The sequence below is a fragment of the Megasphaera sp. AM44-1BH genome (assembly GCF_003467125.1).
GTDB lineage: Bacteria > Bacillota > Negativicutes > Veillonellales > Megasphaeraceae > Megasphaera.
The window spans coordinates 1-57,671 of the sequence record NZ_QSFA01000015.1 but is presented as its reverse complement, the minus strand read 5'-3'; the positions used below and the strand labels follow the sequence as shown (position 1 = coordinate 57,671).

Genomic DNA, 57,671 nt, shown 5'->3' with positions numbered 1-57,671 from the left:
CTGACCATGAAAGTAGGAGAAACGATGCAGTTGCGCCGGCTGAACCGGGGGATACGGGAACGCGTCCTGTACAATGGACAGGGGGCGCTGACCTGCAAAGACGACTTGTTCACGGCAAACAAACCGGGAACGTCAACGATTACCATCATTCCCGATGGATACAACTGGGACAAAGCCGTCAAAATCGTCGTCCGCGTCATAGTATGACCGATGGTTTGTGTCGTACCCCTTGCGAGTGCATGAAATTGTATGATAGAATAATAATCAATAATAATTATCTAAATTACATGAGGAGCGTGAACGCAAATGAAAAAATGGACAATGGTTGTTTCTGCAACTCTCTTGACGCTGGCTGCTTCGGCCGCATTTGCTTCTGTACCCCAGGAGTCTTTGTATCTGGGTGGCATTGGGTATGGCAGTGATGGTTCGTATGTACGGCAGATATACGGTGCGCCGACGGAGATTGAGCGTGAGTATACGTCGTCTGTTCCGTCCGGGTCGGTTGTCGAGTATGAATATGGCGATTCGGTATCCATTCATCTGGCGGATGAAATCGTATATCGTGTAGAATCCTCGGCCAACAATGGCTGGCAGACGCCGGAAGGAATCCACGTAGGGATGGATGCGTCGGTGTTGCAGGAGACATATGGCGCACCCGATGTGATTCATGGTGACAAGTTCATCTATACTGCCGTTGGGACACCTGATGTAGGAATGGTTTTTGAAATCGAAAAAGGGAAAATTGATGAGATAGAAATAGGGAAAATCAAGTAAGTTTATTGAGAGAGAACTGCCTGACCGGACGGAAATTCGTACGGTCAGGCAGTCTTTGTTTTACATATATTTTTCTGTTTCGTGAGCCTTGAGCCAGTTACTCCAGGAATGGACAAAGTTTGTCCGGTAATTTTCTTGTACATACTGATAGAAGAGCCGTATCATGCGGCTCTTTTCATTGTAGTACGGACCTTTCCAGTCGGATGGAGAGGTATGGGAAACGGTATGGGCCGTATAATTTCCCCCGATTTCATATTCTCTGTACAGGATGTCTTTCAGGGGAACGGATGGATTTTTCATCATATCGTACAGGTTCATGAAAGCCGTCGTCCGGCCCATGCCGGCTTCACAATGAAAGTGCAGCCAGGCCTGGGGCGGCAGGGACTGGACAAAGCGGATGAACTGGTCTATCGTTTCCGGCCGGGGCCAGAGGTGGTCTGTAGCCGTGATGCGGTAATAGTGAAGGCCTGCAGCCTGCACGAGTTCTTGTTCCGTCTGTGCCCGGCCGACGAGGACGGTGCGTACAGGAAGGACGGCATCGTCTTTTCCCTGCTGATACAGAGTGATGGTCTTTCCTTTGAGGTGGTGAAGCCGATTTTTTTCGTCCTGAAGGACAGCGTGATGGCTTTTGCCTTTATTACCCCAGTCCCGCGGCCCGTACCAGCTGATGGGGATCCCATTGGCAAACCCATGGGATTCCTGACGCAGGTCTACAATGTACACCGGTCCGGATGCCTTTTCTTTTAATACGCCAGCCAATGCCTGCAGCTGCTTTTCCGTGAATTGTGCCGAGCCGGAAGCGTGCAGTCTGGATAGTCCTCGCCGGGACGGAATATAGGCAGCATCGATTTCCTGCTGATATTTTTTTTCGACAGGCCGGAAGGACATATCGGTTGTACGGAAATTGCGGGGGAGTGCCGTTACATCGGTGGCGTCGAGGCGCCAGACCCGGCCTTCACAGGAGAACCGGGATACTTCCGCAGGAGAAGGGCCCTGAAGAGTTGATGAGGATGGCGGAATCTGCCCGTACGATATGATGGGGCAGGCAAGTAGTGCAAACAGAAATACGATGGCAGTGTTTTTCATAGGATTCCTTTCCTGCCGGACAGAGCCTCCATAAGGCCAGCGGCAATAAAAAAGGAATTGCGGCATGGTCCACGCGTCCCATGGTCAATTCCTGTAATAGTATGTAAAAGATAAAATAAAAACAGAGGCCACTTTCAGTGACGGCCTCCGTTTTTCTGGTGGAGATGAAGAGGATTGAACTCTCGACCTTACGGATGCGAACCGCACGCTCTCCCAGCTGAGCTACATCCCCATGAACTGATAGTATTATCCTAAATCAAATTTGTGAATTACGCAAGTCCTGATTTAAAAAATTTATATTCTTTGTTTAACATTTCCTAATCCTTTATATACCATATTTTTAATAATCATTGGTATACTCCCGGTATAGACAATCACATAGTGCATGGGAGGAACGGAAATATGAAATTTTTAGTTACATACAGGACGCGCATTTCACAAATACTGGGTCTGGCCTTTGTCGTGTTATTTCTTGTTTCGGGAAAACCGCTGGAAATGGCAGCCCCGATGCTGACGGGGATTCTTTTCTTTTTAGGATGTCTGCTGGTGGGGCTGGCGACGGCGGGAAGAATGTGGTGTGCCCAGTATATTGCCGGTTATAAAGACGGGGTGCTGGTTCGGGAAGGTCCCTATTCGGTCTGCCGCAATCCTCTGTATTTCTTCAGCTTCCTGGGGTGTGCCGGCGTCGGATTGTGCACGGAATCCTTGTCGCTGGCAGCAATGCTTATTATGGGATTTGCCGTGATATACCCTGTAATAATCCGGTCAGAAGAACAGAAACTGCTCCGCTTGTTTGGCAAGCCTTACGAAGAATACCTGGCCGACGTGCCCCGGTTCATCCCGGACAGGAGCCTGTATTACGAACCGAAAGAATATACGGTAAAGCCCAAAGTTTTCCGCAAGGCGGCCTTTGATGTATTGTGGTTTATCGGAGTCGTCGGTATTTTAGAGTGTCTCGAAGCCATCCAGTCCACCGGAGTGATTCCACAGCTGTTGCAGCTCTATTAATTTTTTCCTTTACTCTTATGCGGCTTCCTGCCATAATATAAGTAAAAAACTGCAGGAGGCATACCTATGAAGCACGATGATGATATGACGTTTTCACCGGATGAACTGGATACGCTCAACATATGGCAACAGAAGGAAGAGTTTTATGATCAAGGGATTTCTACTACGGAAGTCTGGCAGAATGGCTGGAGCGAAGGCTGGCAGGACGGGGCCCGGGATCAGATGCGCAAAATAGTGCAGAATTTGTTGAAACTCGGCGTAGCGACGGATGTCATTGCCCAGGCGGCAGAGTGGTCTCCCGGCGATGTAGAGGCAGAACGGGGTTCTCTAAAAAAATAATATATTCTGATTCATCTTCTCTATCAGGCAGGTCTTGCAAATTATGAAGGCAAGACCTGTTTTCTATACATAAACAGCATGCATCGTATCTTTTTTATGAAAAATAATACATTATGACCTATAACGTGTTATAATAGTTATAGCAAATAAAACTCGGGGGATTATGTATAGCAGGAGCAATGGCAGGCGCCCCTGCATTTTATATATAGGTGGTTGCTTGGTATGCTGCAGAGAGAAGGTGTGGTATGCAGGAATATGGCAGATTGAGGGAATTGCGGTATGAAGCCCGGCTGTCTCAGCAGGAAGTGGCAGATATGCTGCACTGTACGCAGGTGGCGTACAGCCTGTATGAATCAGGAAAACGGAAGATTTCGATTGCCAGACTGGCTATTCTGGCACGGTTCTACGAGACTTCCATCGATTATATGGTAGGTCTGGTAGACGAACGGAAACCTGCCGGCCCGTATGTAAAAAATTGGAAAGAAATCCACTGATTAAAAGGACTGCAGGGAAGCGGGGCTTCCCTGGCAGTCCTTTTGTCGGTTCTGATTATTTGATGATAGCGCCGTAATGGGCCGATGTGACCAGGCGGGCATAGACAGACAGGTATCCGTCTTTGATTTTTGGTTCCGGAGCCTGCCAGTGTGCCAGTCTTCTGTCGATTTCTTCCTGCGGAACGAGGAGGTCGAGTCGGCGGTTGGGGATATCGATGCGGATGCGGTCCCCGTCTTCTACGATAGCCAGGGGACCTCCTTCAGCTGCTTCAGGAGAAATATGGCCAACGAATCCGCCTTTGTTGGAACCGGAGAAACGGCCGTCAGTGATGAGGAAAACATCTTCTGCCAGTCCATATCCCAGCAGCAATTCCAGTGGCGTAAACATTTCTCTCATGCCAGGGCCGCCTTTGGGTCCTTCGTAACGGACGACGATGATATCTCCTTTTTCAATTTTATTGTCGTATATGGCCTGGGTCAGGTCTTCTTCGCTGTCGTATACTTTGGCCGGACCTTCAAAGGTATGATGCTCTACGGGGATGGCTGCGGGTTTGCAGACGCCGGAAAGGGGCGCCAGATTGCCTTTGATAATAGCCAGTCCTCCGTCGGGGCGGACCGGGTCTTCCAGCGGATGGATGACCTCCGGACGCAGGATGCGGGCGTCTTTCAGATTTTCCTCCATGGTTTTCCCCGTTACGGTAAGAGCATCGCCGTGAAGCAGGGGCAGGATTTCATGCATGACGGCAGGAACGGCGCCAGCTTCGTAGAAATCAACCATGTCGTACTGGCTGGCTGTCATGAGCCGGGCAATCTGTGGTGTCGTACGGCTTAGTTTTTCGTAGTCGTCTATAGTAAATGGAACTTTGGCTTCGTGGGCAATGGCCAGGATATGCATGATGAGGTTGGTCGAACCGCCGATAGCCATGCCGAGGCGGACAGCGTTTTCAATGGATTTGCGGGTGATGATATCACGGGGACGGAGACCTTCTTTGACCATATCGACGATGCGTCGTCCCGACTGGCGGGCTACGTCCATGCGCTTTTTGTCTACTGTGGGAATCATGGCAGAACCAGTCAGGGACATGCCCAGGCCTTCTGCCAGGCAGCTCATGGTATTGGCCGTACCAATCATCTGACAGGAACCGGGAGTAGGACAGGCAGCGCGTTCTACCGTTTCGAACTCTTCACGGCTGCACTGGCCGGACCGGTATTTTCCAGCGTATACGGCTGTTTCATTGACGTCGATGTCTTTCCCGTTATGGTGACCGGGATACATGGGGCCGCCGTTTACGACGATGGCGGGCAGGTTCAGCCGGGCAGCGGCCATGAGGATGCCCGGCACGATTTTATCGCACGAACCGAGGAGGACCATGCCGTCCAGCATGTGGGCCTGGACCATGATTTCAATGCTGGCAGCGATGATTTCACGGGACGGGAGGATATAATGCATGCCATCGTGGCCCTGGGCGATGCCGTCGCAGCCGCCGATGGTCCCGAATTCGCAGGGGGTGCCGCCGTTTTCTTCAATGCCGGCGCGGACATAACTGGCAATGCGCTTCAGGTTATATTGTCCCGGGCAGATATCGTTCCAGGTATTGACGATAGCAATAAATGGTTTTTTGAAATTTTCGTCATTATAGCCCATAGAGCGGTATAGGCCGCGGGCCAGGGCGCCTTTATCGGGATCGCCGATGAATGATGCACTTCTCCAAGTCATATGTATACACTCCTTTACTTATTTTACTTGTATCCTAGTATTCGCTTTATGTACGTTAAGTATACGTTTCTTTTCTGATGAATGTCAATGCAGAAACGGCATATCTTGTCCAGTATGAATAATCTATATGCTTTATGAAAGATACATGTGTCCTGTGCATACAAAAATCCGGCCCTGTCATGGACGGGGCCGGATTAGCGTTGTATGAGTTATGCAAAATAGGTCGGATAGAATTCTTTTAGCCCTTTGAGAAGGGGGAGGACTCGGACGACGTGGGGGCCCATTACGTCCAGAGCCGCCTGTTCATCCTGATTTTTGATGGCTTCTACGATCCGGCGATGCTGGTCGAATACGATTTCCATCTGATTGACCCGGGACATGGTGACCAGCACGCGGGCGCGGAGATAATTGAGGTCCGTCTGGGTAAGGTAATCCCAGATGCGGCCGCGATGGCAGCCATCGAAAATTGTTTTATGTAGTACTTCATCCAATCTGAACAAGCTGTTATTGTCTGATTTTGCAATGGCCTGCTGCTCCCGTGCCAGGTTATTTTCCAGGCGTTTCAGGTGTGTTTTGGGGAATTTTTCGCAGGCCTGCTTGATAATGGCGCATTCCACGGCCTGGCGCATGAAACAGGAATCGTCGAGTTGTTCTGTATGGATCCGCGATACTGTCGTTTTACGTTGTGGAACGATATCGAGCAGCTTCAGCTGGGCCAGGCGTACGAAGGCATCGCGCACGGGCGTACGGCTGATGTCGAGCTGGGATGAAATGTCTTGTTCGGAAATAGCGGTGCCGAGCACGAGCTGGAAGGACATGATATTGTCGTACATCATGCGGAAAACATATTCCCGGCTGTTTTCCCTTGGCTTTTTCGGTGATAGTTTTAGTTCTGTCATAGTTAACCCTCTGTAAACGTTATAGATGCATGCTATAGGTTATTATAGCATAGATGACTTAGACTTTGCTACGGATGTCAAAATATTCCCAAAATCATATTAATATTTTCCACATAGTGCAACGGAAACGGGTCTGTGATACCCTGAGTAGTATGAGTATAGGTGATAATATGTACGATTGCTATTACGAACTTGCATTTTGATTATATATAAAACGTGCTATGATTACAAGTAGGGAGCCTCTTTCAGAGGAGTGGTATGCATGAATCAATTCAAGGAAAAAATCAAAAATGGAGAAGCATTGCTGGGAACGTTCATCGAATTGAATAACCCGGCCATTGCACAGATTGCCGGTCTGGCAGGATATGATTTCGTGATTCTCGATGGGGAACACGGCGAAATCGCTGTCGAAGATGCAGCCAATCTGGCACGTGCGGCAAAGCTGGCAGGGACAGCCGCTATTTTCCGCGTCAATACCAATGATCCGACCCTCATTGGAAAAGTGCTCGATACAGGTGCTGACGGTGTAGAAATTCCAGAAATCGGATCTGCCGAAGAAGCAGAACGGGCTGTCAAAGGCGCAAAATTCACACCGGAAGGCGAACGGGGCTGCAACCGTTTTGTCCATGCCGGCGAATATGGCCGCATGACGAGTGAACAGTTCTTTGGCCAGTCTAATGCCAATACCATCGTCGTGCTCCAGGTAGAAGGGCAGGACGGAGCCAGAAATATTTCGGATATACTGAAAGTCAAAGGCGTAGATGTCGTATTCATCGGACCCTATGATCTTTCGGCATCCCTTGGCATCCCGGGACAGACGGAACATCCCAAGGTTCTGGCTCAGATTGATACGATCCTGAAATTGGGCAAAGAAAATGGCGTGGCAATCGGTCTGTACGTAGACAGCATCGAATCGGCCATCAACTGGAAACAGAGGGGCGTACAGTATCTGGCTCTGCAGACGGATACGGTCAGCCTGTATCAGCATTTCCAGGCTAATACGGATGCCTTCCACGCAGAATAAGGCTATATGTTATGGTACTACAAATAAAAACGGGACTGTCTTTGGGCAGCCCCGTTTTTATTTGCCTTGGTTTGCCGATGTGGTACCAGTGACGTTCTTCTCCGGACCGGGTAATCTATGGTATGATAAGTATAGTACAGGAGAGGAGGATGGCTGTGAATATGCTGCAGATGGGGATGCTGGTCGTCGTGGCCTTTGTCATTTTTGTCGTACTGGCATCCATGGGCGTGATACATTGATGTACACATAATTTTGCCCCCGGCGTCAGGGGAAGGAAACGCCGGGGGCAGAGAGGGTCTTGCTATATTATTTGTGGTACAAATTGAATGAGCGGAGACAGGTATCACTTCCTACGCCACCTGTACCGCCGCCAGCAATGGTTTCCGGCATGGCGGGACTGGTATTTTCCGTACCAGTCAGATTGGCGTTAAAGACACGGGCAGTAACATCGGAACCGACACCACCGATACCGCCACCGGCAATTGTGGCGGGGCTGGCCGTGCTCTGGATCGCTTCATTGCCCGTCGATCCTTCGTTGAAGGCCCGTGTAGCAATATCGGAGCCGATGCCGCCAGTGCCCCCGCCGGCAATGGTCGCCGGTTCGGCTGCCAATACGGCTGTACTCATGAGCATGGAAATTGCGAGTCCTAATACGAATGTCATTTTACTTTTCGTCATATGTATCATCCCTTTCTGTTATGTATAGTATAGCTTACAGATATCGGGATGTCTGCGACATTATTGCGCATTCTGTCCAGTATTGATCAGGGTGTACATTTTTCCGAAGAAACATAATCCCTCGTTCAGAACCTTTTTTAAGTCTTCTACGGTTTCCTCCTGGGTATATTTCAACAGGATCCCGTGGGCGGTGACGATTTCGCCGGAAATCATTTCAAAGGGCAGTTCTTCCTGCGGTGCAAGGGCTCCCGATGTATCGTCTTTCTTCAGATTTTCCCAGAGACAATATTTGATCAGAATCTTCCATTTCTGGATAAACCGCATATTAGGCTGCTGGACGAGAAACAGGTAAAAAACCTTTCTGTTTTCCTGTATATAGCGGATCGTGTCGGAACAGAAATGATCCTGCCGGTTGAGATAGTTGGTCTTGACGTATACGTCATAAATCGGGATGAGCTGACGGAGATAGTAATCTTCCATATCCATGAGAAGTTCATCTATATTTTTATACGTCAGATAGAACGTACTGCGGGCGATATAGGCTGTTTTGCAGAGTTCCTTTACGGTGATTTCATGATATTGTTTCTTATATCCTAATACAGTCATGGCCTGCCAGAGAGCAATCCTGCCGGATGTCATTTTCGGCAGTGTTTTTAGTTTGGGGGAAAATGGGTTATTCATATGAGACATCCTCCTTTTGCCCTTTATTATAACAGAAACTGTTTTAGAATTGGCAAAGACTGGACACAATGGAGGAAAATGTCCGATTGGATAAGAAAAAAGGGTATAGAGAGGGTAGATAATTGGCAGAAATCATGTATAATGTACATCATACTAATTGTGATAATCACTAGGCATAAGGGGGATTTTGTATGGCAACTCTGGTGAGTCCGCAGAATACGTGGATGCTCATGACGATAATGTGCGGAGCCGTAGCGGTTTCTATTTATCTGGAACAACGGTATACCTGGGCGTCGCGGATTTCCGGCGCCGTCATCGCGCTGGTCATGGCCCTGGTTCTGGTCAATACGGGGATTATTCCTACGAGTGCGCCCATTTATGACGATGTTGTCTGGGGCTATGCCGTGCCTCTGGCCATTCCGCTCCTTTTGCTGCAGGCAAACCTGCAGAAAATATGGCGGGAAACGGGGCGGCTGCTCTTTATTTTTTTGATTGGCTCTGCCGGCACGGTCTGTGGGGCCGTTCTGGGGACCTGGCTGCTGGGGCCTTTTGTGCCGGGGCTTCCTAAGGTCGCTGCCATGATGACCGGCTCGTATATTGGCGGCGGCGTGAATTTTACGGCACTGGCCGATGCCTTCAAGGCTGGCGGCACCCTCGTTTCGTCGGCGACGGTGGCCGATAATCTCAATATGGCGGTCTATTTCCTGGTCCTGCTGGCTATTGCCGGCAATGCCTTTTTCCGCCGGGTCTATACCCATCCCCATATTGACGCCGTATTGCAGAACGGCGTATCGGAAGAAGGTAAGACGCTGGCTGCGGCTTACTGGGGGAGAAAAGATATTTCCCTTAAAGATATTGCCATCGATCTGGCCTATGCTGTCATCGTCGTGACCATTTCCAAACTGATTGCGGCAGGGCTGGCCGGTGTCATCCCTAAAGGAAACTGGTTCCTCGATATGTGCAATACTTTCTTTGGCAGCCAGTATGTGTGGATTACGGTCATTTCCATGGTGTATGCCACGTTTTTTGCTAAAAAAGCTGCGGCTATGCATGGCGCCCAGGAAGTGGGGACATATTTCATTTATCTCTTTTTCTTCGTCATCGGCGTGCCTGCTTCGATTATGGAAATCCTGCGCAATGCACCGCTGCTATTTGTATTCTGCTTCCTCATGGTCGTCGTCAATATGGCATTCTGCTTCATCGGCGGCAGATTGTTCCATTTCGATCTGGAAGATATTATCCTGGCTTCCAATGCCAATATCGGCGGACCGACGACGGCTGCCGGCATGGCTATTTCCCAGGGATGGACCCGCCTCGTCGGGCCGTCTATGCTGGTCGGTACGTTTGGTTACGTCATCGGTACCTATCTGGGTATCATCGTCGGCAGTCTGCTGGGGGCCTGACACGAAAAAATTATAAAACGGAGCTGTACTAAGCAGACCATCGGTTTATGTTAGTATGGCTCCGTTTTTGTTATATGAATTCGACAAAAACACACACTTTTTCTTGCTCATGAGTTATAATAATCATATACACTGCGAATAAGGAGGTACGGATTCATGAATATCGAACGATATCGTGTCAAAGAAGGAGAAAAGGTAGACCTCAGTCAATATGCCACAGCGTGTAACATAGACGTGGATAAAAAGAAAGTAAAAAAAGAATGGATGCCCCGCGTAATGGAAGAACTGAACGGCTGGCAGGAAAAGCTCTATGCCGACAACCATTACGGAATCATCATCGTATTGCAGGCCATGGATGCCGCAGGAAAGGATGGTACGGTCAAACACGTCTTTGCTCAGCTGAATCCGGCCGGGGTGCATGTTACCAGTTTCAAACAGCCCAGCGCCGAAGAAAAGGATCATGACTATATGTGGCGGATCAATAAAGCCCTGCCCGGCCGCGGAGAAATCGGCATATTCAACCGGTCCCATTATGAAGACGTCGTCGTAACCCACATTCACAACCTGATTAAGAGCGACGGCATGCCGGAAAAACTGATTGGCAAGGATATATGGGAACGCCGTTACCGTCAGATACGGGATTGGGAACGGTATTTGGCGGAAAATGGATTCCCCATGGTCAAAATTTTCCTTCACGTATCCAAGGATGAACAGAAAAAACGCCTCATAGACCGCATTGTGACCAAACAAAAGAACTGGAAATTCTCCATGTCCGATATCAACGAACGAAAGTACTGGAACCGGTATCAGAAGATATACGGGGAAGTCCTGAGTGCGACATCGACCAAGTATGCCCCGTGGTATATCGTGCCGGCCGATGACAAATGGTATACCCGCTACGTTGTAGCCCAGATTGTTCTGGAAAAACTGAAGGCCATTAAGCCGGACTTTCCGAAACTGGCTCCCGATGTGGAAAAACAGCTGGCACAGTTCCGCATGCTGCTCAAGGAAGTCAATCTGGACGAACTGAAAAACATCAAGGATATCATCGATAAGAAGCAGGGCGGAAGCCATGATGGAAATACGAAATAATCATGTATACAAGATGTTTTTCGCATGAGTAAAGCGTTTGACCTTGACTTATTTTTCACAAATTTCGTATAATAAAAAAGAACAATACTTCTTTTTTTATCTTAATAAATTCATTGGTAACATAACCCCGATGCCGCCGGATGGGGATATATCTGCGGTTTAGTCCGGCCAGAGCGGACGGGTTTATGCGTAAGGAGGTACCCAGAGACATGTACAAACTTTCACAAATTGCAGAAGAATATCAGAAGAAACTCGTGACGCCGCAGGAAGCGGCAGCTATCGTCAAAAGCGGAGACCGCGTATCCTACGGCCTCGGCTGTTCGGCTCCGTACGATACAGATAAAGCACTGGCGGACCATATCAATAATGATGGTCTGAAAGACGTCGAAATCATTGATGCCACACTGATTCAGGATCATCCTTTCTTTACCTATACGGAAACGGAATCCAATGATCAGGTCCGCTTCGTATCGGGCCATTTCAATGGATTTGACCGCAAAATGAACAAAGCTGGCCGCTGCTGGTTCATGCCGCTCCTCTTTAATGAACTGCCGAAATACTGGAGCCATAAAAAAGTCGATGTCGCCATCTTCCAGGTACATCCCATGGACAAATGGGGCAATTTCAATCTGGGGCCTCAGGTAGCCGATTTACGCGGTATCCTGAAATCTGCTGATAAGGTCATCGTAGAAGTCAATCAGAAAATGCCGAAGGCACTGGGATATGAAACGGAACTGAACATTGCCGATGTAGATATGATTGTAGAAGGCTCCAATCCGGATATGCCGATTGTCCCGAATAAACCGTCTACACCTGTGGATGATAAAATTGCCAGCTTCGTCGTACCTATGATCAAAGACGGCAGTACACTGCAGCTCGGCATCGGTGGTGTTCCGTCCGCTATCGGCCACAAACTGGCAGAATCGGATGTCAAGGACCTGAGCGGCCATACGGAAATGCTGGTAGATCCCTACGTAGAACTTTATGAAGCCGGCAAGATTACAGGGAAGAAGAACCGCGACAGAGGTAAGATCATGTACACCTTCGCCGGCGGCACGCAGCGCCTGTATGATTTCATCGATGACAACCAGATTGTATTCAATGCTCCGGTCAACTATGTCAATAACATCAATGTTGTTGCCAGCATTGACAACTTTGTCTCCATCAACAGCTGCATCAACCTCGACCTCTATGGCCAGGTCTGCGCAGAATCGGCAGGGTACCGCCATATCAGCGGCACCGGCGGTGCACTGGACTTCGCACAGGGCGCGTATCTCTCCGAAGGCGGCCAGGGCTTTATCTGTGTCCATTCGACGCGTAAACTGAAAGACGGCAGCCTGGAATCGCTGATCCGCCCGACACTGACTCCGGGTTCTGTCGTTACGACACCGCGTTCGGCCGTTCACTACATCGTTACGGAATACGGCGTAGCCCTCCTCAAAGGCCAGTCCACATGGCAGCGTGCCGAAGCGCTGATCAATATTGCTCATCCTGATTTCCGGGAAGACCTCATCAAAGAAGCAGAAAAAATGGGCATCTGGACAAAGACGAGCAAAACAGAATACTGATCCGGATACGGATAAATATATAAAAGCGGGACCGCAGCCCATGGGTATACACTCATGGGACTGTGGCCCCGCTTTTAATTTCTCTTTTATTTCAGTACAGCGCCCGTATTGGCAGACGTGACGAGGCGGGCATATCGGGACAGATAGCCCGTTTTGACTTTGGGTTCCGGTTGTTTCCAGGCAGCTTTGCGTTCGGCTAGTTCTTCATCGCTGACGCAGAGTTCCAGTTTGCGCCGGGGAATGTCGATGGAAATGGTATCTCCGTCGTGGATGAGGGCGATAGGGCCGCCTTCCATGGCTTCCGGTGAGATATGACCGATGCAGGCTCCGCGGCTGGCACCGCTGAAACGGCCGTCCGTGAGCAGTGCGACTTTGAGGCCCATGCCGGTAATGACTGCCGTCGGGTTGAGCATTTCTCTCATGCCCGGTCCTCCTTTGGGACCTTCATATCGGATGACGACGACATCACCTTCGTGGATTTTGCCGCCGATAATGGCCTCGATGGCGTCTTCTTCGGTATCGAAACAGCGGGCCGTTCCTTTGTAGACGAGGAGGTCCCGGTCTACGGCACTTTCTTTGATGACCGAGCCGTCGGGAGCCAGATTGCCTGTAAGGATTGCGATGCCGCCTTTGTGCATATAGGCATTTTCCACACCGTGAATGACTTCGTGATTCAGGATTTCCGCGTGTTCGATGCGGCTGGCAATGGTACCGGTGACGGTTTGTGCTCCTGTATGAATGAGTCCCAGTTTCGTCAGTTCCTTCATGACGGCGCTGATGCCGCCGGCTTCATCCAGGTCCTGCATATGATAGGTGCCGCCCGGACTCATTTTGGTGATGTAGGCGGATTTGCGGCTGATTTCATCGAAGACACAAAGCGGCAGGTCAACGCCTGCTTCATGGGCAATGGCAGGCAGATGGAGAGCTGTATTGGTCGAACCGCCGATGGCCATATCGACAGCGATGGCGTTTTCGAAGGCTTCACGGGTCATGATGTCACGGGGACGGACATCGCGGCGTACGAGGTCCATAATGACTTCACCGGCTTTTTTCGCCAGCATGCGGCGCCGTCCGAAATAGGCGGCCGGAATGGTGCCGTTGCCGGGAAGCCCCATGCCAAGTACTTCTGTGAGACAGTTCATGGTGTTGGCCGTAAACAGCCCGGCACAGGATCCGCAGCCCGGGCAGGCCCGTTCTTCCATATCTTCCAGTTCGTCCGGCGTAATCTGCCCCGATTCTACTTTGCCGGCGGCTTCGAACATGGTGCTGACGCTGATATTGCGTCCCTGGTAACGGCCGGCCAGCATAGGGCCGCCGCTGACGACGACAGCCGGGATATTCAGGCGGCCGGCAGCCATGAGCATGGCCGGTACGATTTTGTCGCAATTGGGGATGAGGACCAGCCCGTCAAAGGCGTGGGCCGTCGCGACGGCTTCGATGGAATCACAGATCAGTTCGCGGCTGGAAAGGGAGAATTTCATGCCGTCATGGCCCATGGCGATGCCGTCACAGACGCCGATAGCGGGAAATTCGATAGGCGTGCCTCCGGCTGCGGCTACGCCGAGTTTGACGGCCTGGGCGATTTCCCGGAGATGGATATGACCGGGAATGATTTCATTGAACGAGTTGACGACGCCGATGAGCGGCTTGGACAGGTCTTCGTTGGAATAGCCCATAGCATGGAATAACGTACGATGAGCCGTACGGGTACTGCCTTTTTTTACGATGTCACTGCGCATAAGATGCCTCCTTCTGGAATGGAAATGTATGTTCTATAGTATACGATATCAGAATCAGACGCTTCCCGATACGGCCTGCTTCAATCCCTGCTGGCCCAGATACCAGGTGACGAATTGATGGGCAATGCGGCCGTTGCGTCCGGAATGTTCATGTTCCCAGCGTACGCCGAGAATCCGCAGCGTTTCATTATCGAGCGTGATGCCGGCTTTTTCCAACTCATGGCGGATTATAGCCAGGTATTCCTCCTGGGTGGGCTGGGTGTAGTGCAGAATCAGGCCGAACCGGTCTGACAGAGAAATCGATTCATTGGCACTGTCCTGCATGTAGATATCATCAATCTGGTCGCTGCGGTCCTGCCAGGATTCGCGCAGGAGATGACGGCGGTTGCTCGTTGCATAGATGAGCACATTATCCGGCTGGGGCGTGACGCCGCCGTCGATGACCGATTTCAGATATTTGTATTCTGTTTCCCCTTCGTCGAAGGACAAGTCGTCGAAAAAGAGGATAAATTTCAGATTTTTACTGGCACATAGCCGTTCCATGACGGCTGACAGCTGTGATAACTGACCGCGGGCAATCTGGACCAGCCGCAGGCCCCGGTCCTGGTAGCGGCTTACCAGGGCCTTGACGGCCGTTGATTTGCCTGTGCCGCGGGCCCCCGTGAGGAGCACGTTGTTGGCCCGGTGGCCGGCAAGAAAGGCCCGGGTGTTTGCCAGCAGTTTTTCTTTCTGCCGCTGATAGGCAATGAGGTCATCCCAGTCATAGTCCGGAAAATCGCGGATTCCCGTAAGGTGTCCTGATGAAGAAAGACGGAACGCCGTGAACCGGGCTAGAGAGCCGCTGCCATGGGTCTTGTAATGGTCCAGCAGTATCCGGGCCGCCTGTCCGGGCGAATCTGCCCGGGTGAGGCCGTCCATCAGGCTGGTCAGTTCGTGGGACCGGACCGGGGCGGCCGGTACATAGGCGGACAGAAAAGCGCATCCCGTAAGAGACGCTGTGTCCATGCGCAGATACGGCAGCAGGACTGCCATGTCCGATGCCAGGGCGGCTTCAAGGCCGGGCCCGTATGTGCCGCTTCGTTCCAGCGTCCGCGATGCCGTATTGTCACCCCAGATGAGCTGATAAGTCAGATAGGCTGGCAGCAGGTTTCCCGAAAGTCCCAGCTGTTCGGCTTTTTCAATGAGCCGGGCGGAAAGCTTTGAGGGCAGGTCTTCCTGACCGGGAGACTGCTGCAGGGACTGCAGTGTCTGGATGAGGGGGTCAGAGAGAAGATCCCGGCAGACGAGAAGGTGATGTAAATCGGGACAGGTCATAGCGGCTCCTTTCTACGGTTCCATGTGCTTGACCGCATCTTTTCCCCGGGACAGGCTGATAGAGCCGGTGCGGGCAATTTCCAGTATTTCGTAATACTGCAGCATATTCAGCATGGCATCGATGTGGTCTTCCCGGCCGGCAAGGCGGAAAATGAGGGACTGTTTGTCAACGTCTACGATTTTGGCGTGGAACAGTTCTGCCAGATTGCTGAGCTCAATCCGGTCTTTGGCCGTGATGTACCGGATTTTGATCAGGGCCAGGTCGTAGCTGACAAAGGGCTTGTTGTCGAGGATGACGATTTTGATGACATTGATTAATTTCGCCAGCTGGTTGACGGCCTGATCCAGTTCCCAGTGGTCTTTGACTTCTACGATGATATTGATACGCGTAATATCGGCATCTTCCGTGTAGCCGGCATTGATGGCTTCGATATTGATGCCGCGGCGGCTGATGAGGCCGGCGACATGGGTCAGGACGCCCGGTTTATTATCTACGAGCAGAGCGAGATGTTGTCTCATGTCCGGTTGCCTCCTTCCAGAATCATTTCATTCAGGCGTTTGCCGCCCGGTACCATGGGATAGACGTTTTCGTCGGCCGGAATGGTCACTTCCAGCAGAGCCGGTCCCGGTACGGACAAGAATTTTTCTATGGCATCGTCCAGCTCATCCGGCGTCGTGGCCGTAAAGCCCGGGACGCCCATGGCTTCTGCAACGGCGGTGATACGGTTGTCCTTTTTCAGCAGGGATGCGGCATAACGGCGGTGATAAAACATGCGCTGCCATTGATTCACCATGCCGAGGACACCGTTGCAAAGGACGACGGTCTTGACGGCAATGCCGTTATCAGCCAGTGTGGCAAATTCCTGACAGTTCATCATGATGCTGCCGTCGCCGCTCAGCAGCAGGACGGTCTTGTCGGGACAGGCGAGCCTGGCGCCCATGGCAGCCGGGAGACCGTAGCCCATGGTGCCCAGTCCGCCAGAAGTGATGAAATGGCGGGGTTTTTCCGTGTGGTAGAACTGAGCAGCCCACATCTGATGCTGGCCTACGTCCGTGACGACGATGGCGTCATCATCCAGTTGCTGATTCAGTTTTTGAATCAGCACGTCCGGCGCAATCTGATTGACCAGATTGCGGCAGGAAAACGGGTGGTCTTTCTTCAGGGACAGGACGTGATTGCGCCACTCCTGATACTGTTTTTTGTACTGTGTCCGGCCCTGCTGTACCTGATTGGCCAGCAGCGGCAGTGACCAGCGGAGGTCACCGCCTACACTGATATCGGCATGGACGATTTTATTGATTTCCACTTTATCGATATCAAAATGGACAATCTGTGCATTAGGCGCAAAGTTTTCGGCATCTCCTGTCACACGGTCATCGAAACGGCTGCCGATGGCCATCAGAAGGTCACATTCCATGACGGCCATGTTGGCCGCGTACGACCCATGCATGCCGACCATACCCAGATGATTGGCATAGCTGTCAGGAACGGCTCCTTTGCCCATCAGCGTCGTAATGACGGGAATCTGTGTTTTTTCTACAAAGGAACGTAAATACTCTGATGTATTGGAAAGGATGACGCCGCCACCGGCCAGGAGCAGTGGCTTACGCGCGGCTGCCAGTGCTTCTACGGCCCGGGTGACATGGTCTTCCTGCCCGATGTAGCGGCCGCTGTATCCCCGGAGATGGACCGTTTTGGGATATTTGAAATTCAATACGGCATCAAATACATCCTTTGCAATATCGATCAGGACGGGACCGGGACGGCCCGTCGAGGCGATATAAAAGGCTTCTTTCAGGATATGGGGTAATTCTTCCACATCTTTTATCAAATAGTTGTGCTTGGTAATGGGCGTCGTAATGCCGGAAATATCGGCTTCCTGGAAAGAATCCCGGCCGATCAGGCTGGTCGTGACCTGGCCGCTGATAATGACCAGAGGAACAGAATCCATATTAGCCGTAGCAATCCCTGTAACCATGTTGCAGACACCGGGACCGGACGTAGCAAAGCAGACCCCTGTTTTTCCCGTCGCCCGGGCATAGCCATCAGCTGCATGGATGGCCCCCTGTTCATGTCCGGTAAGAATGTGCGGAAATTCTGCTTTATATAATTCATCGTATAACGTCAGCACGGTGCCACCGGGATAGCCGAATACGACAGATACACCTTCTTTTTTCAGGCATTCGATAATTGCCTGTGCACCATTGATGTTCATTACCCCATCCCCTTCTTCTCATTATTCTGGCTTTTCTTCGTTCAGCCAGGACATCATCTTGCGCAGTTTGGCCCCTACCTCTTCAATAGGATGTTCGGCGTGCTGGCGGCGCATAGCCAGAAAATGGGCCCGGCCGGCAGCTTTATTTTCCAGGAGCCAGTCTTTGGCAAACGTTCCGTCCTGGATATCGTGCAACACGTCTTTCATAGCCTGTTTCGATGCATCACTGATGACCCGCGGGCCTGCCGTATAATCGCCATATTCCGCCGTATCGCTGATGGAATAGCGCATCTTGGCCATGCCGCCTTCGTACATGAGGTCTACGATCATCTTCATTTCGTGGAATGTTTCAAAATAGGCGATTTCCGGCTGGTAGCCTGCTTCGCACAGCGTTTCGAACCCGTTGGTAATGAGCTGGCAGATACCGCCGCAGAGAACGGCCTGTTCGCCGAAGAGGTCCGTTTCTGTTTCTTCCTGGAAGGTCGTCTGGATGACGCCGGCACGGGTGCCGCCGATGCCGCGGGCATAAGCCAGGGCGATGTCAAAGGCCCGGCCGGAAGCATCCTGTTCGACGGCAAAGACGTCGGGGACACCACTGCCTTCGACGAACTGGCGGCGTACGATGTGGCCCGGCCCTTTGGGAGCGACCATGAAGACATCGACATTATCGGGCGGGACAATCTGTTTGAAGTGGATATTAAAGCCGTGGGCAAAAGCCAGGGCACTGCCCGGTCTGAGGTTGTCCCGGATTTCGTTTTTATATACGTCGGCCTGTTTTTCATCGGGAATGAGAACCATGGTGATATCCGCAGCGGAGACGGCTTCGGCGACAGTCTGGACTGTAAGGCCGGCCTTACGGGCTTTTTCCGCCGATTTACTGCCGCTGTAGAGGCCGATAGTGACATCGACGCCGCTGTCGCGGAGATTGAGCGCATGGGCATGGCCCTGGCTGCCGTAACCGATGATAGCGACTTTCTTTCCTTCGATAGCTTCCCAATTAACATCCTGATCATAAAATACCTTTGCCATACTAAATTCCCCCTTGATACTTTTGTTGGTTTCAGAATAAAAAAAATCCGTCCCTTGTAAGGGACGGATCGTATATCCGCGTTACCACCCAAATTCTTCACTATGGTGAAGCACCTCACAACGTACCAACATACGCGTTTCCAGTAACGTGGAAATACCGTTGATGCTTAATACATTCAGCATCACTCTTCAGGGAGGATTTTCGTCTGTCCTGTATTACCGGCTTGCACCAGGCGCCGGCTCTCTGTAAATACCAGGGGCAGAGTACTCGTTCCCGTCATCAGATTTCGTCTTTATGTGCTTACTCCCTGAGAACGCCTGTCCCCCGGGAGAAGTTGTGAACATTGTAACGGAACCATTCCCGTTTGTCAATAGTCAATATAGCCTGAGGGAATAGAACAAAACGGCGGTTTTGAATAAATAAGGAAAAACAAAGCGTATTTCATGAAAATAACACTAAAAAACTAGTATATTACTGATATATAATGTAAAAATCTAAATTAATTAAATGAATATGTTCCTGATACAGGACCGGAGATATCAGGAAAATACCTTCCAAAGACCGATGAGCACCAGCGCCATGATGATGATGAAGCTGATTACCCGGGTTTTGGAAAAGATTTTTGGGTCATTGACCGTTCCTGGCGTCGGTTTCGGGGCTTCTACCTGCTGGGTACCGCAGATAGGGCACATACGCACGCCGTCGCGCAGTTCAGTTCCGCATTTTTTACAAATCATATATGTCATCTCCTGAAACGTTTTTTTCATTACCCCTTGTATCATACCATGAGCCGGATGGTCTTTCTAGTATGCATTCTGGCATTTATGATATAATAGAGCAAAATGAAACAGAGGGGGAACTGTTATGGGAATGAATGATACACCGTCAGGTGAACGCGTACATATTGGCTTTTTTGGCCGCCGCAATGCCGGTAAATCCAGTGTCGTCAATGCTGTGACGGGACAGAATCTGGCTATCGTTTCGGATAAAAAGGGGACGACGACCGATCCGGTGTATAAGGCCATGGAACTGCTGCCACTGGGACCGGTCCTGATTATCGATACACCGGGGTTTGATGATACAGGCGCTCTGGGGGAACTGCGCGTGGAACGGACACGGCAGGTGCTCAATAAAACAGATATAGCCGTCCTGGTCATCGATGCAGCGGAAGGAATGCAGCAGAGCGACAGGGAAACGCTGGCGCTGATCCGGGAAAAAGGACTCCCGTATATTATCGTCTATAATAAGAGTGATTTGACAAAGCGGCCGGATCAGATACCAGAGGACGTCCTGTATGTCAGTGCCAGAGACAACACGGGCATCCATGAATTAAAAGAACGGCTGGCCCGGCTGAAACCGCAGGATGCCGGGGTTCCTATCGTGCGGGATATGGTACGGCCGGGAGACTTTTTTGTCCTCGTCGTTCCCGTAGATTCAGCGGCTCCCAAAGGAAGGCTGATCCTGCCCCAGCAGCAGACCATACGGGATATACTCGATGCAGACGGGACGGCCGTCGTCGTAAAGGAAACGGGACTTAAAGAGACGCTGCAGCATCTGGGCCAAAAACCGCGGATGGTCATAACCGACAGTCAGGCTTTTAAACGGGTAGCGGCGGATACGCCGGACGATATCACGCTGACCTCCTTTTCCATTCTCATGGCACGCCACAAGGGATTCCTGGATATTGCCATAGATGGAGTGCGCGCGCTGGGCGGCCTGAAGGACGGAGACAAAGTGCTCATTTCCGAAGGATGTACTCATCACAGGCAGTGCGATGATATTGGCACTGTCAAAATTCCCCGCTGGCTCCGGCAGTATACGGGGAAAACACTTTCCATTGAAACATCGTCTGGCAGGGATTTCCCTATGGATCTGACACCCTATGCGCTGGTCATCCACTGCGGGGGATGTATGCTGAACGAACGGGAAGTGGCATCGCGGATGCAGCGTGCGCGGTTGCAGCGTGTGCCCATTACGAATTATGGCATTTTTATTGCCTGTATCCATGGAATACTGAAACGCAGTCTGGCGCCGTTCCCCGATTTGCAGCGGCTGGTCCCGTAAAGGAGAAGACGATGGAACGCTGGCTTATTTTGAAAATACAATCGCTTTTATTGCGCCATCCCCTGGTGGAGACCGGCGCAGTCCGCATGGCCCGCTGGGGTTTCTGGGTGTATATCCTGTATGGCCTGGTACAGTGGTTCCGTCCGGGAAAACTGCCGCAGCAGTTTCAGCGCAGGCAATCAATGACAGAAGCGCTGCTTTCCGTGGGAATCAGTTCTTTTTTCTCTTTTCTCATATCGCTCCTATGGCGGCGCCAGCGCCCGTTTGCCGCACATCGGGCGGTGAAGCAGTCGGTCCTGCACAAAAACAACGCATCCTTTCCCAGCAACCACACGATGAATGCGGTGGCGGCAGCGCTGACTATTTTCCGTTACCAGAAGTGGTCAGGCATCGTGCTCCTGATATGGAGTATACTAATTGGCCTTTCGCGGATTGCCTGCGGTGTCCATTATGTGACGGATATTTTGGGCGGCATGGTTTTGGGATGTGTCAGCAGTCGCATTGTCGGGCAGAGCAGACTAATCCATCTGGTATCTTTTTTGGTGCCAGTGATTTTGAAAACAGGCCGGAAAAGATAAAAAAATTAGGGATGAATTGACGAATTAGTTCGAAAATGCGTTTAAACCAGGATGTAATTGTCAATATTTAAAAAAGTATACTATAAATATATAGTGGTATACAGCTGGCACATTATTATGTGCCAGCTTTTTATGTGCCTGTAAATGCGATACATAAGGCATTTACAGGCTTTATTAAAATTAGATTAAAAATCATATAAAACAAAATGGCGTTATTTTTCTTGTGAAAATATGTTATTTAGCATACAATAAACTTGTCAATAAGAGTACGGCAACGTACTTGAGGATACCGCTTATAAATCACAAGAGAGAGGAGAGTAACACATTATGGCAAAGAAAATTTTTAAAACAATGGACGGTAACGAAGCGGCTGCATACATAGCGTATGCCTTTACAGAAATCGCTTCCATCTTCCCGATTACACCGTCATCCCCTATGGCTGAACACGTAGATGAATGGGCAGCCCATGGACGGAAGAACTTGTTCGGGACGACGGTCCAGGTACAGGAAATGCAGTCTGAAAAAGGGGCAGCCGGCGCAATGCACGGCGCATTGAATGCCGGTGCGCTGACGACGACCTTTACTTCGTCCCAGGGCATGATGATCATGCTTTCCAACATGTTCAAGATTTCCAGCGAACTCCTTCCGGGTGTATTCCATGTAGCGTCCCGTACGGTTGCTACCAATGGTTATACTATTTTTGCCGGTCATGATGATGCTATGGCTATGCGTGGCACGGGCATCAGCATGATGTGTGAATCGAGCGTACAGGAAGTTATGGATCTGGCCGCCGTTGTCCATGCTACGGCTATTTCCTGTCGTATTCCTATCCTCAATTTCTTCGATGGGTTCCGGACGTCTCACGAAATCCAGAAAATTGAAGTCATCCCCTATGAAGAACTCCGCCCGCTGCTGGATATGGAAGCCGTCAAGGCGTTCCGCGCCCGTGGCATGAACCCGGATGATCCGGAAGCCATTTCCTTCTGCGAACCGGCAGAAACGTATATGCAGCACCGCGAATCACTGAATAAATTCTACGACCGTGTACCGGACGTAGCCGAAGGCTATATGAAGAAAATCAGCGAAATCACCGGCCGGGAATATCACCTCTTCAACTATACAGGCGCACCGGATGCTGAATTCGTTCTCGTAGCCATGGGTTCTGGCGCCCAGACCATTGAAGAAACGGTCAAGATGATGGTAGAAAAAGGCGAAAAAGTGGGCTGTATCAATGTCCATATGTTCCGTCCGTGGTCGGAAAAACATTTCCTGTCCGTCCTGCCGAATACGGTCAAGAAGATTGCTGTCCTGGACCGCACAAAAGAAACCGGGGCCAACGGGGAACCGTTGTATCACAGTGTCGCCGCTACGTTTGCAGCTGCTGACCGTTCACCGAAGATTTATCATGGCCGGTATGGTATTGCCTCGAAAGAATTTTTACCGGGCGATGTCGTAGCAGCATTTGAAAATCTGAAAGCATTTGAACCGAAGAACGATTTTACCCTGAGCATCGTCGATGATGTGACCTATAAATCCCTGCCCCGTGTAGAAGGCGTCCATACAGGCGGCAAAGGCCTCAAGGCATGTAAGTTCTGGGGCTTCGGGTCTGATGGTACGGTCGGCGCCAATAAGAGCGCTATCAAGATCATTGGTGATAACACGGACATGTATGCCCAGGCATATTTTGCCTATGATTCCAAGAAATCCGGCGGCGTCACCGTATCGCATCTGCGCTTTGGTGATACACCAATCAAGATGCCGTATCTGATCAATAACGCCGATTTCATTGCCTGCCACCGTCAGTCATACGTACATGGCTTTGACCTTCTGAGAGGCATTAAAAAAGGCGGTACGTTCCTGCTCAACACCGTCTGGAAACCAGAAGAACTGAGCGAAAAGCTGCCGGCAAGATTAAAACGGGATATTGCCCGCAATGATGTACAGTTCTACATTATCGATGCCGTAGGTATTGCCCAGAAGATTGGCCTCGGCGGCCGTATCAACATGATTATGCAGTCGGCTTTCTTCAAACTGTCCGAAGTCATCCCTGTAGATCTGGCTATCGATAAACTGAAAGAATCGGTCGTCAAGTCCTATGGCAAGAAGGGCCAGAAAGTCGTCGATATGAATAATGCGGCAATTGATGAAGGCCTGAAGAATATCGTGAAGATTGATGTACCGGCCGACTGGGCTGATGCACAGGATGAACCGGTTGATCTTTCGAAGCACACGAAATTCTTCCGCGAATTCTCTATCCCTGTCAATGCCCTGGAAGGCGACGACCTGCCAGTCAGCGCATACAATGGCATGGAAGACGGCAGATGGCCGACTGGCACCTGCGCAGAAGAAAAACGTGGCGTAGCCATGTTCGTACCGAGCTGGGATGCAGAAAAATGTATCGGCTGTAACCAGTGTTCCTTCGTCTGCCCGCATGCCGCTATCCGTCCGTTCCTCCTGACGCCGGATGAAGCCGCTAACGCACCGGAAGGCTATCAGGATAAAGAAATCAAAGTGGCCCCGGGATACAAATTCAACATTGTCGTATCGGTTATGGACTGCCTGGGCTGCGGCAGCTGCACTCATGTCTGCCCGAAGGAAGCTCTGACTATGAAACCGTTCGACGACGAAGAATACAAAGCTGCACTGTGGGATTACGTCATTGCCCTGCCACAGAAGAAGAACCCCATGAAGAAAGATACGGTCATCGGCAGCCAATTCGAACAGCCGCTGCTTGAATTCACCGGCGCCTGCGCAGGCTGTGCAGAAACACCGTATTGCAAAGTCGTTACCCAGCTCTTCGGCGATCGCATGATGGTTGCCAATGCTCACGGCTGTTCCTCCGTATGGGGCGGCAGTGCTCCGGACTGCGGTTATACGAAGAATGCCCAGGGTCATGGCCCGGCATGGTCTACGTCCCTGTTCGAAGATAACGCCGAATATGGCTTTGGCATGATGTTGGCAGAACAGGCCGAACGCAAGCTCCTGGAAAAATATATGGACGACGCTATGGACGTTGCCAGCCCGCAGCTGCAGGAAGCATTCAAGGACTGGAAAGAACATAAACTGGAAGGCGAAGGCTCGCGGCAGCGTTCCGATGCTATCATTGCTCTGCTGGAACAGGAAAAAGAAGGCAAGCCGGCTCTGGAACAGGTATATGAAATGAAGAAGTTCCTCGTCAAACGCAGCCAGTGGATCTTCGGCGGCGACGGCTGGGCTTATGATATCGGCTATGGCGGCCTGGATCACGTACTGGCCCAGGGTCAGGATATCAACGTCCTCGTATTCGATACGGAAGTATATTCCAACACGGGCGGCCAAGCTTCCAAAGCAACGCCGACGGCAGCTGTTGCCCAGTTCGCAGCTTCCGGCAAGAAGACGAAGAAGAAAGACCTGGGCATGATGGAAGCCCAGTACGGATATATCTATGTAGCTCAGGTTGCTATGGGTGCTGATAAGAATCAGTTCCTGAAAGCCCTGAAAGAAGCAGAAGCCTATAAAGGTCCGTCTCTGATCATCGGCTATGCACCGTGCATCAACCATGGTCTGAAAGTAGGCCAGGGACAGAGCCAGCTGGAAGAAAAACGGGCTGTCGAAGCCGGATACTGGCATCTGTGGAGATACAATCCGGAACTCAAGAAACAGGGCAAGAATCCGTTCACGCTCGATTCGAAACCGCCGACAGCAAACTTCCGCGATTTCCTCATGGGCGAAACCCGGTTTGCTTCCTTGAAACGCACCTTCCCGGATACGGCAGAAGCTCTGTTTGAAAAGACGGAACAGGATGCCAAAGAACGGTATGAAGGCTATGTCCGCCTGACAAAGGCCTATGATGAAAAATAACACAGATATCATGGCGCCGTAAGGCATGATGATATACACACTCTTGTGTTTATGAGCACAGACACCCCTGGGGATTTCCCCAGGGGTGTTTGCTATCTGTATGGGATTGTTCCTTTCGGCCTATCCCTTGATCCGCTGGCGTTTGTTGCCTACGACGAGGTAGCGGCTGATACTGCGGTAGACCATGAAGGTAAAGAAGAAGAAGCCAAACAGGAATACCAGAGCGTAATCCAGTGTGAGTGGTTCATCCTGTACGTAGTACCAGGCACAGATGAGGGTCAGTATAAGGCTGCCGTACATAGATATGAGGACGCTTACCGTACGTTGTCCCCGGTCGCGCATGGAAAAGAAATCTTTGAAATGGATATAAAAACCGATAGTCGAGAATATAAGCGCTGCCGTGACGATGGCGATGGCAAGGACGCTCAGCTGGAAATAGAGTGAGACGAGAAGCAGTACCATGAGAAAGAGGGTACACAGGAAAATACCTTCCTGACGACGGATATCCTGTTTGTCCTCTTCTTCATAGGTACGGCTATCCCGGTTGCGATGACGTGCCATGGAATCACCTCCTTTGTATACCCTTTATTATAGCATATTTGCCGTGACGGGTTCTGCTTATTCGCGAAAGCGGTATCCTGCACCCCAGACGGTTTCGATATAGATGGGTTTGGCCGGGTCTGGTTCAATTTTTTCGCGGATGCGGTTGATGTGGACCATGACGGTCGCCGTATCGCCTTCGGCATCGAGACCCCAGACTTTTTCAAACAGGCGGTCCCGGCTGAATACGAGACCTTTATTCTGGGCCAGGAATACGAGTAGCTCAAATTCCTTATTGGTCAGGGTGACTTCCCGGCCGCCGGCGAAGACGCGGTGTTTATCGACGTATATTTCCAGTTCTCCGGACTGGATGACGGCACCGTCGGCAGGAGAAGCTGACCGGGTCAGGCGTTCGTACCGCGTGATATGGGCTTTGACGCGGGCTACGAGCTCCGGCGGGCTGAAAGGCTTGCTGATATAGTCGTCGGCGCCGAGACCCAGGCCGCGGATTTTGTCGATGTCTTCCCGCTTGGCCGATACCATGAGGATAGGGACCTCTTTTTCGGCCCGGATGCGCTTGCAGATGTGGAAGCCGTCCATCCCGGGCAGCATGATGTCCAGCAGAATGAGATCGTATGTGCCGTGGAGGGCCCGGTCCAGGCCTTTTATGCCGTCGGTCTCGATGTCACTTTCGATGGCATTGGCTTCGAGGAAATCCTGTTCCAGTTCGGCGATTTCCTGATTGTCTTCAATGATGAGTATTTTTTTCATATTCTGACTCCTTAGCTGCTGCTGGCAGCGTAATGATGATGGACAGGCCACCGCCGGGCGTTTCCCCGGCAGAGATGGTGCCGTTCATGCCTTCGATGATCTGCCGTACGATAGCCAGCCCGAGGCCGCTGCCTTTTTTGACATCTGTCCGCGCCGCGTCGGTACGGTAGAAACTGTCGAACAGGCGGGGGAGAAATGGCGGTGCCACGCCAGGGCCATGGTCGGCAAAGACGAGGCGGACCTGATCAGGACCGTCTGTTACGGTTATTTCCATCGCTACTTTAGGCTTATCCTTGTATTTGATACTGTTTTCCAGGATATTTTCTACGACCCGTTGGAACTGGGCCCGATCCAGTTGTACACAGGCTCTTCCAGTCGTCCGGCAGGTCAGGTCCAGTCCCCGTTCAGACAGGCGCTGCCTGTTTTCTCCGGTGTAGTCTTCCATATAGGACGAAAGGGAGACCGGGGTCAGGGAAAAGGACACCTGCCCCAGATCCAGCTTGGAGAACAGGAAGAGCTGTTCTACCAGTTTTTCCATGGTGCAGGCATTCTGGTATATCTGGGTGACGTAGCGTTGTTTCTTTTCTTCGGTCCGGGCAATTCCTTCGAGGATGCCGCTGGCGTATCCTTTGAGCAGGGTCAGAGGGGTCGATAAATCGTGGGAAATACCGGCGATGAGTTCTTTCCTGTTTTTTTCATAGCGCTGCTGGGCTTCACGGGCGCTTTTCAGCTGGCGGCGCATGTGGTCAAAAGCAAGGCAGGTCCGGCCCAGTTCATCGCGGAATGTGGATGTCATGGGATAGTCGAGATTGCCTTTTTCAATTTCTGCCGCTGCCTGACGCAGTGTTTCCAGGGGCTGCAGGATCTGACGGGAGAGCAGATGGGACAGGATGAGGCCGCAGGCGATGATAATCGCGCTGGCCGTGACGATGATGACAATGAGCAGTCCCTGCAGGACGCCTTTGGCCAGTCCGGCGCGGATGCCGCTTTTGGCGATAAATGGCATGGGTCCCGACGCGATGACCGTCGTCCCCGTGTGAAGCGCCGTATAGCGGAAGAAAAATCCGTCGCCATCCCAGATCATGGCCGTGTTCTGACCGCCTGATTTGCTCAGGACCCGTTCGGCCAGGCTGGTGGCATTGCTGCCGGGGGTGACGTACATGGTCCGTCCGTCCCGTATAATGGCCGTGGCGATGCCCAGATCTTCCAGTGTGCGGCAGTCTTCTTTCAGGTCTTTGAGTTTCAGCGGCCCCGGGTGTTCGGCTTTGACGCGCAGGGAGCTGACCGTGTACTGGATGGACAGAGCCGGTCCTTTTTCGGGCCAGAGCGTGGCCAGGTCGCTTTGCTGGGCCGAAAAGCGCAGGCCCTGGAACAGAAGCAGGCCCAGCAGGGTCAGGATGCAGACCGGCACGAGGACCATGGTGACGTTTGCCATGAGCAGTCGCCTTCTCAGGGGGATATCTTGTATATGCAGCATAAGCAGTATCCTTTCTCGTACATATTTTCTCACAGTATATATTGTCATTATATACTGTGTCGGCACAATCTGCCAGAGACCGGATGGGGTATGACAAAAAGAGACCTCCTGTGATGGCCCGGCCATCATAGGAGGTCTCTTTGCAGGTATCAGGCAATGCGGCTGGCCAGGATGTCTCCACTTACGGCATCTATAAGGATGTGGTAGTGGATGTCGCCATCGGAAGCACGGATCTGATAGACAGGATGGAACGCCGTGGCAGCCGGGGTGGCTGGTGCAGCCGGTGCAGTTGCTGCAGGCTGGACATCCGGTGCAGGCCGGGTGTCAGGGGCGGTGCCTTTACCAGTGGCACCGGCTGTGTCATCAGGCCGTGCAGTTCCCGGAGCCGGGGTTCTGTCTTTTTCCCGGTCCCGGTCCTGTTTTTTGTCCCGGTCTTTTTTATCTTTCTTGTCCTTTTCTTTATGCCGGTCCTCTCCTTTTTCATGTTTGCTACCTTCAAGGTCTATGAGGGAGATGCGGGAGAAACTAAGGGAGCTTTCGTCTTTCCCGATAGCCTGGGCGGCCAGGGCGCGGGCTTTTTCTTCCGGGATGAGGGTCAGGTTCTGTGCCTGTGCCTGGGCTTCAATCATCTGGGACATGGCCTGGATCTTCTTTTCTTTATAAGCCTGTTTCTGCTGATGATGATACCAGGCACCTCCGCCGCCGGCGACGGCACAGATGACGATGGCGGTTACGGCGATTTTCGCGTTGCGGGCCGTGAAGATTTTCGATTTCCATGTATGCAGGTACGTATTCCATTTTTCTTGTGTCATGATGTATTCCTCCTCTGTTGTTTACTGACAAGGATAGTGTACAGGTAAAAGCTAAAATCCATCTAAACCGGGGCATAAGAGTTTCGAAAATTTCTCTGTACATCGGGCATTGTCTCTTTGTTGACATCGGCCTTTCTATATGGTACGCTGAACGAGGATAACTCATACTGGAAATAACGCCCTGACGGAATCTGTCCCGTGAGGGCATTTTTATTGGGAGGCAGGAATGATGAAAGCTGTAAAGAATTATGATGTCATTATTATCGGGGCCGGGCCGGCCGGTATTTTTACGGCACTGGAACTGGCCGATAAAGGATATACGATCCTCATGGTAGAAAAAGGACAGGACATCCGCGACCGCATCGCTACGAGCGTCAATCCGCAGGCACTGGCCAAGGACAAGGTACGCAATGTCGTCTGTGGCTGGGGCGGTGCCGGGGCGTTCAGTGATGGGAAACTGACGCTTACCACGGAGTTTGGCGGCAATCTCGACGACTACATGTCCCAGGCAGAGCTGGCGGAAAAAATCAAATACGTCGATTCCGTATACTGCCGCTTTGGCGGTGCTGACCGCAAGGTATACGGCGATGAAAATCCCGAAGAAATCCGCCGCATCCAGCGTCGGGCTGCTGCAGCCGACCTGCGTTTCATCCCGGCCCGGATCCGCCATCTCGGGACCGATGTCAACGCCCAGATCCTGACGAATATGCGCGATTTCCTCGATGGCAAGGCCGATATCCTGTCTGATACGGCGGTAGAACACATCGTCGTCGAAGACGGTGCCATCCGGGGCGTCATCATCGGTGGCCAGCTCTACGGCTGCCAGTATCTCGTGGCCGCACCGGGCCGGGAAGGGTCGGAATGGTTCGTCCGGGAAGTGGAACAGATGGGCCTGTCCCTTACGTCCAACGCCGTCGATATCGGCGTCCGCGTCGAAATGCCGGCGGAAATATTCGAGCCCATTACGGATATCGTCTACGAATCGAAGCTCATTTATTTCAGCAAGTCCTTTGATGACCGGATTCGGACGTTCTGCATGAATCCGTATGGGTTCGTCGTCACGGAAAACAACGACGGCCTTTTGACGGTCAATGGCCACAGCTATGCCCACAAGCGCAGTGAAAACACGAACTTCGCCATTCTCGTGTCCAAGAAATTCACGGAACCGTTCCACGAACCGATCCGCTACGGCAAATATATCGCCCGCCTGGCCAACATCCTCGGAGGCGGCGTCATCGTGCAGCGCCTGGGAGATTTTCTCGACGGCCGCCGTTCGACGCCGGAACGGATCCGCCGCGGTCTCGTACGGCCGACCATGCCCAGCGCGACGCCGGGCGACCTGTCACTGGTCCTGCCGTACCGTCACATGCTGGACATCAAGGAAATGTTCGAAGCTCTGGACAAGGTGGCTCCAGGAGCCAATTCGCGCCATACTCTCCTGTACGGCGTAGAAGTGAAATTCTATTCCAACCGTCTGGAACTCAATGACAAACTGGAAACGAAGATTCCTAATTTCTTTGCTATCGGCGATGGAGCCGGTATCACCCGGGGGCTCGTACAGGCTTCGGCAGCCGGCGTTATCGCAGGCCGGGAAATCCTGTCCCGGGCAGCCCATCATTGACGCGGCGCCAGAGAGACGATACAATGAAAAGATAAGGGTTTTTATCCATACCATACGAGGAGGATGTCATTCATGTTAGCATCGAAATTATATTGCCCGACGCTGCGCGAAATCCCTGCAGAAGCAGAAATCGCCAGCCATCAGTATATGTTGAAAGCCGGTATGATCCGCAAAAACGGCGGCGGACTCTATTCCTTTCTGCCCCTGGGACGGCGGGTGGAACTGAAAATCGAAGCCATTGTCCGGGAAGAAATGGACGGCATCGGCGCCCAGGAAATCATGATGCCCATCATGCAGCCGGCTGAAATCTGGCATGAATCGGGACGGTGGAATGCCTACGGTCCGGAAATGTTCAAACTGGAAGACCGCCATGGCAATCATTTCTGCCTGGGACCGACTCACGAAGAACTGATCACGACGCTGGTCCGCAACGAACTGCGCTCGTACAAGCAGCTGCCGGTTACGCTCTGGCAGATGCAGAATAAATACCGCGACGAAATCCGGCCCCGGTTCGGCCTCATGCGCAGCCGGGAATTCGTCATGAAAGATGCGTATTCGTTCGATGTCGATGCCGAAGGCCTGCACAAGAGCTATCAGGATGAATACGACGCCTACACGCGTGTCTTTACCCGCTGCGGTCTGAACTTCAAACCCGTCGAAGCCGACAGTGGCCAGATTGGTGGCAGTCATACCCATGAATTCATGGCTCTGGCTGAAGCGGGGGAAGCGGAAGTCGTATCGTGCTCTGCCTGTGAATATGCGGCAGATATTGAAAAAGCCGAACCGGCAGCTCTTACGATGGAAGCGGAAGACGCAAAGAATCTGGAACTCATCGAAACGCCGGATTGCGCTACCATTGAAGATCTGGCAGCTTTCCTGAAGATCCCCGTAGAAAAGACCATCAAGGCCGTAGCTTTTACCATCGACGGCAAAAAGACCGTTCTCTGCATGGTCCGCGGCGATCACGAAGTCAATGACGTGGCAGTCCAGAACTTCGTTGGTGGCAATGCTATCGAACCGGCGACGGAAGACGAACTGAAGGCCCATGGCCTGCAGCCGGGGTACATGAGTCCTATTGGTGCCGATACACCCGATAATGAAACGTTCTTCGTCCTCGTCGATCCTACGGCTATGAATGTGCCAAACGGTGTCACCGGGGCCAATAAAGCCGGGTATCATTACCAGAATGTCAATCCGGACCGGGATTTCAAAAACGTCACGGTGGCCACTATCCGCCTGATGGTCGAAGGCGATGCCTGCCCTCATTGCGGCGCGCCGGTACATATCATGCGCGGCATTGAAGTAGGCCAGGTATTTGAACTGGGGACCAAGTATTCTGAAGCCCTCAACGCCACTTTCCTCGACCAGGATGGCAAAGCCAAACCATTCTACATGGGATGCTACGGCATCGGCGTCACCCGTACGATTGCCGCTGCTATTGAACAGTTCCATGACGATAAGGGCATCATGTGGCCGGTGGCCATTGCACCGTACGAAGTGGTCATCCTGCCGCTCAATATGAAAGATGAAGAACTGGCAGGTTATGCACAGAATCTGTATCAGCAGTTCATGGCCGTTTCCTCCGATGTCGTCCTCGATGACCGCAAGGAACGGGCTGGTGTCAAATTCAATGATGCAGACCTCATCGGCTATCCCGTACAGGTCGTCATCGGCAAGGACACGAAAGCCAATGGCACCGTCGAAATCAAAATCCGCCGGACTGGCGAAAAAGAAGTCGTGGCCAAAGAACAAGCCCTCACACGGGTACAGGAAATCCTTGCGGACCTGCGCAGCAAAAACATGTAAGAACTACTGTCCCTGCGCCATTTTCTATGGCTCTGGCGGCAGGGATGGTGTATAATAAAGCGTAAGCTTATTTCCAATATACATCTGTTCAAAGGAGAGATACTCGTGATAGAACGTTATACAAAAGAAGAAATGGGTAAAATCTGGGCTGAATACAATGAATGGAATACCATGAAAGAAGTAGAAATCCTGGCCAGCGAAGCCCAGGCTGAACTGGGGAACATCCCGAAAGAAGCGGCTAAGGAAATCCGTGAAAAGGCTGCTTTTTCGGTGGAACGCATTCATGAAATCGAAGCCGAAACCCATCATGACATTGCCGCTTTTGTATCCACGTTGTCTGAAAATATCGGCGAAGCCGGCAAATATGTCCATCTCGGCCTGACATCGACAGACGTCAAAGATACGGCCTTGGGCTATATGCTCAAACAGGCATCGGATATCCTCATCAAAGATCTGGAAAACTTCCATGCCGTCCTGCGCCGCCGTGCTGTCGAATTTAAATACACGCCCTGCATCGGCCGTACCCACGGCATCCATGCCGAAGCGACTACCTTTGGCCTGAAGCTGTGCAACTGGATGGCTGAAATCGAACGGGACATCGACCGCATGAAGCATGCCAAAAAGACGATTGCTGTCGGCAAGATTTCCGGCGCCGTCGGCACCTATGCCGATATCGACCCCTTTGTTGAAAAATATGTCTGCGAACATCTGGGTATCGAAGCCTCTCCGATTTCGTCCCAGACGCTGCAGCGTGACCGCCATGCCGAATACGTGACGACCCTGGCTGTCATCGCCAGCTCTATCGACAAGATGGCAACGGAAATCCGTCATCTCCAGCGGACAGAAGTACGGGAAGCAGAAGAATATTTCAGCCCGAAACAGAAGGGCTCTTCCATCATGCCCCACAAGCGCAACCCGATTACGTGTGAACGCATGTGCGGCCTGGCCCGCGTCATCCGCGGCAATGCCCAGGCGGCTCTGGAAGACGTGGCACTCTGGCATGAACGGGATATTTCTCATTCGTCCGTAGAACGGGTCATCCTGCCGGACAGCACCATTGCCCTGGACTACATGCTCCAGACCTTTACCCGCGTCATCGACCGGCTCCTCGTATATCCCGACAAGATGATGAAGGACCTCAATCTGACCGGTGGCCTCATCTACAGCCCGATTATCCTCAACACGCTCGTAGAAAAAGGCGCCGTCCGCGAACAGGCTTATCGCTGGGTACAGCGCAATGCCATGAAGCGCTGGCTCGAAGGAGAAGATTTCCTGGAAAACCTGAAGAAAGACGAAGATGTGAAGAAATATATGACCGATGAAGAAATCGAAGGCTGCTTCGACGTCAACAAGATGCTCAGCCACGTCGATACCATCTTCGCACGGTTCGGCATCTGATCATACCGGCTTTAGACGATACAACATAAGAATGAGGGGGAGCTGCCACAGGATTGATATGCTGGCAGCCCCCCTTTTTTGTACGAAAAAGAGATACCGTCAGGCGAACCGGTTAACAGCCTGCGGCCTGCGAACGGCAGTTTCTTCATCAAACATCAAACATCAAACATCGAACGTCAACATCGACCATCAAACTGTTTTTTCCGGAGGTACCCTATGTATTACTTTGATAATGCGGCGACGACGGTGCAGAAGCCACAGACCGTCGCCGATGCTGTGTATGATGTGCTCAGCAGTGGCCTGTACGGCAATCCGTCCCGGGGAGCCCATGGCTATTCCCTGCGGGCTTATGAACTGGTGCTGGATGCTAAAGAGCAGGTAAAAGGCCTGTTCCATACCGGTCCGGATTACGATGTGGCATTTACACACAATTCGACGACAGCTCTCAATCTGGTTCTCAAGGGACTGCTGCGTCCGGGAGACCACGTACTGACGACAATGTGGGAACACAATGCCGTCCTGCGTCCCCTGTACCAGCTGGAAAAGGAGGGCGTCGCCATAGACTTTATTGGCAGTGATGCCCATACAGGACAGCTGCGTTATGAGGAAATGGAGCAGAAAATCCGGCCGGAAACGAAGCTGCTCGTCTGTAATCACGCGTCCAATGTGACTGGCAATGTCCTGGACCTGTCCTGCATAGCGTCGTTTTGTCAGAATCACGGCCTGTTTTTCGTCGTCGATGCGTCCCAGTCGGCTGGCGTCGTGCCCATCGATATGTCAGACGGGACAGTGACGGCCGTCTGCTTTACGGGGCACAAGTCGCTCTATGGCCCGGGAGGGACGGGAGGCGTCTGCATCCGCCGGGATGCCCCGGTCCGGCCGGTCCTGACGGGTGGCGATGGCGTCCATGCCTTCGACCACGACCAGCCCGGCGGTGTTCCGGCCATTCTGGAAGCAGGGACGTCCAACGTAGCCGGAATCGCCGGTTTGCGGGCCGGTGTGGCTTATATACGGGACCACTGGCAGCAGCTCCGGCAGAAGCAGGCTGATTTGAACGCCCGGTTCCTGCAGGGGCTGCGAAGTATCCCCGGACTGGTGGTTTACGGTGATTTTTCCCGCCCCCGGGTCCCTGTCTTTGCCGTCAATTTCTCCGGTGCCGAGTCGGCCGTAGTCAGTGACATACTCTGGGAGACTTATGGAATCGCCACGCGCCCGGGATTTCACTGTGCACCTCTTCTGCATGAGTCCCTCGGTACGAAACAGCAGGGAGCCGTCCGTTTTTCCCTTTCGTCCTTTACGACAGAAGAAGATCTGGAGGCAGCACTTGTCGCCCTCAAAAAGATAAGTGCCCTGCAATGATGAACAAAATGCATATCGTACATTACATGTCTGTTTGAAACGGACACTTGACTATTTAGAATGGAAATAGTATTGTATAGTACAGGCGTGTGGTATACGTAATGTCCTCATTTCTTGGGAAAGAAGCGGGGAAATATCTGTCCCGGTCCGCCGCCGGGACATATTTTATTGTTGGAGGCGCGAGTATCATGAACGAAACGATTGCATCTGCTCTCAGTAATGAGGAAGCAAAAGACATCCTGACCAAATTTGTCCAGACGAATACGGTGAATCCGCCGGGTAATGAAAAAGCACTGGCTTTGTGGATTGCCGATGAATTTAAAAAGGCCGGTATCGAAGCGGAAGTACGCGATATGGGTGAAGGCCGGGCCAACGTCGTAGCCCGGATCAAAGGCAGCGGCGAACGGAAGGCACTGCTCTTTGACGGTCATCTTGATACGGTTCCGCCGGGAAACTGGACAGAAGATCCCTGGGGCGCCGTCGTCAAAGACAGGAAGCTCTACGGCCTGGGCGCATCGGACATGAAGGGAGGTCTGGCTGCGATGATGCATGTCGTCAAGGCTATCAAAAAATCGGGAGCTGCCCTTAAAGGGGACCTCGTATTTGCCGCTTCCATCGATGAAGAAACGGACAGTCTCGGTGCCTGGGACCTGCTGAAGTCAGGCGGTCTCGACGGCGTCGGTGCCATCGTCATCGGCGAACCGAATTATAATGAAATTACTATCTGCGAAAAGGGGGCCCTCTGGCTGAAAGTGACTACTCATGGCCAGACATCCCATGGTGCGATGCCGGAAAAAGGCGTCAATGCCGTGATTCATATGAATAAATTCCTCGATAAACTGCTCCAGTACCAGTTCCAGTATACGGAAAGCCCCATCCTGGGAAAACCGACCATGAATATTGCGACACTGCACGGTGGCTTCAAGACGAACGTTGTGCCTGACCGCTGTGAACTGACCGTCGATATCCGCACGGTACCCGGCCAGGTACACAAAGATATCATCGCCGATTTCCAGCGCATGTGTGATGAAGTCAAAGCAGAAATACCGGAATTTAAGGCTGATATCGAAGTTTTGAGTGACCGGGCTGCCGTAGAAACTAAAGCCAGTGACGATTTCGTCCGCCTCTGCCGCGATGTGCAGCAGGACGTGACCGGCCGCAATCCCGAACCGAACGGATTCATGTGCTATACCGATGCCGCTGTATTTTTGCCGAACACCCATATTCCGCTCATCGTGTACGGACCGGGGGAACAGCATATGGCTCATCAGCCGGACGAATACATCTGTCTCGACCGACTGTATGAATCGGTACGGTTCTATGCAGAACTGGCGGAAAAATATCTGATCGACTAACGAATACTAAATCTATGGGATAAAGGGGTGCCGGCGAGGGGAGTATGGCGGCATCCCGGCAAGGGGGAGAATTATGGCAAACAGCAATGGTGGCTGGAAACACCGCAATACGGTGGTTATCATTTTATTTATTATATGGGTTACAGCCTATCTGGACCGCATGGTCATGGCTACGGCCATTCCCTATATTTCTGATGAGTTCGGGCTGACACCGGTCGCTATGGGCGGCGTCATGAGTGCCTTTTTCGTAGGCTATGCGCTCTGTCAGATTCCCGGCGGACTTCTGGCGGACCGCTTCGGCGCCCAGAAGGTCATGTTTTCCGGCATTGCCTGGTGGTCTGTGTTTACGGCCATTACGGGCTTTGCCAATAACCTTGTACATATGCTCCTGGTCCGCGTCGCCTTTGGTGTAGGCGAAGGGATTTTCCCGGCCGCGTCGTACCGGACGATTTCCAACTGGTTCCCCGCCAAAGACCGGGGCACGGCGACAGGACTCATGATGTCATCCAACGCCTTCGGGCCGGCACTGGCGCCGCTGTTTGTCGTAGCCATCATGGCGGCATGGGGCTGGCGCATGGTCTTTTATTCACTTTTCATCCCGGGCATCATCATGTGCCTTCTGATCAAGTTCTTCATCCCTGATAATCCGGCCGATAGTAAGGGTATCAGCCAGGCTGAACTGGATGAACTGAAAGAAGATCATACGGAACAGACGGCGCAGGCCAAAATTTCCTTCTGGCAGATCATCCAGGTGCCGGCCGTATGGCGGACCTTTGTCAGCTTCTTCTTTTTTGATATCACCCTCTGGGGATTCCTGTCCTGGCTGCCCAGTTATCTCGTCAAGGCCCGGGGCTTTGAAATGACCAAGATGGGCATTACGGCGTCTATGCCGTTCTTTGCCGGGACAGCCGGTGTCATCCTGTTCTGCTGGCTGTCGGATAAATATTTTACGCACAACCGGAAAATGCCGGTCATCATTACCCAGATTCCCGGCGCGATTTTCCTGTATCTGACCTTTGCCGTACCTGATGCGACCATGGCTATTATCTGCGAAACCCTGAGCGGATTTTTCCTCTACGGCGCGTTCGGTGCCCTGATGGCACTGCCTATGAGTTCCATTTCCAGTGAAATCACGGGCCGGGCTATGGGCTTTGTCAACATGGCCGGTCAGATTGCCGGATTTCTCTCGCCGATTATCATCGGCTATCTGATCCAGCTCGCCGGTGGCAGCTTCGGCACCAGCTTTGCCTGCCTGGTCGGTGCCACCGTCGTATCCGTTCTGGTGACGATGACCATCAAGGAAGATGCCAATAAAAAAGAAATCCATCAGGAAGCCGTCGCAGAATAACGGCTCCGACTAATTGTACAGCCCCTGCAAGCCAGCTAGTATGTGCCGGCCTGCAGGGGCTGTTTTGCAAGAGACGATTGCCTTTTTTCCTGCAGGGAGTATAATAAAGATAACATAAAAATAGTTAGGAAAGCTAAAAGTTTTTGGAGGTGATAGAATGAATGATAATCAGCTCGTCGTCTGCGGCGGCTGCAATGCCAAAATAGGAGCCGGCAATCTGGGACCGCTTCTCCGGGACCTTCCGCGCCGGGAGAGCCCGGACCTGCTCGTCGGATTTGATGGGGCTGATGATGCGGCAGTGATCCGCCTGCGGGATGACCTGGCCCTCATCCAGACCGTAGACTTTTTCCCGCCTATGGTGACGGACCCGTACGTGTTCGGCCAGATTGGAGCAGCCAATGCCCTGAGCGATGTCTATGCTATGGGCGGCAAGGTGCTGGCGGCACTCAATATCGTTGCCTTTCCGGAAGAACAGGACTTTGGCATTCTCCGGGACATCCTGCGCGGCGGGGCGGAAAAGGTACAGGAAGCAGGCGGTCTCCTTTCGGGCGGCCATTCCATTCATGACCGGACGGTCAAATATGGCCTGGCCGTGACGGGTACGGTCCATCCCAATCGTATCCTGCATAACGATGCCTGTGTGGCCGGCGATCATCTCATCCTTACCAAGCCCCTGGGCGTCAGTATCCTGACCATTGGCTACAGTGCCGGTGAAATCAGCAAAGAAGGATTCCACCAGGCCGTGGACAGTATGTGCATGCTCAATTCCTATGCCATGGATATCATCCGCGATGCCGGCGGCGTACACAGTTGTACCGACGTGACGGGATTCGGTCTCTGCGGCCACCTTCATGAAATGCTGCACGGGGCTTGTTCGGCCCGCATTGATGCGGCCCATCTGCCATACTTTGAAGAAGCCTACTGGGGTGCCGGACACTTCATCTTTACGGCAGGAGGACAGCGGAACCGTGATTTCCTGCAGGATAAAGTGGTCTTTGAACGTAACGATTTTGCCCTCGAGGAAATTGTTTTCGATCCCCAGACGTCGGGCGGCCTGCTCGTGTCCTGTGATGCCCGTCAGGTGCCGCTTTTGCTGGCACGTCTTCAGGCCGACCATATCCCGGCTGCCGATATAGGCGTAGTCACAGAGAAAAAAGAAAAAGAGATTTATATTGTATGAGGAGTGATACCTATGTTTCAGGTAAACGCACTGGGAAAAGCCTGCCCGCTGCCGGTCATTGAGACCCGCAAGGCACTGAAAGAACACGATACCGTACAGACACTGGTCGATAATAAGATTGCAACGGAGAACCTGCAGAAGATGGCCCGGCAGCTGGGCTATTCCTACAGCATGACCGAAGACGGGCCAGCTCACTATACGGTCGTCATTGCTAAAGGAGAACAGACGGCAGCTGTACCGGCACCGGCCGCTCCGTCTCGGGCAGTGAAGGACGATTCCTACATCGTCGTCATCAATTCCCCGACTATGGGGACGGGTGATGAAACTTTTGGCAGGACACTGCTCAAAAATTTCATCTATACGCTGAAAGAGCAGGATGTACTGCCCGATATGATGATATTCTACAACGGCGGCGTGCCATTGGTGACAGATACGTCCGATTCCCTGGACGACCTGAAAGAGCTGGCTGCAGCCGGTGTGCAGATTTATGCCTGCGGGGCCTGCCTCAATTACTACGGCCTGACGGAAAAAGTAGCCGTCGGGGAAATCACCAACCTCTACCGCATTATTGAAATCCTGCGTACGGCGAACCGCGTCGTACGGCCCTGATGGAACGGTACGGCCTGATTCTGTTTCCGGAAACAAGAGAAGCTATGACGGCCGAGAAAGAAGGCCGGGCTCACGGCTTTACCGTGCGCATCGTGCCTACCCCGGGGAAACTGGTGGCGTCGTGCGGCTTTTCCCTGCGCTATGAACTGTCCGGGGAAGAAGCCCTGTACCACTTTCTGCAGGACCTGTTTGTCCGTACGGACGGCTGGTACCACGTCATGCGTCAGGGACTTTCTACGGAGTATGAAAGATGGAAATAGGGACAGATGGGTGCAATATTGTAAAATAAATATTTATACAAAAAAGAACGGCGTTAAAGGTTTTAATTTAACGCCGTTCTGTATAAATTTTAATCAGATTTTAATGTAAATCTAATTTTGTTTTAATAAACTTATTTTTCCGGAGTGAATTTCGTCGTGATAATGTGACGGACAAAAATAGCAATTGTCGCAATGAATGCGGCAAATCCGATGCCGTTGGCAATCGTTTCGAAGTCTTTGCCGACCAGCGCCAGCGGATTTTCGCTGCCACCGGATGTGACGGAAACGACGATAATCAGAGCGATGATAACGCCTACGAGGCTTTCACCGACAATAAGGCCCGATGCAAAGAGGACGCCGCGGTGATTGCAGGCTTCCACATCTTCTTCTTCATGACCGGGGCTGCGGAGTGCTGCGCGCTGACGGAGATAGCGGTGGATGAACCAGCCCATGACAGAGCCGATGACCAGCGGGATTTCCAGAGTCGGCGGCAGATAAATCCCCATACCGATAGCCAGAGGCGGCAGAGCGAGGGATTTCGTATGGCTCTTGAGCAGCATATCTACGATAATAGCAGCAATACCTACGACGATGCCAAAAATGATGTAATTCCAATCGAGGCTGGCGCTGAAAATGCCCTGTGCAATAGTCGTCATCAGCGTAGCCTGAGGAGCGGCGAGAGCCTGTGACGGGTCCATGCCGGCACGGGGGAGGGCTCCCGTGAATCCATAAGCCTGATAGAGCAGATTTAGTACAGGCGCGATGGCAAAGGCGCCGATGACCGAACCGAGAATCAGGGCCACCTGCTGTTTCCATGGCGTAGCGCCGACGATGTAACCGGTCTTAAGGTCCTGCAGGTTATCATTGGAAATAGCGGCAATGCTGACGATGACGGCGGTGATGAAGATAGCCAGTGCCGTAGCAAACTGGGTGCCTTCCGGTGTGGCAAAGACGCCGAAGGACGAACCGATACCGAGGACAACCAGTGAAGAAACGATGATGCCCAGGATGCCGATACCGGAAATCGGGCTGGCCGATGTGCCGATGAGGCCTGCCATGTAGCCACAGGCAGCGGCGACGAAGAACCCCATAAGCATGGCGACGAGAATGCCGACGACGATGTAAATAATGGTAACTGTAGTCGGAAGGCCGGCGGCACTGACGAACGAGTAGAAGGTGACAAACAATCCGGCAAGAATGACGAGAAAGACGATGCCGACTGATTTCGGGGACATATCGATATCCGTGTGATGGAGAATCTGTTTTTCTTCCGTATCGTTGGCACGGATAGCGTTGATGGACATCTTTATGCCGTCAACGACCGGTTTGGCAAGGCGGATCAGCGTCCAGACGGCGGCGATACCAATACAGCCGGCGCCGATGAAACGCACCTTCTGGGCCCAGATAGCCTGGGCAAAGGCGGCGGCACTCTGGCCTTCTGCCGGAGAAATGACTGATGTCAGATAGGGAACGAAGATGACCCAGGCCAGCAATGTACCTGTTAAAATGGCGATACCACTGGCGATGCCAATCAGATAGCCGGCACCCAGAAGAGCCATGGAAAAGCCCATGGGAAGCTGGGTGATTGCCTTGCCAATCTGTATCCAGTGACTGAATTCCGAAGAAGCAATATGCAGTCCGTTGGCACAGAAACTGAAGATACCGGCCATGCTCGTACCGAGAACGATGTCTTTCATGCCCGTTTCTGTTTTGCTCGTATCTTCACCGGCAGCTTCTTCACGGCGGATTTCACTGCCGACTTTCAGGATTTCTGCAGCCGCCCGGCCTTCCGGATAGGGAAGATCGCTATTGACGACCATGGCCCGGCGAAGGGGAATGGTGAACAATACGCCCAGCGAACCGCCGCAGGCGCAGAGAAGCAGTGTCTGCCAGAACGGAAATCCCTGCCAGTATCCAAGCATGAGCAGGCCGGGAAGGATAAAGATAATAGCTGATAAAGTGCCCGCGGCAGATGCCTGCGTCTGTACCATGTTATTTTCCAGAATATTGGCGTTTTTGAACATGCGCAGGATTGCCATGGAGATGACTGCCGCCGGAATAGATGACGAAAATGTCAGACCGACTTTGAGCCCCAGGTAGACGTTGGATGCCGTAAAAATAACGGTGATCAGCATGCCAAGGAACATGCCGCGGAATGTTAATTCCGGCAAAGTGGGGTATGTGGCAGTCAGATTCGATTGTTTTTTCATAAATCAGACCTCCCGCAAAAAAATAATTGGCCGTATAACAGCTAGCTTGTTTCACTATAGCACATTTTTTATGGCCTGTCATTTGATATCAAAATGAGATAAAACAATATACAACCCGGATATATTATCTTTTCTTATCAGTAATTATGCAACGAAGGAATACCATCCAGGGTGTTTCTTTTGCCTATTCGTGTTATAATACTCGCGTATGGATATTTCTAGACATAAGGAGGAATTTCCAATGGAAAATGAAAAAATTATTGAAGGCGTTTTGCAGGAATTTGCAGGCCTTACCAAGCATCCCCGCAAATCAGGCCATGAAAAAGAAGTCAGTGATTATATCGCATCCCGTCTGCGTCAGCTTGGAGCTTCTGTCGTACAGGATGAAGTCAATAACATTATTGCTGATGTACCGGCGACAAAAGGATATGAAGATGTGCCGCTGACGATTATACAGGGTCATATGGACATGGTCTGTGTTGCCAAACCGGGACGTGCCTATGATACGCTGAAAGATCCTATTACCATTAAACGGGATGGCAGGATTCTCTCCGCTGATGGAACGAGCCTCGGTGCCGACGACGGCATGGCCATTGCTATTTCCCTGTTCCTGATCCAGCAGGATTTTGCACATGGGCCTCTGCGTCTTATCTTTACGGTAGATGAAGAAGTGGGCATGACCGGTGCTACTCATCTGGACTCCAAATATGTCCAGGATGCTCATTATGTCATCAACTGTGATTCGGAATCGCTTGAAGTTATCTGCGTGGCTTCGGCCGGCAGCGTCCATACGTATTTCAGCCGTCCTGTATCCTGGCAGAAGGCGGCCGGGACAGCAGCTCTGAAAATTACGGCATCGGGCTTTATCGGAGGCCACTCCGGTGAAACAATCAATCAGGGTAAGAGCAATGCCATAAAAGCTCTGGCCCTCGTCCTGCAGCGCCTCCATCAGGCCGGTATTTCCTATACCCTGGCTTCGTATGACGGCGGAGATGCGGCCAATGCCATTCCTTCCCAGGCCCAGGCTGTCATCGTTCTGTCTGATGCCGATGCAGACAAGGCATGTCAGCTTACTGCTGAAGGGGAAGCTGCACATAAAGCCGTATATGGGACTGTCGAAACGACACTGTCCCTGAAAGCAGAAAAGACGGATGTACCGGAAAAAACGGTTTCGGAAGCAGACAGCCGTGCTGTCGTACAGCTCCTCAACCTGCTCCACTTTGGTGTCTTTGCCATGAATCAGCACCTGCCGAAACTGCCGGACCTGTCTTCCAATATCGGGACGATCCATATCGGCGATGATACGGTGGATATCCAGTATTTCCCCCGTTCTTCTTCCGATGCCCGCCTGCAGGAACTGCTCCTTTCCCTGCCGGTGTTTGCGGAAGTGACGGGATTTACATTCAAAGCCTCTGAACCGGCTCCGGCATGGTCTGAAAATACGAGCAGTGTCCTGACGCCAGCTATGACGGCTGTTTATGAAAAAGAACTGGGACGGACTCCCCGCATCGAAGCAATGCATGGCGGTCTGGAAACAGGATATTTCTTCGCCATGAATCCGGATCTGGATATTGTGTCTGTCGGACCGACGACGTTTGCCATCCATAGTGCCGATGAATCGGTTGATCTGGAAACGGTGGCTGATATTACGCGTGTCATAGCCGGTACGCTGACAGCTCTCAAAAAATAATCTGGCATTTATCTGGTATATAATTATGTGCCAGATGGATAAACGCCTGTCAATGCCTTTTTTCGGGCATTGGCAGGCGCTTTAGTATAAAGAGGAGCTGTTTTTATAAAAAAACAGCTCCTCTTTGATTGCTTATACGTTTAACGGGACGTATACTATAGATGTAAACACTATTGCATAACACAATACAAGCGCTGTCCAGTCCGGTATGGGCCGGATATATATGTGTTTATGAACTGACGGGAGACAATCGGCTGATTGTCTCCCGTCGGCTGTTAAAAGAGATATTTTGTATCGTAACTCAGATCCATATACTGGGCCAGAGTTTCGTCATCAAACCCATATTCTTCCGGTTTATTGAACCAGTGGGCAACCCGCAGCTGGAGTTTCTTTTCCGGCGGCAGTGGTTCTTTATATTCGATGCGCAGCTGACGGGCCGCTTCAGAGCGGTCTTCTACGCGCACAAACAATCCTTCATCGAATGTGAGCTCATATACTTTTTTAAAAGCATGTGGAATCTGGAAGCCGAAGGGGACGAAGTATTTCTGGATAAATCCGTTGGCGATGAGGATGGATCCGGAATAGGGAATGGCCAGTTCCAGGTCGTAGCGCAGGTCGCCGGCAGGAGAATGAAATGGTACCGGTTCCGCTCCATCTATCGAAGGCGCCGGCCGGCCATTATTATTCGTGAATAATTTATGCAGAGCCAGGTGCTTGTCTTCCGTAAAGCCAAAAATACAGGCATATCCCCTCAGGCATGATTCATCATAAATAACGGGATGAAGACCATATTGTTCTATGTTAAAAAACTCATCGACGTGTTCTACGGCGACGATGCTGAATTTATATTCGGCAAAATCAAATCCGTCAAAAAATTGGGATCTCATATGACAGCTCCTGTCTTTGAAAAACAGATTTTTCTATACACTCGGTCTATATATTTATATATGTATTATACTATAATACAGTGGCTGAGGGAAACAGAGCTTATTCCTTGAATACGGGTTTATTATCGCGGAACGCAGCAATACGGGCCAGTGATTCTACGCGGTAGCCGAGTGCTTCCAGACGGCCGCGTCCGGGCTGAAATGATTTTTCGATTACGATGCCGATGCCGACGGGGACCGCACCAGCCTGGCTGACTAATTCGGTCAGGCCGATGGCAGCGGCGCCACTTGCCAGAAAGTCGTCAATGATCAGCACGCGTTCGCCGGCATGCAGGTAGGACTTGCTGAGGCTGGCCGTATAGGTTTCTTCTTTGGTGTACGAATAGATAGATGCTGTATATACTGCATCCTGCATGAGAAGAGATTTTTTCTTGCGGGCAAATACGATAGGGATATTTCCCATAGCGACGGCAGCAGCCAGTGCGATGGCTATGCCGGAGGATTCGATAGTGACAATCCGGTCGATGGTGCAGTCAGAAAACCGGCGGGCGAATTCCTGTCCCATTTTCATTACCAGGGATGGGTCAATCTGCTGATTGAGAAAATTATCCACTTTTAAGATCCGGTTGTCGATAATCGTACCATCCTGCAAGATGCGTTTTTTCAATTCTTCCATGAGGGGGCCTCCTAATAGTTATTATATCCAGTCTAATACGATTTATTAGGGAAGTCAACGCCTGATTTCCTGTCATAGGACCTGTCAGAACGGGCGGTCTTCTGCGGTTTTACTGCAATTTTCCGTTTACTTATGAAAGCAAAACGGGTATACTAAAGTTGTATCACTAATGCTTATATGTCTTTTAAGGAGGTTCATTGAATGCAATCCATTCGACGTTTATATGTTACAAAAAAAGGTCCTTTTGCCCAGGATGCGCAGAGGATGCTCAATGATTTGAAGAAAAACTTGCTTATTTCGGGTCTGACCGATGTCAAGATTTTCAATCGCTATGACGTAGGTGGTTTGGATGATGCAGCCTTTGAAGCGGCCAAGAATATGATTTTTTCGGAACCGCCTGTGGACGCCGTTTACGATACACTGCCGGCCGGCAAAGATGATACGGTACTGGCAATCGAATACCTGCCGGGCCAGTATGACCAGCGTGCTGATTCGGCGATGCAGTGCCTGCAGATGCTCACCATGAACAGTGATAGTGCTGTCCGCACGGCACAGGTCATCGTATTATCGGGCACTCTTTCGGCCGATGACATTGCAGCTATCAAGCATTATTGCATCAATCCCGTAGAAGCCAGAGAAGCATCGCTGGATCCGGTAACGGACCTTTCCATGGCCTGGGAAAAACCGGCTGATGTCCCCGTCATCGATGGCTTCGATACGATGGATGATGCAGCACTCCGGGAATTATCCGCTCATATGGGACTGGCCATGAGTTTTGATGATCTGAAATTCGTGCAGACCTATTTCCGTGATGAAGAAAAACGGAATCCGACGATTACGGAAATCCGGGTCATCGATACGTACTGGTCGGATCATTGCCGCCATACGACATTCATGACGGAACTGACCGGGATTTCCTTTGAAGACGGAACGTATACGGCTCCTATCCAGAGGGCATATGAAGCATATAAAACGACGCGGGAAGAACTGAAACGGAACAAACCGCAGACATTGATGGATATGGCCACCATTGCTGTAAAGGAATTAAAGGCAGCTGGTAAATTACAGAATCTGGATGCCTCCGAAGAAATCAATGCCTGCACCATTATTATCCCCGTCGATGTAGACGGAAAAGAAGAAGAATGGCTTCTTCTCTTTAAAAACGAAACACATAATCATCCGACAGAAATCGAACCGTTCGGCGGTGCCGCTACCTGTCTGGGCGGGTGTATCCGCGATCCCCTGAGCGGCCGGTCCTATGTATACCAGGCTATGCGTGTCACCGGCGCCGGCGATCCCCGGCAGTCGATTAAAGATACCCTGCCAGGAAAGCTCCCGCAGCGCACGCTGACGACAGGCGCTGCCAAAGGCTACAGCTCCTATGGCAACCAGATTGGTCTGGCGACGGGAGAAGTAAAAGAATATTATCATCAGGGATTTATTGCAAAACGTATGGAAATCGGTGCCGTTCTCGGTGCGGCTCCGCGGGCGAATGTTATCCGGGAAGAACCGGTTCCCGGGGATATCATTATCCTGCTGGGCGGCAAAACCGGTCGTGATGGCATGGGCGGCGCGACGGGATCTTCCAAAAAGCATACCGTAGAATCTCTGGAAACCTGCGGCGCTGAAGTCCAGAAGGGCAATGCGCTGACGGAACGGAAAATCCAGCGCCTGTTCCGCCGCCATGAAGTGACGGTCCTCATCAAGCGCTGCAATGACTTCGGCGCCGGCGGTGTGTCTGTCGCCATTGGCGAACTGACCGATGGCCTGGATATCAATCTCGATAAAGTTCCCAAGAAATATGAAGGTCTGGATGGCACGGAACTGGCTATTTCCGAATCGCAGGAACGCATGGCTGTCGTAGTAGCTCCGGAACATGTGGAAGAATTCATGAAATACGCGGCGGAAGAAAATCTGGAAGCGACGATCGTTGCTGTCGCTACGGACACGAAACGGCTGGTCATGCACTGGCGCGATCAGAACGTCGTCAACATCACCCGGGCATTCCTCGATACCAATGGCGTAACACAGAAGCGGAATGCTATTGTCACGGCTCCGGAAGAAAAAGATTTCTTTACAGCCGATCCTGTACGTGATGTCAGAGACGCGTTCTTCAAAACGATGGAAACGCTGAATATCGCATCGGAACAGGGACTGGCCGAACGGTTCGACAGCACCATCGGGTCGCGGACAGTACTCATGCCTTTTGGCGGTAAATATCAGAAGACGCCCGTAGAAGGCATGGTTGCCAAAATTCCTGTCCCGGGCAGCAAAACGACGACTGCCAGCATTTTCACGCACGGATATGATCCGGATATGGCTGTATGGAGCCCGTTCCACGGTGCCTTGTATGCCGTACTCCAATCGGTAGCGAAACTGGTAGCTCTCGGCGGCGACCGTCGTCAGGCTTATCTGACGATGCAGGAATTTTTCCAGAGTCTCGGTACCAATGAAAAAGCCTGGGGGCAGCCGGTCAGCGCACTCCTCGGCGCGTATGTAGCCCAGAAGGAATTGCAGATTGCCGCTATTGGTGGGAAAGACAGCATGAGCGGCACCTTTGAAAACCTGACTGTTCCTCCTACACTGGTATCCTTTGCCATTGTACCGGAAAAGACCAACCATATTATTTCGCCGGAATTCAAGCAGGCCGGCGATGCAGTCCTGCTTTTTGATCTGCCACGGGATGCAGAAGATATGCCTGATTTTGATGTATTCCGCAGTCATTGCGATTTTCTTCATCAGGCCGTCCTCGATGGCAAGGTCCGTGCCATGCATGCTGTTGGACAGGGCGGTGCTGCTGCCGCGCTGGCGCAGATGGCGTTTGGCAACCGCATCGGTCTTGCTGTTGACGATTCGTTCCCTGTGCAGGAACTCTTCAATCTGCGGTATGGATCTATTCTGGTCGAAACAGATGACTCTACAGCCTGCAGCTGGGAAAAAGAAGATCATGTCTGCCGCGTGGGTATGACGACAGACGCAGCGGAAATCGCAGTGGCAGGTACGTCCATCGCTCTGGCTGCTCTGCAGGATGCCTGGGAAGAACCGCTCAGCAAAGTATTTCCGATTAAGAGCGAAAGCTCTTCTGACGATCCTTCACTGCCCCTGTTTACGACCTATGGACCCAAGCGGAGTGAATCCTTTGGTAAACCGCATGTATTCATCCCGGTCTGCCCCGGTACGAACTGCGAATACGATTCTGCCGCTGCCTTTGAACGGGCTGGTGCAACAGCGGAAATCATGGTGCTGCGCAATGAAACGCCACAGGATCTGGCTGAATCGATCGACGAAATGGCAAAACGCATTGCCAAAGCGCAGATCATCATGTTCCCTGGCGGTTTCAGTGCTGGCGATGAACCGGAAGGTTCGGGCAAATTTATTGCGACCTTGTTCCGCAGCCCGGCGCTGAAAGAAGCGCTGAATGATCTGCTTTACAAGCGGGACGGGCTGGCACTGGGGGTCTGCAACGGTTTCCAGGCGCTGATCAAACTGGGGCTCCTGCCCTATGGCCGGATCCAGCCTCTGCGTCCGGACAGCCCGACGCTGACGTACAATACGATTGGCCGCCATCTGTCGCGGATGGTTAATACGAAGGTCGTTTCTGTCATGAGCCCGTGGTTCAGCAATATGAAAGCAGGGGATGTCCATACTATCGCGATTTCCCATGGGGAAGGCCGGTTTGTAGCGACACCTCAGCAGATCCGGGAACTGGCTGCGAAAGGACAGATTGCGACACAGTATGTAGACCTCAGCGGCAATGCTTCCAATGACAGTGAATATAATCCGAACCAGTCTATCATGGCTGTCGAAGGGATTACCAGCCCGGACGGCCGTGTCCTTGGCAAGATGGCACATACGGAACGGTTCAGCGGCCCTGATATTTTTGAAAATATTTCGGGTAATAAGCTGCAGCCTCTCTTTAAAGCCGGTGTGGCCTATTTTGAATAATTGAAGAAGGGGGATATCCCATGAAGTGCTCCTGGTTTCATGGGATATCCTTTCTTTTCTCCTTGCTATGGCCGGAAAGCTGTGATATAATAATAAAGCTTGATTGCTTCAAGCTACCCTTGCCCTTTTGAAATGAAGGGCCATAGTCCAGAAGAGGAGGTGATTTCGTGAATAAGTACGAAGTCATGTTTATCGCAAAGCCGCTGGAAGACGCTGAAGTAGATCCGATTGCTGAATTTGTTTCCAATCTGATCAAGAAAAATGGCGGCAATGTCGAAAAGGTTGATCGTTGGGGCAAACGCCACCTGGCATACCCTGTCAAAAAACAGGCTGACGGTAACTACGTACTGATTAACTTTGAAGCTGATCCTGCAGTTATCAAAGAAATCGACCGTGTTATGAAAATCCAGGACGACATCCTGAAACACTTGATCGTCAAGATTGACGAATAACCGGAGGCGCAAAGGTATGAATTCAGTACAGTTGTTAGGCAATTTGGCTCGTGACCCTGAAATCCGTTTTACGAAGACTGGCAAGGCTGTCGCTATGTTTACCGTAGCCTGCACGACCACGTATATTCCATACGGAGCTACGGAACCACGGGAATTCACTGATTTTGTTCCTTGTGTTGCTTGGGGTAATTTGGCAGAAACCTGTGGTAACAACCTGGCTAAAGGCAGCCGTGTCTTTGTAGAAGGCCGTTTCAACACGCGTTCCTATGAAACGCAGGACGGCCAGAAACGATACAGAACGGAAGTCGTAGCTAATTTTGTGGCACAGACAATGGGATCAGAACGCCAGAATGGCGCAGCATCTTCTTCCTATGGCAGTGCAGCGCCGCAGAGCGCACCGCAGCCCAAACCGGCTGCTCCGGGGACCAGCTTTGACAGCATGGGTTCCAGCACATCTGATGAAGAAATCCCATTCTAATAGTCAAACACATCCCTTAATTATGTTTTAAAGGGAGGATATATAATGAGAAGAGATCGCTCGAGAAAACCGAGAAGAAAAGTATGCAGCTTCTGCGTCGATCATGCTGAACAGATCGATTACAAAGACGTTGCAAAACTCCGCCGTTTTACGACCGAACGTGGCAAAATCCTGCCGCGCCGTATCTCCGGCGTTTGCGCTAAACATCAGCGCAAACTGACGGTTGCTATCAAACGGGCCAGAGCTATCGCTCTGCTTCCGTATACGGCAGACTAATCTGACAATAAAAAGAGGATGTAACAAAGGGGCTGTAAAACCTGTTTGTTACATCCTCTTTTCTATTGTCACGGGGCCGCATCTCTCTGGCAGAGACCAGATGAGATGCGGCCCCGTTTTTTGTGTTTTTCATCCTTTGTGGGGCAGCAGATGGACCAGTGGCAGGCTGGAAGGGGGCGCTGCCGGAACACAGACATTCAGGAAGGACGGTATGATTTCCAGTTCCAGCGGAAAGTCAGGCCCTTTATCTCCATCCATATTGGTTGTAAGTGAGCCATCAATGAGCGTTATTTTCAGGTGCGTCGTCGTAGAAAGACTCATATATTCCGAACTCAGGGGCGAACCGGCGAGAAATTCCGGTATGGCCTTGATCATATCGAGATAGCTGCAATCTTTAAAGACACCGACCCAGAGCTTGCCATCATCCACCTGGGCGGCTGGTGCGAGATTGCGAAAACTCCCGACGGAATTGGTCAGCATGATGACAATGAGCGGAGAGCGGTGGATGTAGACTCCTTCATCGTTTTCTATCTTAAACAGATAGGTTTCGTGATTTTGCAGGGCTTTCAGACCGGTCAGGAAATAGGCAAGGGGGCCCAGCCGTGTTTTTTGTTCGATTGATACGTGACTGACTGCTTCGGGCATGAACCCTGCGGCAATGGTGTTGACAAAATAACGGTCATTGGCCCGGGCGATATCTACGCGCTGGATATGGGCATCTTTGAGTCCGGCGATGGCTGCTTCCGGATGCAGCGGCATGGAAAGGGCCCGTCCCAGGTCATTGACCGTACCCAGCGGAATAAATCCGAAGGTAATACTGCTTCGTCCGGCGAGGGCCAGCCCGTTGACGGTTTCATTCAGCGTGCCGTCGCCGCCCATGCAGAAGACAGCATCAAATTTGGTCAGGGAGGCTTCGCGGGCCCAGTCTGTCGCATCGCCGGGACCTGTCGTGATACGCATTTCTACCTCATCGTACATGGTATCCAGTTGTTTTTTTAGCGGTTCTTTAAAATACTTGGCCCGTTCACGGCCGGCTGTCGGATTGACGATTAACAAACACCGACTCACGGTGATTCCTCCTTTTACAGCAGGACAGACAGATCTGTCGCAGAAAGTTACATATACATTATTATAGACAGAAAACGGTTTTTCGGGAAGAGCCGGGGAAGTTTTTTTAGAGCGGAATTTTACTTGTTCTATACAAAAAGCAGTCTGGTTTTACTGACCCGTAGGAAGGAATGTGATATGATAATCGTAGGTATAAGGAAAGGACGTGTTGATATGGAAAGAATGTGGGACAGTCAGGTATATCCGTACCCTTCGCGACGGGAAGTCATCTATGCCCGCCGTGGCATGGTCTGTACGTCACAGACACTGGCGGCACAGGCAGGCCTGGATATGCTGAAGATGGGCGGCAATGCCGTCGATGCGGCGCTGGCGACGGCTATAGCGCTGACCGTACTGGAACCGACCAGCAATGGCCTGGGAAGCGATGCCTTTGCGCTCATATGGATGAAGGGGAACCTGTATGGCTTCAATGGCAGTGGCTGGTCTCCGCAGAAACTGACCTGGGAAGTGCTGCATGAAAAGGGGATGACGGAGGTCCCCCTCCGCGGCTGGACACCGGTCATGGTACCGGGGGCGCCCGCGGCATGGGCAGAAATACATAGCCGCTTTGGCCGGCTGCCCTTTGAAGAACTGTTCAAACCGGCCATTTCCTATGCAGAGGACGGCTATGCTGTCATGCCTAATCTGGCGGTCATGCTGAAAGAAGGGTATGAAAGCTTTGCTCCGTACCGTCATGAACCAGCTTTCAAGGGATTGTTCGATACCTTTTATGCCGGTGATGTCATTCCCGCTGCTGGGGATATCCTGCGGCTGCCACAGCAGGCACGGTCGCTGCGCCTGCTGGCAAAAAGCCGGTGCCGTGATTTATATGAAGGAGAGATTGCCGCAGCCATAGATGACTGGTCGAAAAAGACTGGCGGGTACCTGCGCAAAGAAGATCTGATGGATTACAGTCCTCAATGGGTCCAGCCGATTCATACGAATTACAGGGGTTATGATGTCTGGGAAATTCCGCCCAATGGGCATGGCCTGGTCGTGCTCATGGCGCTGAATATTGCCAGCGGTTTTTCCTTTGCCGGACGGGATACGGTTGAAACGTTCCATCGCCAGATTGAATCGATGAAGCTGGCCTTTGTTGACGGCCGTGAATACATAGCCGATCCCCGCTTTATGCGGACTTCTGTCGAAGACTGGCTTTCTGAATCCTATGCGGCACGGCGGCGGTCTGAAATCGGGGATATGGCATTGATGCCCAGGCCGGTCAGCCCCAATAATGGCGGGACGGTCTATCTTTGTTCGGCTGATGGCGAAGGCAATATGGTATCGTATATCCAAAGTAATTATACGGGATTTGGCTCAGGTATTGTCATCCCTGGATACGGTGTGGCACTCAGCGACCGTGGCAATAATTTCAGTATGGATCCACGTAGTGATAATTGTGTCGGGCCGCGGAAAAAATCCTATCATACGATTATTCCCGGTTTTCTGTCCCGGAATGGACAGGCTATTGGTCCTTTCGGCGTCATGGGAGCTTTTATGCAGCCCCAGGGACAGTTCCAGGTACTGATGAATACCATCGATTTCCACCTGAATCCCCAGGCGGCTCTCGATGCGCCGCGCTGGCAGTGGGTAGGTGGCAAACGCATCGAAGTAGAAGCCGGTGTGCCGAAAGCCATTGTAGAAGGATTACGCCGTAAAGGTCATGATGTAGTGGTAAAGGCGGATCCCATTCCCTATGGCCGGGGACAGATTATCTGGCGCAATGAACAGGGCGTTCTTTCCGGTGCGACAGAACCGCGGGCAGATGGTACGGTGGCGGCATGGTAAGGCTATAAACAGAAGGCCGTGATGGGTCCTGACCTATTCTTTTTTGGCACGTCGTAATACCAACTTAGAATTGACATTTTACCATTGCAATTCTATAATGAGAATATACAGGACGTATATACACAACAGGTCTTATATACAAACAGGTCTTATATACAAACAGGACGGCGTACTATGAAGTCTGGTCTGTAGTGGTTGTCCTGCTTGTATGATATATTTTTGAACCACAAAGGGAGGTTTCATTTTCATGATTAATGCAATGATTATCGATGAAAAAGACAACGTTGCTGTCGTCATCGAACCGGTAAAGAAAGGCGATACGGTTTCTTATGTTGATAAAAATAAGAAGACCATTTCGTTTACTGCCGTCGAAGATGTCCAGATTTATCACAAAATCGCCATCAAAGATATTCCTGCTGATGCACCTATCGTTAAATATGGTGAACATATCGGCCATGCCGCACGGGATATCAAACAAGGCGAACATGTACATGAACATAATGTCAAATCAGTCCGTGAAAATTTGGGCTAAGAGGAGGAAATCATAATGAAATTTTGGGGTTATAAACGTCCCGATGGACGCGTAGGTATCCGTAACTATGTATTAATTCTGCCGGCCAGTGTCTGTGCTTCTGATACGACCCGGATCGTTGCCTCCCAGGTCAATGGCGCCGTTACGTTCAACAACCAGAATGGCTGTTCCCAGGTACCGCCTGATCAGCAGTTCACTATGGACGTAGAAGCCGGCTATGCTGCCAACCCGAACGTATACGGTACAGTTGTCGTTTCTCTGGGCTGCGAAAACTGTCAGATGGACCTGGTAGTAAAAGCTATCCAGGAACGGACGAATAAACCGCTCAAACAGGTCATCATCCAGGAAGAAGGCGGCACGCTGAAAGCCATCGATAAAGCCGTCCGCTATGCCAAGGAAATGGTACAGGAAGCCAGCATGATGCGCCGTGAAGAATGCGATATGAGCAAACTCATCGTCGGCACAGAATGCGGTGGTTCCGACCCGACATCGGGCCTGGCTGCCAATCCGACCATCGGTGAACTGAGCGACCGTCTCGTAGACCTCGGTGCTACGTCTATCCTGAGCGAAACGACGGAATTCATCGGTGCTGAACATATCCTCGCCCGCCGTGGTAAAGATGAAAAAGTAAAAGAACAGATTCTCGGCATCGTACATCGTTATGAACATGCCCTGCAGCTTGTCGGCGAAGAAGTACGCGAAGGCAATCCGAGCCCGGGCAATAAAGCCGGTGGTCTGACGACGCTGGAAGAAAAATCCCTGGGTTGCATCCATAAAGGCGGCCATCGTACGATTCAGGCCGTATATGACTATGGCAAACAAATCGATACGACAGGCCTCGTCATCATGGATACTCCGGGGAATGACCCCTCTTCTGTAGCCGGCATGGTAGCTGGCGGCTGCCAGGTAGTCGTATTCTCTACGGGCCGTGGCACACCGACAGGCAATCCTCTCGTACCGGTCATCAAGATTACAGGCAATAAACTGACATTCCAGAAAATGGAAGACAATATCGACTACGATGCCAGCCCGGTTATCTATGGCAAAAAGACCATGGGTGAACAGGGCGATGAACTCCTGGCTATGACTATGGAAGTCGTCAATGGCAAACAGTCCAAAGCAGAATCTCTGGGCTATACAGAAATGGCCATTGCCCGTGTCTGCAACTACGTTTAATCGTTATGGCATACAGGCGCAGCGGCTTTGGCAGTACGCCTGTATGCGTTAAAATCCTAAATTTTATGTTCCCAGGAGGAGTTTTGTCGCATGAGCAAATTCAAAGAACGTTTAAAAAATGGTGAAAAGCTCTTTGGGCCTTTTATCAACATGAACTATCCTGCTGTTGTAGAAGTAGCCGGTATGGCTGGCTTTGACTTCTGCATCATTGATAACGAACACGGTGAAATTCCCGTTGAAGGGACACTGGATATGATCCGCGCCTGCAAACTCGCTGGCATTCCCTCGATTGTCCGCGTATATGAAGGCAATCCGGAACTCATTGACAAGGCATTGGATCTCGGTGCCGATGGCGTGCAGATTCCGAACATTGGATCCAAAGAAGCGGCTGAAATCGCTGTCAGTGCTGCCAAATTTGCGCCGGAAGGAAGCCGTGGCTGCAACCGGTATGTCCGTGCTGGTAAATATGGTTCTATTGACAAAGCGGATTTCTTTGGTAAAGCGAATGACGAAACGGCTGTCATCCTTCAGGTTGAAGGTCAGGATGGCGTACAGGCTCTGCCCGATATTCTGAAAGTCAAAGGCTTTGATGTACTGTTTGTCGGCCCCTATGATTTATCTGCTTCTCTGGGGATTCCGGGACAGGTCAATCATCCGAAAGTCATTGCACAGATGGAAGAAATTATGCGTCAGGCTAAGGAAGTCGGTGTAGCCGTCGGGTTCTTCTGCGATGATGTGGCAACGGCTGTAGAATGGAAAAACCGCGGCGTTCAGTATGTTTCCTTCTCTTCCGATATTGGACAGCTCTATGAACGCTTCAAAGAAGCAGCTGATGGATTTGCTAAAGGCTGATTAGTTAAAACGTGCGGTAAAGAAAGGCACTGATATGTGCTTTTCTTTATCGTAAACTTTGTGAAATTTAGCACATTAAAGGAGTCGATTCACCTATGATGACAGGTAAGGAATATAAAGAAAGCTTGCGGAAACGCAATATCATCGTATACCTTCAGGGCAAACAGATTCCGGCCAAAGAATTGCCGGACCATCCCTTCATCCGTGGCCATGTCAATTCCGCTTCCGTAACGTATGACCTGGCCTTTGACCCGGCATATGAAAACCTGATGACGGCTACGTCCCATTTGACAGGCAAAAAAATCAACCGGTTCACCCACATCCATCAGAGCGTGGAAGACCTGGTCAAAAAAGTCAAGATGCTGCGCATGCTCTCCCTTAAAACTGGGACGTGCTATCAGCGCTGCGTCGGCTTTGATGCCATGAACGCCACCTATGGCACGACCTATGAAATGGACCAGAAATACGGCACGCACTATCATGAACGCTTCAAGAAATTCCTCGAATACATCCAGGATACGGACTTCATGGTAGCCGGTGCCATGACCGACCCGAAAGGCGACCGCAGCAAACGGCCGAGCCAGCAGAGCGACCCGGATCTGTTCGTCCACGTCGTCGAAAAGAATGACAAAGGCATCGTCATCCGCGGTGCCAAGGCCCATATGACGGGGATGGTCAACAGCCATGAAATGCTGATCATGCCGACCATGAGCCTGAAACCGGAAGATAAAGACTATGCTGTCTGCTGTGCCCTGCCGGTCGATGCACCGGGGGTACTGCACATCTTCGGGCGCCAGAGCAATGATGGCCGTAAACTGGAAGGAGATATCGATCAGGGCAATGCCAAGTACGGTATCGTCGGCGGTGAATGCCTGACGGTCCTGAATGATGTCTTCGTACCGTGGGAACGGGTCTTCATGTGCGGGGAAACGGATTTTGCCGGCATGCTGGTAACACGGTTTGCCAGCTACCACCGCCAGAACTACGGCGGCTGTAAGGGCGGCGTATCGGATATCGTCATCGGTGCGGCAGCAGCCATGGCCGATATGAACGGCTATGCCAAGGCCAGCCACATCAAATCGAAGATCAATGAAATGATTCATCTGACGGAAACACTGTATGCGTGCTCCATCGCCTGCTCGGCCGAAGGGGTACAGCTGCCGAGCGGCCAGTATTTCGTCAACATGCTGCTGGCGAACGTAAGCAAGCACAATGTCACGCGGTATATCTATGAAATCGACCGACTGGCCCAGGATATTGCCGGCGGGTTCATCGCAACCCTTCCGAGCCAGGCAGACTTGGAAAGCCTGGAAGTCGGCAAATACGTAGAAAAATACTTCAAAGGCGTCGATGGCGTATCGACGGCAGACCGCATGCGGGTAGCCCGTCTGATCGAAGTCATGACAGGAGGCACGGCACTGGTAGAAAGCATGCACGGTGCCGGCAGCCCGCAGGCCCAGGAAGTTATGTACTCCAAACTGGCAAATCTGGAAGCGAAGAAGAAAGCAGCTCTCAAGATTGC

At 51.6% G+C, this 57,671-nt stretch carries 50 protein-coding genes, 1 tRNA gene and 1 other annotated feature (1 of these 52 running past the window's edge); of the genes, 31 read left to right on the top strand and 20 right to left on the bottom strand.

Annotated features, from left to right (window positions below; translation table 11 throughout):
* Together DW949_RS10230 and DW949_RS10225 are read left to right on the top strand one after the other, a co-directional pair.
* On the top strand, positions 1–207 hold the final stretch of the coding sequence (locus DW949_RS10230; RefSeq protein ID WP_118023122.1) for a hypothetical protein. Its footprint begins 633 nt before the window's first position; the window shows 207 of its 840 coding nt (coding positions 634–840); its start codon lies off the left edge, out of view; its stop codon occupies positions 205–207.
* A gap of 99 nt (positions 208–306) precedes the next feature.
* Complete coding sequence (locus tag DW949_RS10225) at positions 307–774, top strand: hypothetical protein (protein ID WP_118023121.1); 468 nt, start codon at positions 307–309, stop codon at positions 772–774.
* Between the two features lie 60 nt (positions 775–834).
* On the opposite strand, the gene DW949_RS10220 is transcribed toward DW949_RS10225, so the two are convergent.
* Both DW949_RS10220 and DW949_RS10215 read right to left on the bottom strand, forming a co-directional pair.
* The gene (locus DW949_RS10220) at positions 835–1,860 is read right to left on the bottom strand and encodes a protein tyrosine phosphatase (protein WP_158570669.1); all 1,026 of its coding nucleotides are present in this window, start codon (positions 1,858–1,860) and stop codon (positions 835–837) included.
* Between the two features lie 156 nt (positions 1,861–2,016).
* A tRNA-Ala gene (locus DW949_RS10215) sits at positions 2,017–2,092 on the bottom strand.
* 170 nt (positions 2,093–2,262) lie between these two features.
* On the opposite strand from DW949_RS10215, the gene DW949_RS10210 reads away from it, so the two are divergent.
* The 3 genes from DW949_RS10210 (at position 2,263) to DW949_RS10200 (ending at position 3,701) form a co-directional block, all read left to right on the top strand.
* Entirely contained in the window at positions 2,263–2,868 is a 606-nt protein-coding gene (locus DW949_RS10210; protein ID WP_118023119.1) for an isoprenylcysteine carboxylmethyltransferase family protein, read from the top strand.
* 66 nt (positions 2,869–2,934) lie between these two features.
* Positions 2,935–3,207, top strand: a complete 273-nt coding sequence (locus tag DW949_RS10205; RefSeq protein WP_118023118.1) for a hypothetical protein — start codon at positions 2,935–2,937, stop codon at positions 3,205–3,207.
* A gap of 245 nt (positions 3,208–3,452) precedes the next feature.
* A complete protein-coding gene (locus DW949_RS10200; protein ID WP_118023117.1) occupies positions 3,453–3,701 on the top strand; it encodes a helix-turn-helix domain-containing protein in 249 nt (82 codons plus the stop codon).
* Positions 3,702–3,756: 55 nt separating this feature from the next.
* On the opposite strand, the gene ilvD (DW949_RS10195) is transcribed toward DW949_RS10200, so the two are convergent.
* Together ilvD (DW949_RS10195) and DW949_RS10190 are read right to left on the bottom strand one after the other, a co-directional pair.
* Entirely contained in the window at positions 3,757–5,418 is a 1,662-nt protein-coding gene (ilvD, locus tag DW949_RS10195; RefSeq protein WP_118023116.1) for a dihydroxy-acid dehydratase, read from the bottom strand.
* A 209-nt stretch (positions 5,419–5,627) separates the two neighbouring features.
* Complete coding sequence (locus DW949_RS10190; RefSeq protein WP_118023115.1) at positions 5,628–6,317, bottom strand: GntR family transcriptional regulator; 690 nt, start codon at positions 6,315–6,317, stop codon at positions 5,628–5,630.
* Between the two features lie 262 nt (positions 6,318–6,579).
* Here DW949_RS10190 and DW949_RS10185 point away from each other — a divergent pair, with 262 nt between their 5' ends.
* On the top strand, positions 6,580–7,341 hold the full coding sequence (locus DW949_RS10185) for an HpcH/HpaI aldolase/citrate lyase family protein (protein WP_118023114.1): 762 nt from the start codon (positions 6,580–6,582) through the stop codon (positions 7,339–7,341).
* Positions 7,342–7,647: 306 nt separating this feature from the next.
* Here the strand turns inward: DW949_RS10185 and DW949_RS10180 are convergent, their stop codons facing one another.
* Entirely contained in the window at positions 7,648–8,019 is a 372-nt protein-coding gene (locus tag DW949_RS10180) for a hypothetical protein (RefSeq protein ID WP_118023113.1), read from the bottom strand.
* A gap of 60 nt (positions 8,020–8,079) precedes the next feature.
* Positions 8,080–8,700 carry a TetR/AcrR family transcriptional regulator gene (locus DW949_RS10175; protein ID WP_118023112.1) on the bottom strand — a complete coding sequence of 207 codons (621 nt, stop codon included), beginning with the start codon at positions 8,698–8,700 and terminating at the stop codon, positions 8,080–8,082.
* A 191-nt stretch (positions 8,701–8,891) separates the two neighbouring features.
* Here DW949_RS10175 and DW949_RS10165 point away from each other — a divergent pair, with 191 nt between their 5' ends.
* The 3 genes from DW949_RS10165 (at position 8,892) to DW949_RS10155 (ending at position 12,763) form a co-directional block, all read left to right on the top strand.
* The gene (locus DW949_RS10165) at positions 8,892–10,103 is read left to right on the top strand and encodes a DUF819 domain-containing protein (protein WP_118023110.1); all 1,212 of its coding nucleotides are present in this window, start codon (positions 8,892–8,894) and stop codon (positions 10,101–10,103) included.
* A gap of 156 nt (positions 10,104–10,259) precedes the next feature.
* Entirely contained in the window at positions 10,260–11,195 is a 936-nt protein-coding gene (locus DW949_RS10160) for a polyphosphate kinase 2 family protein (RefSeq protein WP_118023109.1), read from the top strand.
* A 209-nt stretch (positions 11,196–11,404) separates the two neighbouring features.
* Complete coding sequence (locus DW949_RS10155) at positions 11,405–12,763, top strand: acetyl-CoA hydrolase/transferase family protein (protein ID WP_118023108.1); 1,359 nt, start codon at positions 11,405–11,407, stop codon at positions 12,761–12,763.
* A gap of 86 nt (positions 12,764–12,849) precedes the next feature.
* Here DW949_RS10155 and ilvD (DW949_RS10150) read toward each other — a convergent pair whose 3' ends face one another.
* The 6 genes from ilvD (DW949_RS10150) to DW949_RS10125 all read right to left on the bottom strand — a co-directional run bounded on the left by ilvD (DW949_RS10150) (position 12,850) and on the right by DW949_RS10125 (position 19,799).
* Positions 12,850–14,502, bottom strand: coding sequence for a dihydroxy-acid dehydratase (gene ilvD, locus DW949_RS10150; RefSeq protein WP_118023107.1), 1,653 nt, complete (start codon positions 14,500–14,502; stop codon positions 12,850–12,852).
* Positions 14,503–14,556: 54 nt separating this feature from the next.
* Complete coding sequence (locus DW949_RS10145; RefSeq protein ID WP_118023106.1) at positions 14,557–15,816, bottom strand: ATP-binding protein; 1,260 nt, start codon at positions 15,814–15,816, stop codon at positions 14,557–14,559.
* A gap of 12 nt (positions 15,817–15,828) precedes the next feature.
* The gene (gene ilvN, locus DW949_RS10140; RefSeq protein WP_118023105.1) at positions 15,829–16,335 is read right to left on the bottom strand and encodes an acetolactate synthase small subunit; all 507 of its coding nucleotides are present in this window, start codon (positions 16,333–16,335) and stop codon (positions 15,829–15,831) included.
* Positions 16,332–18,032 carry a biosynthetic-type acetolactate synthase large subunit gene (ilvB, locus tag DW949_RS10135; RefSeq protein ID WP_118023104.1) on the bottom strand — a complete coding sequence of 567 codons (1,701 nt, stop codon included), beginning with the start codon at positions 18,030–18,032 and terminating at the stop codon, positions 16,332–16,334. The genes ilvN and ilvB overlap by 4 nt, the downstream gene beginning before the upstream one ends.
* 21 nt (positions 18,033–18,053) lie before the next feature.
* The gene (gene ilvC / locus DW949_RS10130; protein ID WP_118023103.1) at positions 18,054–19,061 is read right to left on the bottom strand and encodes a ketol-acid reductoisomerase; all 1,008 of its coding nucleotides are present in this window, start codon (positions 19,059–19,061) and stop codon (positions 18,054–18,056) included.
* Between the two features lie 56 nt (positions 19,062–19,117).
* Positions 19,118–19,351 (bottom strand) — a binding site (T-box leader).
* A gap of 250 nt (positions 19,352–19,601) precedes the next feature.
* On the bottom strand, positions 19,602–19,799 hold the full coding sequence (locus DW949_RS10125) for a zinc-ribbon domain-containing protein (RefSeq protein ID WP_118023102.1): 198 nt from the start codon (positions 19,797–19,799) through the stop codon (positions 19,602–19,604).
* Positions 19,800–19,926: 127 nt separating this feature from the next.
* Here DW949_RS10125 and hydF point away from each other — a divergent pair, with 127 nt between their 5' ends.
* The 3 genes from hydF to nifJ all read left to right on the top strand — a co-directional run bounded on the left by hydF (position 19,927) and on the right by nifJ (position 25,544).
* Positions 19,927–21,126, top strand: coding sequence for a [FeFe] hydrogenase H-cluster maturation GTPase HydF (gene hydF, locus DW949_RS10120; protein ID WP_118023101.1), 1,200 nt, complete (start codon positions 19,927–19,929; stop codon positions 21,124–21,126).
* A gap of 11 nt (positions 21,127–21,137) precedes the next feature.
* Positions 21,138–21,704 carry a phosphatase PAP2 family protein gene (locus DW949_RS10115; protein WP_118023100.1) on the top strand — a complete coding sequence of 189 codons (567 nt, stop codon included), beginning with the start codon at positions 21,138–21,140 and terminating at the stop codon, positions 21,702–21,704.
* A gap of 327 nt (positions 21,705–22,031) precedes the next feature.
* Positions 22,032–25,544, top strand: a complete 3,513-nt coding sequence (nifJ, locus tag DW949_RS10110) for a pyruvate:ferredoxin (flavodoxin) oxidoreductase (RefSeq protein WP_118023099.1) — start codon at positions 22,032–22,034, stop codon at positions 25,542–25,544.
* A gap of 120 nt (positions 25,545–25,664) precedes the next feature.
* On the opposite strand, the gene DW949_RS10105 is transcribed toward nifJ, so the two are convergent.
* From DW949_RS10105 to DW949_RS10090, 4 genes are all read right to left on the bottom strand, one after another.
* On the bottom strand, positions 25,665–26,105 hold the full coding sequence (locus tag DW949_RS10105) for a hypothetical protein (protein ID WP_118023098.1): 441 nt from the start codon (positions 26,103–26,105) through the stop codon (positions 25,665–25,667).
* Between the two features lie 57 nt (positions 26,106–26,162).
* A complete protein-coding gene (locus DW949_RS10100) occupies positions 26,163–26,855 on the bottom strand; it encodes a response regulator transcription factor (RefSeq protein WP_118023097.1) in 693 nt (230 codons plus the stop codon).
* Positions 26,833–28,290, bottom strand: coding sequence for a HAMP domain-containing sensor histidine kinase (locus DW949_RS10095; RefSeq protein ID WP_233539575.1), 1,458 nt, complete (start codon positions 28,288–28,290; stop codon positions 26,833–26,835). Before DW949_RS10095 ends, DW949_RS10100 begins: the two co-directional genes overlap by 23 nt.
* Positions 28,291–28,481: 191 nt before the next feature.
* Positions 28,482–29,144 carry a PepSY domain-containing protein gene (locus DW949_RS10090; protein ID WP_118023095.1) on the bottom strand — a complete coding sequence of 221 codons (663 nt, stop codon included), beginning with the start codon at positions 29,142–29,144 and terminating at the stop codon, positions 28,482–28,484.
* Positions 29,145–29,373: 229 nt separating this feature from the next.
* Between DW949_RS10090 and DW949_RS10085 the strand changes: the two genes are divergently transcribed.
* From DW949_RS10085 to DW949_RS10045, 9 genes are all read left to right on the top strand, one after another.
* Positions 29,374–30,765, top strand: a complete 1,392-nt coding sequence (locus DW949_RS10085) for an NAD(P)/FAD-dependent oxidoreductase (protein ID WP_118023094.1) — start codon at positions 29,374–29,376, stop codon at positions 30,763–30,765.
* A gap of 72 nt (positions 30,766–30,837) precedes the next feature.
* Positions 30,838–32,571 carry a proline--tRNA ligase gene (locus DW949_RS10080; protein ID WP_118023093.1) on the top strand — a complete coding sequence of 578 codons (1,734 nt, stop codon included), beginning with the start codon at positions 30,838–30,840 and terminating at the stop codon, positions 32,569–32,571.
* Between the two features lie 105 nt (positions 32,572–32,676).
* A complete protein-coding gene (gene purB / locus DW949_RS10075; RefSeq protein WP_118023092.1) occupies positions 32,677–33,969 on the top strand; it encodes an adenylosuccinate lyase in 1,293 nt (430 codons plus the stop codon).
* A gap of 216 nt (positions 33,970–34,185) precedes the next feature.
* Entirely contained in the window at positions 34,186–35,328 is a 1,143-nt protein-coding gene (locus DW949_RS10070; RefSeq protein WP_118023091.1) for an aminotransferase class V-fold PLP-dependent enzyme, read from the top strand.
* 188 nt (positions 35,329–35,516) lie between these two features.
* Positions 35,517–36,683 (top strand): M20 family metallopeptidase, encoded by a 1,167-nt coding sequence (locus DW949_RS10065; RefSeq protein WP_158570667.1) that lies wholly within the window; start codon positions 35,517–35,519, stop codon positions 36,681–36,683.
* Positions 36,684–36,756: 73 nt separating this feature from the next.
* Positions 36,757–38,031, top strand: a complete 1,275-nt coding sequence (locus DW949_RS10060; RefSeq protein ID WP_118023089.1) for an MFS transporter — start codon at positions 36,757–36,759, stop codon at positions 38,029–38,031.
* Between the two features lie 157 nt (positions 38,032–38,188).
* The gene (gene selD / locus DW949_RS10055; protein WP_118023088.1) at positions 38,189–39,211 is read left to right on the top strand and encodes a selenide, water dikinase SelD; all 1,023 of its coding nucleotides are present in this window, start codon (positions 38,189–38,191) and stop codon (positions 39,209–39,211) included.
* 12 nt (positions 39,212–39,223) lie between these two features.
* A complete protein-coding gene (gene yedF, locus DW949_RS10050) occupies positions 39,224–39,820 on the top strand; it encodes a sulfurtransferase-like selenium metabolism protein YedF (protein ID WP_118023087.1) in 597 nt (198 codons plus the stop codon).
* Entirely contained in the window at positions 39,820–40,080 is a 261-nt protein-coding gene (locus tag DW949_RS10045) for a DUF3343 domain-containing protein (protein ID WP_118023086.1), read from the top strand. The genes yedF and DW949_RS10045 overlap by 1 nt, the downstream gene beginning before the upstream one ends.
* 131 nt (positions 40,081–40,211) lie before the next feature.
* Here the strand turns inward: DW949_RS10045 and DW949_RS10040 are convergent, their stop codons facing one another.
* Entirely contained in the window at positions 40,212–42,290 is a 2,079-nt protein-coding gene (locus tag DW949_RS10040; RefSeq protein WP_118023085.1) for an OPT family oligopeptide transporter, read from the bottom strand.
* Between the two features lie 241 nt (positions 42,291–42,531).
* On the opposite strand from DW949_RS10040, the gene pepD reads away from it, so the two are divergent.
* Positions 42,532–43,980 carry a beta-Ala-His dipeptidase gene (gene pepD, locus DW949_RS10035; RefSeq protein ID WP_118023084.1) on the top strand — a complete coding sequence of 483 codons (1,449 nt, stop codon included), beginning with the start codon at positions 42,532–42,534 and terminating at the stop codon, positions 43,978–43,980.
* 275 nt (positions 43,981–44,255) lie between these two features.
* Here pepD and DW949_RS10030 read toward each other — a convergent pair whose 3' ends face one another.
* Entirely contained in the window at positions 44,256–44,867 is a 612-nt protein-coding gene (locus tag DW949_RS10030) for a hypothetical protein (protein ID WP_118023083.1), read from the bottom strand.
* Between the two features lie 100 nt (positions 44,868–44,967).
* Positions 44,968–45,543 (bottom strand): xanthine phosphoribosyltransferase, encoded by a 576-nt coding sequence (locus DW949_RS10025; protein WP_118023082.1) that lies wholly within the window; start codon positions 45,541–45,543, stop codon positions 44,968–44,970.
* Positions 45,544–45,744: 201 nt separating this feature from the next.
* Here DW949_RS10025 and DW949_RS10020 point away from each other — a divergent pair, with 201 nt between their 5' ends.
* The 4 genes from DW949_RS10020 to rpsR all read left to right on the top strand — a co-directional run bounded on the left by DW949_RS10020 (position 45,745) and on the right by rpsR (position 50,694).
* Positions 45,745–49,488 carry a phosphoribosylformylglycinamidine synthase gene (locus DW949_RS10020; protein WP_118023081.1) on the top strand — a complete coding sequence of 1,248 codons (3,744 nt, stop codon included), beginning with the start codon at positions 45,745–45,747 and terminating at the stop codon, positions 49,486–49,488.
* Positions 49,489–49,655: 167 nt separating this feature from the next.
* A complete protein-coding gene (rpsF, locus tag DW949_RS10015; RefSeq protein ID WP_118023080.1) occupies positions 49,656–49,940 on the top strand; it encodes a 30S ribosomal protein S6 in 285 nt (94 codons plus the stop codon).
* A gap of 16 nt (positions 49,941–49,956) precedes the next feature.
* The gene (locus tag DW949_RS10010) at positions 49,957–50,418 is read left to right on the top strand and encodes a single-stranded DNA-binding protein (RefSeq protein ID WP_118023079.1); all 462 of its coding nucleotides are present in this window, start codon (positions 49,957–49,959) and stop codon (positions 50,416–50,418) included.
* 45 nt (positions 50,419–50,463) lie between these two features.
* Positions 50,464–50,694, top strand: a complete 231-nt coding sequence (rpsR, locus tag DW949_RS10005; protein ID WP_059076348.1) for a 30S ribosomal protein S18 — start codon at positions 50,464–50,466, stop codon at positions 50,692–50,694.
* A 129-nt stretch (positions 50,695–50,823) separates the two neighbouring features.
* On the opposite strand, the gene DW949_RS10000 is transcribed toward rpsR, so the two are convergent.
* Positions 50,824–51,762 (bottom strand): diacylglycerol kinase family protein, encoded by a 939-nt coding sequence (locus tag DW949_RS10000; protein WP_118023078.1) that lies wholly within the window; start codon positions 51,760–51,762, stop codon positions 50,824–50,826.
* Between the two features lie 213 nt (positions 51,763–51,975).
* Between DW949_RS10000 and DW949_RS09995 the strand changes: the two genes are divergently transcribed.
* The 5 genes from DW949_RS09995 to DW949_RS09975 all read left to right on the top strand — a co-directional run.
* Entirely contained in the window at positions 51,976–53,589 is a 1,614-nt protein-coding gene (locus DW949_RS09995) for a gamma-glutamyltransferase family protein (protein WP_233539573.1), read from the top strand.
* A gap of 247 nt (positions 53,590–53,836) precedes the next feature.
* Entirely contained in the window at positions 53,837–54,121 is a 285-nt protein-coding gene (locus DW949_RS09990; protein ID WP_118023077.1) for a UxaA family hydrolase, read from the top strand.
* A 15-nt stretch (positions 54,122–54,136) separates the two neighbouring features.
* Entirely contained in the window at positions 54,137–55,297 is a 1,161-nt protein-coding gene (locus DW949_RS09985) for a UxaA family hydrolase (protein ID WP_118023076.1), read from the top strand.
* A 90-nt stretch (positions 55,298–55,387) separates the two neighbouring features.
* Positions 55,388–56,149: an HpcH/HpaI aldolase/citrate lyase family protein gene (locus tag DW949_RS09980; protein WP_059076352.1), complete on the top strand. Its 762-nt coding sequence runs from the start codon at positions 55,388–55,390 to the stop codon at positions 56,147–56,149.
* 95 nt (positions 56,150–56,244) lie between these two features.
* On the top strand, positions 56,245–57,671 hold a 1,427-nt coding region (locus DW949_RS09975), incomplete at its 3' end, for a 4-hydroxyphenylacetate 3-hydroxylase family protein (protein ID WP_118023075.1).

Bases quoted from the DNA above. Each gene is read 5' to 3' on its own strand.
- DW949_RS10180 (WP_118023113.1), bottom strand. From the start codon at position 8,019: ATGACGAAAAGTAAAATGACATTCGTATTAGGACTCGCAATTTCCATG.
- DW949_RS10025 (WP_118023082.1), bottom strand. From the start codon at position 45,543: ATGGAAGAATTGAAAAAACGCATCTTGCAGGATGGTACGATTATCGAC.
- DW949_RS10045 (WP_118023086.1), top strand. From the start codon at position 39,820: ATGGAACGGTACGGCCTGATTCTGTTTCCGGAAACAAGAGAAGCTATG.
- ilvD (WP_118023107.1), bottom strand. From the start codon at position 14,502: ATGCGCAGTGACATCGTAAAAAAAGGCAGTACCCGTACGGCTCATCGT.
- pepD (WP_118023084.1), top strand. From the start codon at position 42,532: ATGGAAAATGAAAAAATTATTGAAGGCGTTTTGCAGGAATTTGCAGGC.
- DW949_RS10100 (WP_118023097.1), bottom strand. From the start codon at position 26,855: ATGAAAAAAATACTCATCATTGAAGACAATCAGGAAATCGCCGAACTG.
- DW949_RS10210 (WP_118023119.1), top strand. From the start codon at position 2,263: ATGAAATTTTTAGTTACATACAGGACGCGCATTTCACAAATACTGGGT.
- DW949_RS10190 (WP_118023115.1), bottom strand. From the start codon at position 6,317: ATGACAGAACTAAAACTATCACCGAAAAAGCCAAGGGAAAACAGCCGG.
- selD (WP_118023088.1), top strand. From the start codon at position 38,189: ATGAATGATAATCAGCTCGTCGTCTGCGGCGGCTGCAATGCCAAAATA.
- yedF (WP_118023087.1), top strand. From the start codon at position 39,224: ATGTTTCAGGTAAACGCACTGGGAAAAGCCTGCCCGCTGCCGGTCATT.
- DW949_RS10175 (WP_118023112.1), bottom strand. From the start codon at position 8,700: ATGAATAACCCATTTTCCCCCAAACTAAAAACACTGCCGAAAATGACA.
- DW949_RS10065 (WP_158570667.1), top strand. From the start codon at position 35,517: ATGAACGAAACGATTGCATCTGCTCTCAGTAATGAGGAAGCAAAAGAC.
- DW949_RS10030 (WP_118023083.1), bottom strand. From the start codon at position 44,867: ATGAGATCCCAATTTTTTGACGGATTTGATTTTGCCGAATATAAATTC.
- DW949_RS09995 (WP_233539573.1), top strand. From the start codon at position 51,976: ATGGAAAGAATGTGGGACAGTCAGGTATATCCGTACCCTTCGCGACGG.
- DW949_RS10160 (WP_118023109.1), top strand. From the start codon at position 10,260: ATGAATATCGAACGATATCGTGTCAAAGAAGGAGAAAAGGTAGACCTC.
- DW949_RS09980 (WP_059076352.1), top strand. From the start codon at position 55,388: ATGAGCAAATTCAAAGAACGTTTAAAAAATGGTGAAAAGCTCTTTGGG.
- ilvN (WP_118023105.1), bottom strand. From the start codon at position 16,335: ATGAGACAACATCTCGCTCTGCTCGTAGATAATAAACCGGGCGTCCTG.
- DW949_RS09990 (WP_118023077.1), top strand. From the start codon at position 53,837: ATGATTAATGCAATGATTATCGATGAAAAAGACAACGTTGCTGTCGTC.
- DW949_RS10080 (WP_118023093.1), top strand. From the start codon at position 30,838: ATGTTAGCATCGAAATTATATTGCCCGACGCTGCGCGAAATCCCTGCA.
- DW949_RS10225 (WP_118023121.1), top strand. From the start codon at position 307: ATGAAAAAATGGACAATGGTTGTTTCTGCAACTCTCTTGACGCTGGCT.
- ilvC (WP_118023103.1), bottom strand. From the start codon at position 19,061: ATGGCAAAGGTATTTTATGATCAGGATGTTAATTGGGAAGCTATCGAA.
- hydF (WP_118023101.1), top strand. From the start codon at position 19,927: ATGGGAATGAATGATACACCGTCAGGTGAACGCGTACATATTGGCTTT.
- ilvB (WP_118023104.1), bottom strand. From the start codon at position 18,032: ATGAACATCAATGGTGCACAGGCAATTATCGAATGCCTGAAAAAAGAA.
- DW949_RS10090 (WP_118023095.1), bottom strand. From the start codon at position 29,144: ATGACACAAGAAAAATGGAATACGTACCTGCATACATGGAAATCGAAA.
- DW949_RS09985 (WP_118023076.1), top strand. From the start codon at position 54,137: ATGAAATTTTGGGGTTATAAACGTCCCGATGGACGCGTAGGTATCCGT.
- DW949_RS10010 (WP_118023079.1), top strand. From the start codon at position 49,957: ATGAATTCAGTACAGTTGTTAGGCAATTTGGCTCGTGACCCTGAAATC.
- DW949_RS10060 (WP_118023089.1), top strand. From the start codon at position 36,757: ATGGCAAACAGCAATGGTGGCTGGAAACACCGCAATACGGTGGTTATC.
- DW949_RS10085 (WP_118023094.1), top strand. From the start codon at position 29,374: ATGAAAGCTGTAAAGAATTATGATGTCATTATTATCGGGGCCGGGCCG.
- DW949_RS10155 (WP_118023108.1), top strand. From the start codon at position 11,405: ATGTACAAACTTTCACAAATTGCAGAAGAATATCAGAAGAAACTCGTG.
- DW949_RS10220 (WP_158570669.1), bottom strand. From the start codon at position 1,860: ATGAAAAACACTGCCATCGTATTTCTGTTTGCACTACTTGCCTGCCCC.
- DW949_RS10200 (WP_118023117.1), top strand. From the start codon at position 3,453: ATGCAGGAATATGGCAGATTGAGGGAATTGCGGTATGAAGCCCGGCTG.
- DW949_RS10205 (WP_118023118.1), top strand. From the start codon at position 2,935: ATGAAGCACGATGATGATATGACGTTTTCACCGGATGAACTGGATACG.
- DW949_RS10020 (WP_118023081.1), top strand. From the start codon at position 45,745: ATGCAATCCATTCGACGTTTATATGTTACAAAAAAAGGTCCTTTTGCC.
- DW949_RS10125 (WP_118023102.1), bottom strand. From the start codon at position 19,799: ATGATTTGTAAAAAATGCGGAACTGAACTGCGCGACGGCGTGCGTATG.
- DW949_RS10115 (WP_118023100.1), top strand. From the start codon at position 21,138: ATGGAACGCTGGCTTATTTTGAAAATACAATCGCTTTTATTGCGCCAT.
- DW949_RS10165 (WP_118023110.1), top strand. From the start codon at position 8,892: ATGGCAACTCTGGTGAGTCCGCAGAATACGTGGATGCTCATGACGATA.
- DW949_RS10070 (WP_118023091.1), top strand. From the start codon at position 34,186: ATGTATTACTTTGATAATGCGGCGACGACGGTGCAGAAGCCACAGACC.
- ilvD (WP_118023116.1), bottom strand. From the start codon at position 5,418: ATGACTTGGAGAAGTGCATCATTCATCGGCGATCCCGATAAAGGCGCC.
- nifJ (WP_118023099.1), top strand. From the start codon at position 22,032: ATGGCAAAGAAAATTTTTAAAACAATGGACGGTAACGAAGCGGCTGCA.
- rpsR (WP_059076348.1), top strand. From the start codon at position 50,464: ATGAGAAGAGATCGCTCGAGAAAACCGAGAAGAAAAGTATGCAGCTTC.
- DW949_RS10095 (WP_233539575.1), bottom strand. From the start codon at position 28,290: ATGGCAAACGTCACCATGGTCCTCGTGCCGGTCTGCATCCTGACCCTG.
- DW949_RS10145 (WP_118023106.1), bottom strand. From the start codon at position 15,816: ATGACCTGTCCCGATTTACATCACCTTCTCGTCTGCCGGGATCTTCTC.
- DW949_RS10040 (WP_118023085.1), bottom strand. From the start codon at position 42,290: ATGAAAAAACAATCGAATCTGACTGCCACATACCCCACTTTGCCGGAA.
- DW949_RS10105 (WP_118023098.1), bottom strand. From the start codon at position 26,105: ATGGCACGTCATCGCAACCGGGATAGCCGTACCTATGAAGAAGAGGAC.
- DW949_RS10185 (WP_118023114.1), top strand. From the start codon at position 6,580: ATGAATCAATTCAAGGAAAAAATCAAAAATGGAGAAGCATTGCTGGGA.